This window comes from Prescottella defluvii (assembly GCF_000738775.1).
GTDB classification, from domain to species: Bacteria; Actinomycetota; Actinomycetes; order Mycobacteriales; family Mycobacteriaceae; genus Prescottella; species Prescottella defluvii.
In genome coordinates, this window is sequence record NZ_JPOC01000029.1 from 1 (window position 1) to 57671 (window position 57671).

Here is a 57671-nt window from a genome sequence, read left to right on the forward strand (position 1 = left end):
CACTCGGAGGTTCTCTTCACATCAAGCCGACACGCCCGCTACCAACGTCCTGACCGGGTACACCTAGGGCGCGGCGTACGGCAACCGGCCCCGCACCCGATAGCCGCCGCCCGGCACCGGTCCGGCGACGAGCCTGCCGCCGTGCAGCTTGGCGCGCTCGGTCATGCCGATGACGCCCTGCCCGCCGGGGGCAGCGTCGATCAGGGCGGCCGCGCCGCCGCGACCGTCGTCGTCGACGACGAGTTCGACGTCGTCGCCGCCCCAGTTCACCTCGACCCGCGCCAGCGCTCCCGGCCCGGCATGCTTGAGCACGTTGGTGAGCGACTCCTGGACGATGCGGTACGCCGTGAGCCCGGTACCGGTGGACAACTCGCGGGGCTCCCCGGTCACGGTCAGGTCGACGTCGAGACCGCCCCGCTGCAGCTCGGTCACCAATCCGGGAATGTCACCGGCGCCGGGCATGACCGCGAACTCGCGGGGCCGGTCCTCGCGCAGCACCGACAGCAACGCCCGCATGTCGGTCAGAGCCTGCCGACCGGTCGACGAGATGGTCTCGAGCGCATCGATCGCGGCCTGCGGATCCCGCGCGGCGCTGTAGCGTCCGCCGTCGGCCTGCGCGATCACGACGGTGAGCGAGTGCGCGACGATGTCGTGCATCTCGCGGGCGATGCGGGTGCGCTCGTTGACGGCCGCCAGTTCCGCCTCCTGGGCGCGCTCGAGTTCCAGCAACCGCGCCCGCTCGGCGAGTCCCTCGAGTTCCTGGATGCGCACCCGGCGCAGGTCGCCGAACGCCCACACCGCGATGACGAACACGATCAGGAACGCCGAGTTGGCCGCTGCGCCCTGCCAGGTGCGCCCGTCGTACCCGAAGTACTCGACGCCGGCGGCGGTGGCCCCCAGGATCGCGAGCGCCAGTGCCGTGTAGCTGCTCCACCGGGGCGTGTACGCCGCGAACGCGTACAGCGCGATCGGTACCGCGACCGCACTGGGCATCAAGGTGCCGGGGATCACCAGCAGGTGCACGACCGCGAACGCCGCGATCACGAACCCCGACGCGACGGGGCGCGAGCGCCGCCACGCGAGCGGCACCGTCATACCCAGCGAGACGATGATCCGCACGTCGCTGCCGTCGACGGCAGCGGCCAGGCAGACCAACGTCAGGAGCGCCGCCTCGACACGGTCGATTCCGACCGCGTGGGCGGCGCTCCAGCGATACCAACGCTCGCTCAGGGGGAACCGGGCCATCCCGTCAGCCTAGAACCCGGATCCGGCTGCTCAGCCGAGCAGCTTGGCGCGCAGCGCCGCGTCCTTCTCCAGGACCATCTGCTCGAGACCCGCTTGGAAGTCGGCCATCCGCTGCTGCAGGGCCGGATCCGACGCGCCGAGGATGCGCGCGGCCAGCAGGCCCGCGTTGCGCGCGCCGCCGATCGACACCGTCGCGACCGGGACCCCGGCCGGCATCTGCACGATCGACAGCAGCGAGTCCATGCCGTCGAGGTACTTGAGCGGTACCGGCACGCCGATCACCGGCAGCGGCGTCGCCGACGCCACCATGCCGGGCAGGTGCGCGGCGCCACCGGCACCGGCGATGATGACCTTGATGCCGCGGCCCGCGGCGTCGCGCGCGTAGTCGAGCATGCGCTGCGGGGTGCGGTGCGCGGACACGACGCCCACCTCGAACCGGATACCGAACTCGGCGAGCGCCTCGGCGGCGGCCTCCATCGTCGGCCAGTCCGAATCGCTGCCCATGATCAGCCCGACTGCGGGCCCGTTCGAATCACTCACCGTGAGAATCCCATCCATCAGTCCATTCGGCGTGCGACAGCCAGTGTGCCGCCCGTTCCGCGCGCTCACGCACGGCCGCCACGTAGTCCGGGTCGGTGACGGACCCGCCGGCTGCGCCGACGATGTTCACGTGCCCGATCTTGCGGTCCTTGCGTTCGCCCTTGCCGTACAGGTGCACCTTCGCGTCGGGCATCCGCGCGAACAGGTGGTGCAGGCGCTCGTCCATGCTCATGGCCGGAGCCTCCGGGGCCCCCAGCACGTTCGCCATCACCGTGACCGGCGCGAGGGGCGACGTGTCGCCGAGCGGGTAGTCGAGAACCGCACGCAGGTGCTGTTCGAACTGCGACGTCCGCGCGCCGTCCTGGGTCCAGTGGCCCGAGTTGTGGGGGCGCATCGCCAGTTCGTTCACGATCAGCGTGCCGCCGGTGGTCTCGAACAGCTCCACGGCCATCGATCCGACGACACCGAGTTCGGCCGCGATCTGCAGCGCGAGCTGCTCGGCCTCGGACGCCAGCTCAGCCGACAGCTGCGGCGCCGGCGCGAGCACCACCGCGCACTGACCGCTGCGCTGCACGGTCTCGACGACCGGCCACGACGCCCCCTGACCGAACGGCGACCGCGCCACCATCGCGGACAGCTCACGGGTGAAGTCGACGGCCTGCTCGACCATCAGTTCGACGCCCTTGTCGAGCTGCTCGGTGACGATGGCCTCGGCCTCGTCGGAGTCGTCGGTGATCCACACGCCACGGCCGTCGTAGCCGCCGCGCACCGCCTTGAGGACGATCGGCCAACCGTGCTCGGCACCGAAACGGATCACGTCCTCGGCCCACGTGACCTCGGCGAAGGCCGGGACCGGGGCGCCCATCTCACTGAGCTTGCGGCGCATCGCCAGCTTGTCCTGCGCGTACACGAGCGCCTGCGGCGGCGGCTGCACGTTGACACCCTCGGCCACCAGCACCTCGAGGTGCTCGGTGGGGACGTGCTCGTGGTCGAACGTCAGCGCATTCGAGCCGAGCGCGGCCTTGCGCAGCGCCGCGAGATCTTCGTGGCTGCCCAGGACGACGTCGGGGCTGACCTGGGCGGCGGGTTCGTCGATGCTGCCGGACAGCACCCGCAGCGTCTGGCCCAGCTCGACTGCGGCCTGGTGGGTCATGCGCGCGAGCTGGCCACCACCGATCATCGTCACCACGGGCATACCGCTGGGCAGATCGCGCGGAGGGGCGGGGCGAGGTTCGGAATCAGATTTGCCGGTCACGACACACCATGGTGTCACGTTCACCTCGGAACGGTTCTTCCGAGGTCATCGACGGTCCCAAGCTGTGGAGAACCTGATAATGGACAGTCCGCTGCATCGATCGAGATCCCGGGTTCGTAGAATACGATGTTGTGTCTTTCGTCGACGCGGCGATGAGCCGAGTTCCTCAGCCGTTCAGAGCCATCGTTCTTCGCCACCACGAATTGATCAAGTTCGCAATCGTCGGCGGCACGACGATGGTGGTCGACCTCGCGATCTTCTACTCCCTGAGCCTCACGATCCTCGAGCAGAAGCCCGTGGTCGCGAAGATCCTCTCGGGTGTGGTGGCGACCGTCCTGAGCTACATCCTCAACCGCGAATGGTCGTTCAAGCATCGCGGCGGCCGCGAACGCCACCACGAGGCACTGCTCTTCTTCACGATCTCCGGCATCGGTGTCCTCATCGCCGCGGCACCGCTGTGGATCGCGAACAACCTCTTCGACATCCGCACGTCCCTGGGCTTCGGGACGCTGGTGGTGGTCGACTTCGTTCTGAACTACATCATCGGCAACCTGTTCCAGATGGTGTTCCGGTTCTGGTCGTTCCGGCGGTGGGTGTTCCCCGAGGACAACTCTGACAACTCTGACAACTCCGCCGACATCGCGAACACCGCGAAGACCGCCGACGCCGCCGCTCCTGCGACCGCTGCGCCCGTGGCCGCCGTCCACGAGGTGATCGAGCAGCCGGAGCAGGTCGAACTCGCCGGCGAGGACCCCGCCCGCTCCTAGCGCGGTTCGTGGATGCCGACCACCCGGGTCGGCGCCTCGTTCTTGACCGGGGCGAGGAACACCGCGAACAACGCCGGACGTCGCCGCTGCAGTTCCAGCCGGCCTCCGTCCGCCTCCACGAGCGCCCGCGCGAGCGCCAGTCCGACGCCGGTCGATCCGGCCCCGGAGAAGCCCCGATCGAAGATGTGCGGCGCGAGCTCGTCGCTCACCCCCTCGCCCTCGTCCGACACCTCGACGCACACCCGCGAGCCCTTGCCGGAGTCGTGGCCCACCGGTCCGGACACCAGGCGCACGGACACCGTGCAGGTGCCGGCGCCGTGTTGGAGGGCGTTGTCGATCAGCACGGACACGGCCTCCCGGAGCCGTGATCCGGTCGCCGACGATGTCAACCGTGGTTCTCCGCGCAATCGCAGCACGCGGCCCGCGTCCTTGAACGGTCCCTGCCAGTCGGCGACGACGCTCGCGAGTTCGCCCACCACCGATACCGGTTCCCGGTCGGCGGCACCGTTGGCCCGCGAGGAGCGCACCAGGTCGTCCACGGCGACGGTGAGCCGGTCGACCTGGGCCATCGCTTCCTCGGCTTCGTGGACCACGGCCGGGTCCGGATGGCCCGACAGTTCGTCGAGCCGCAACCGCACAGCGGTGAGGCGGCTGCGCAGCTGGTGTGAGACGTCGCCGACGAGGGCGTGTTCGCGTTGCAGACGTCCGGCGATCTCCACCGTCGCCGAGTCGAGCACGTCGGACACGCGGTCGAGTTCGGGAATGTCGTGTCGTCGGGAGTCCGGCCGGAAGTCGCCCTCGGCGAGCCGGGCCGCGCGCTCGGCGACGTCCTTGAGCGGGTCGGCGAGACGTTTTGCGGTGACTACGGCGACACCGGCGCCGGCGCCCATCGACGCGAACACCAGCAGGGTCACGGCGCCGACGGCCTGCTGTTGCAGGGTCCGCATCCGATTCGACGGCACCTCGAGGCGCAGCGACCCCGACGTCCCCATCGACAGGGATTCGACGAGCGGGGACTCCACCGTGTCGGCGCCGATGTCCAGACGTGCCGCGCCCTCCTCGGGGGTCGGGTAGACGACCACGAGTTTGCCGCCCTCCGGGACGACCAGCCGCAGCCCTGTCGTGTCGAGTCCGCCTTCGACGACGCCGGAGGTGCCCTCCTGGACGATGATCTCGGCGGCCATCCGGTCGAGTCGGCCCTGCAGGTCGCTGCGGGTGAAGTCCTCCACCCACTGCCACGCGGTGTAGATCAGCGGCACGCCGAGCAACAGGCCGGTGAAGATGACGACGGCGAGGATCGATTGCAGGATTCTGCGGCGCACGGCGCGGGAGACCTAGTCGGTGTTGATGCGGAAGCCGACTCCACGCACGGTCGAGATCCGGCGGTCGGCGCCCGCTCCCTCGTCACCGATCTTGCGGCGCAGCCAGGACATGTGCATGTCGAGCGTCTTCGATCCGCGCAGTTCGACGTCGCCCCACACCTCGCGCAGGATCGTGTCGCGGGAGACGACCTGGCCGGCATGCTCGAGCAGCACGCGCAGCAGTTCGTACTCCTTGTTGGCCAGCGCCACCTCGGATCCGTTGACGAGCACTCGACGGGCCGCGGGCTCGAGGCGGATTCCGGCCACCTCGACGACCACGTCCTCCCCGCCGCCGCTGCGACGGAGCAGGGCCCGCACGCGTGCCATCAGTTCGGCGAGGCGGAACGGTTTGCCGACGTAGTCGTCGGCGCCGGCATCGAGACCGACCACGAAGTCGACCTCGTCGGTGCGTGCGGTCAGCATCAGCACGGCGAGGTCCAGGCTGTGGGCCCGCAGTTGGCGGCACACCTCGAGGCCGTCCATCCCGGGCAGACCGAGGTCGAGGATGAGGAGTTCGAACTCGCCGGTCAGTGCGCGGTCGAGCGCCGAGGGCCCGGTCTGTTCGATCGTGACGGTGTAGCCCTCGCGTCCGAGTGCACGCGACAGTGGCGCAGCGATGGCCTCGTCATCTTCGGCAAGTAGTACAGCGGTCACGACGACAGCCTACGGTCGGTGTCGTCGGCGCGGCCCCATTACCAGCCTTTCCGGAGATTCCGGCCGTCGTCCCCGGGGTCGTCCGGTGTCTGTCCCGGCCCCGGGTACTCCCCGCGATGGTCGTTGCGGGGCATGGAGGTGGAATCGAACACCTGGTGGTACAGCCGCGAATGCACCTTCTGCACGTCGGGAATGTCGTCGAACTCGAGGGGGTCGTCGGACGACGAGACGATGACGAGCGTTCCGGTGCGCAGCATCCGGTCCACCAGTCCGTGCCGGAACTGCACGTTGCTGATTCTGTTCATCGGGATGTCGATGCCGGTGTGGGTCATCACCCCGTGCCGGATCATCACCCGGCGGTCGGTGACGATGAAGTGCGTCGAGTTCCACCGGAGCACCGGCACGAGCACCCGCCATCCGACGACGGCGACCCACAGGGCGGCGATCACGAGGAGCACGACGGTCACGGCGCCGCCACTCAACTGCGACTGCGCGATTCCCGCCGCGAAACCCGCGACCGCGGTGGCCAGGATGAAGATCAGCGCCGGGACGACGAGCATCTTCCAGTGCGGGTGCCGGTGCAGCACCAGCTCCTCGTCGACCGCCAGCGCGTCCTGCGGATAGCCCATGCGAAGAGTGTGACAGGTCGCCGGTCCGGCGAGGTGCCCGACGGTTCACGGACCTCCCACGCGGGATCGCCCAGTCCGGTCGGTTCGTCGGGACCGGCGACTGCCGAATGTTCTTGCGCGCCATCGGACCTCCACTCGCCGTGGGACCCGATTCAGGTCCGGCGGATCAGCTCGCGCGTCGAGTGAGGAAGGCCGCCGCGACCACGATGACGCCGTACAGGACCATCCAGACGCCCACGACGATCACGAAGACCTCGAGCGACAGCTGCGGCTGGAGCAGCACGATCGCACCCGCCACGACACTGATCAGTCCCAGCACGATCCCGACAGCACGGTTGCCCGGGACCTCCGACGCTCCGGCGACGATGTCGAGGACACCACGGAACACCCACCACGCTCCGATGACGAGCGCGATGACCACGAGCGTCTGCAGTGGACTGCGGAGCACGAGGAACCCCAGCAGGATCGCCAGAGCACCCGACAGGCCGGTGAGGGTGCGCGCCGAGCTCGGTGCGCCGACCTCGGCGAACGACCGCACGATCTGGATGATGCCGAACGCGAACACCTGGATCGCGATGAGGACGGCCGCCACCACCAGGGTCGCGCTGGGCCAGACGAGCATCGCGATGCCGAGGCCGACCGTCAGCAGTCCGAAGACGACGGTCAGTCCGGTCAGGAAGCGGCGGGCGGTTTCCCACTGCCCGGAATCGCCGGCCCAGACATCGTCCAATCCTGTCGTCTCGCTCTGTCGACCATTCATCGTCTTCCCCTCCGCAATCGTGGATGAGCGTCAAAGTAGCAGCAATTCACGCTATTTCCAGTGCGGGAGCGTTTTGTCCTTCTCTCGTGCGACTTCATGCGGTTTCACCCGCAGCGGGTGAGGTTCCCGAGCAGAATTCGAGGCGACACTCCTCCTGAAGGAGTGGCTTCTCCCACGATGTCTACTCGACCGATCGAAAGGGGAACTGCGATGACGGATCGCACACCGACTACCCACAGTTCGGGCGGCGCCAAACAGGGCTTCGCTGCGGGAACGTCGATCGCCGCCGCGATCATTCTCATGACTGTCGGAATCCTGCAGATCTTCCAGGGAATCTCCGCACTCGCGGACGACAACTTCTTCGTCGTCGGCCCCGAGTACGTCTACCAGTTCGACCTCACCACCTGGGGTTGGATCCACCTGGTCCTCGGCATCGTCGTGGTCCTCGTCGGGCTGGGGCTGTTGACCGGTGCGACGTGGGCGCGGGTGACCGCGATCGTCATCGCGGCGCTGTCGATCATCGCGAACTTCCTGTGGATCCCGTGGTACCCGATGTGGTCGATCCTGATCATCGCGCTCGACATCGTGGTGATCTGGGCCGTGTCCACGTGGGACACCGAGCGCGCCTGACGCTCACAGACGACGCAGATGGGTGATGTCGCCGGCCGATACCGCGACCGGCGACTCGCCCTCTGCCGTGATCACGATCCGCCCCTCGACATCGACATCGGTCGCGATCCCGATCAGTTCCCGATCGCCGGGGAGCTCCGCGCGAACCAACTGTCCGAGGGTGCCGCACCGCTCCCGGTAGGCGGCCGTGAGGTCCTCCACTCGCCACCCCACCGATTGCCAGTCCCGCCAGCGCCGCGCCAGCTCCCGGAGCACGGCCCGCAGCAGAATGTCACGGTCGGCGACGTCCGCTTCCTCCAACACCAGTGACGTCGCGGTGGGCACCGGCAACTCGTCCTCGGTCAGGCTCACGTTCAGTCCGATCCCGACGACGACCGTCGGCACGGGCGCAGTAGCCGCCACCTCCGCGAGAATGCCGGCGACCTTCTTCCCCCCGATGAGGACGTCGTTGGGCCACTTGAGTTCTGCGTCGACCTTCGCGACGTTGCGCAGGGCGTCCACCACCGCGATCCCGGACAGCAGCGGAAGCCACCCGATGTCGGACAGTTCCAAGCCGGGCATGTCGAGCACCGCGGACACCGTCACGAGCGCCCGGGGTGCGCTCACCCACGGTCGCGCGTGCCGCCCGCGACCACCCGACTGGTATTCCGCGACGAGCACGCTGCGGGCGTAGTCGCCGTCCCGGGGCCGCGCCAGTAGATCAGCGTTGGTGGAACCGGTCTCGGCCACCACGTCGACACGGGACCAGAACGCGTCCGGGTCACCCCCGGCGTCGCGGACGAGCGCACGTCGGAGCGCGTCGGCATTCAGCGGGGGTCGGTTGAGATCGGTCCACATGTCTCCAGCCATTCGCCCAGCCTAGAATGCACCCGGGGGCACTACTGGAATGTGACTCGTCAGTAGCTTAGGTTGAATAATTCAGCGCAACCCGACCTCACTCGACGGAGGCCTCGGAGACCTGGTTAAGCTCACTGCCCATGACCAGTGTGCAGGAGCCAGCCGCGGCGGAGGCGGCGAATACCCCCGATATCCACACGACGGCGGGAAAGCTCGCTGACCTGCGGAACCGTCAGGCGCAGGCAATGCAGCCGATGGGTGAGGCCGCAGTCGAGAAGGTCCATGCGAAGGGCAAGCTGACGGCGCGCGAGCGCATCACCGCGCTCCTGGACGAGGGCTCGTTCGTCGAGCTCGACGCCCTGGCCCGGCACCGCAGCACCAACTTCGGCCTCGCCGACAACCGCCCCGTCGGTGACGGCGTCGTCACGGGCTACGGCACCATCGACGGCCGCGACGTCTGCGTCTTCAGCCAGGACGCCACCGTGTTCGGCGGCTCGCTCGGCGAGATCTACGGCGAGAAGATCGTCAAGGTCATGGACCTGGCGATCAAGACCGGCCGCCCGCTGATCGGCATCAACGAAGGTGCCGGCGCGCGTATCCAGGAGGGCGTCGTCTCGCTCGGCCTGTACGGCGAGATCTTCCACCGCAACGTCCAGGCCTCGGGTGTCATCCCGCAGATCTCCCTGATCATGGGCCCGGCCGCCGGTGGACACGTCTACTCCCCCGCGCTGACCGACTTCGTGGTCATGGTCGACGAGGCCAGCCAGATGTTCGTCACCGGCCCGGACGTCATCAAGACCGTCACCGGCGAGGACGTCACCATGGAGGACCTGGGCGGCGCCCGGACCCACATGGCCAAGTCGGGTGTCGCGCACTACGTCGCCTCCGGCGAGCAGGACGCGCTCGACTACGTCAAGGACCTGCTGTCCTACCTGCCGAGCAACAACCAGGCCGCGACCCCGCGCCTGGCCCCGACCGATCCGATCGTCGGCTCGATCGAGGACTCGCTCACCGACGAGGACCGCGAGCTCGACACGCTGATCCCGGACTCGGCCAACCAGCCGTACGACATGCACGAGGTCATCCGTCGCATCCTCGACGACGACGAGTTCCTCGAGGTGCAGGCCGGCCGTGCCATGAACGTCATCGTCGGCTACGGCCGCGTCGACGGCCGCAGCGTCGGCATCGTCGCGAACCAGCCCACCCAGTTCGCGGGCTGCCTCGACATCGATGCGTCCGAGAAGGCCGCGCGCTTCGTCCGCACCTGCGACGCGTTCAACGTCCCGATCATCACCCTGGTCGACGTCCCGGGCTTCCTCCCGGGCACCGAGCAGGAGTACAACGGCATCATCCGCCGCGGCGCGAAGCTGCTGTACGCGTACGGCGAGGCGACGGTCGGCAAGATCACCGTCATCACCCGCAAGGCGTACGGCGGCGCGTACGACGTCATGGGCTCCAAGCACATGGGCGCCGACGTCAACCTGGCGTGGCCGACCGCACAGATCGCGGTCATGGGCGCGTCCGGCGCTGTCGGCTTCGTCTACCGCAAGCAGCTGCTCGAGGCCGCCAAGAACGGTGAAGACGTCGATGCACTGCGCCTGAAGCTGCAGCAGGAGTACGAGGACACCCTGGTGAACCCGTACGTTGCGGCCGAGCGCGGCTACATCGACGCGGTCATCCCGCCGTCGCACACCCGCGGACAGATCGTCTCCGCTCTGCGTCTGCTCGAGCGCAAGATGGTTTCGCTTCCGCCCAAGAAGCATGGGAACATCCCCCTATGACAGCGACCACCCCGGAAGAAGTGCTCACCGACGCCGCGCTGCTGGACGCGTCCTCGCTCGAAGGAGCTGCGTTGGCCGACGCTGTCGCCGGACTCGAGCCCGCCATCACGTCGGGCCCGCAATCGCCGATGATCACGATCGTCAAGGGCAACCCGACCGACGAGGATGTCGCCGTGCTTGTTGCGGTGCTGTCCGCGGCGGCCGCCTCGGGTGCGCCGGCCGGTGACGGCCTGCCGCCCGAGACCTGGGGCGCGCCCACCCGCATGCATCGCGGGCACGCGCCGTTCTCGCCGTACTCGTTCGGCAACCCGGTCGCCGCGCGCCCGTTCTGATCGATCGGTCCGCACAAGTGACACACCTGGTTCTCGCCTCGGCGTCCCCGGCACGGCTTTCCGTGCTGCGGGGCGCCGGGGTCGAACCCACCGTCCGCGTCTCCGGCGTGGACGAGGATGCAATCATCGACCGCCTGGGGCCGTCCGCCGCCCCCGAACTGGTCGTCACCACGCTCGCCGAGGCCAAGGCCCGCGACGTGATTCCCGCCCTGAATGCCGAGGGCATCACCGACGCCGTCGTGATCGGCTGCGATTCGATGCTGCTCATCGACGGCGAACTGCAGGGCAAGCCGCACACCGTCGACGTCGCCCGCCGCCGCTGGAAGTCCATGGCCGGCCGCAGCGCGACGCTCCTGACGGGGCACAGTGTGCTCCGCACCGCCGACGGTGCGGTCGTCGCCGAGTCGTCGGATCACAGTGGCACCGTCGTGCACTTCGCATCGCCGTCCGATGCGGACCTCGAGGCGTATCTCGCGACCGGGGAGCCGTTGAAGGTCGCCGGCGCCTTCACCCTCGACAGCCTCGGCGGCTGGTTCGTGGAGCGGATCGAGGGCGATCCGTCGAGCGTCGTCGGGATCGGCCTGCCGCTGGTGCGGCATCTGCTCACCGATGTCGGCGTCGGGATCGCCGACCTGTGGGCCGCGAACACTCCGGTTCGCTAGTCCCGGTTCAGTTCCACCCTCGCTGCAGGGCCGCAGCCATCGCCCGCGCCTTCGTCTTGGCCCGATCGGCGTTCGGTCCCGCGAACTCTTCGTCCACCACCGCGCACCACAACGCCAGCCAGCGTTCCAATCGTTCGCCCGCGAGGCCGTGCTGTCGGTGCAGCGCGTCGTGCACGGGTCCGAAATGCCCCTGATATCTGACCGTCCGGAACAGGATCTGTTCCCAGAAGTCGCCGACGACGGGTAGGTGCTCGTCGAGTCCCACCACCGCGAGCGTCTCGAACGCCGGCGCCAGGAGCGGGTCGACCAGCGCCCGCTCGTAGAACGCGCGCAGCAGTCGGTCGATGTCGGCGCGACCGGTGAGGTCGGGATCCATCTACCGCGAGTTCCCCACGGCGACACGCGCTTCGACCGGTTCCGACGACTCGACCGCGTCGTCCTCCTCGACCCTGTTCCAGCGCGGCAGGGTGAGCGACCCGAGCGCGAGGAGGACACCGATGCCACCGACGACCCACAGCACTCGCCGCTCGGCCTGCAGGAACGCCTCACCGGCCGCGGCCCGTGCCGAGTCCAGTGACACCGCCAGCGCCTTGTCGACGATCTGCTGCTGCGCGCCCGTCAGCGAGCCGCCCCCGCCGAGATCGGCGCAGCCGTCCGGCACCCGCGCCGGATGCGACGACGACAGCTGCTCGGTGGCGCAGTCCACGAACTTCTTCTCCACCTGCGGGATCAGCGGGGCGGGTACTCCGGCGGACGTCAGACCGGCCACCAGGTCGCCGCGCTGTTGCTGCACCGCGTCGGGGGCCGCGACCGCGACGAGGCCGAAGAACACCACACCGATCACCGACAGACCGATTGCACTGCCCACCTGCTGGATGGTGGGCAGCAGGCCGGACACGATCCCGGCCTGCTCCTGACGGACCGAGGCCAGCACCGCCGTCTGCAGCGACGCGACGAACAGGCCGAGTCCGACACCGCCGACGACGAGTGGCCCGGCCAGCGCCGACAGGCCGGGATCGGTGCCCTCCCGGTGCAGGACCTCGGCCAGCGCCACCAGCGATCCGGCGAACAGCACCATGCCGAGCGGCAGGACCAGGTTGCCGATTCGCCGGTACACCAGTGCGGCCAGCGGGGCGGCCAGGCCGGTCCCCACGGCCCACGGCAGCGTGGTGACACCGGCCTTCAGCGCCGAGAACCCGAAGCCGAACTGGAGGGTCAGCGAGATCGTGAAGATCATCGACGTCAGGGTGCCGAAGAACAGGAACACCATGATCGCGCCGCGGGTGAAGGACCGGTCGGCGCACAGGTCGATGCGCAGTACCGGGTCGCCGCCGCGGCGCGCGAGTCGGCGCTCGTACACCACGAACACCACCAGGACCGGCACGGACATCGCGAGCATCGTGATCAGCACCGGTGGCCAGCCCCGCTCCCGGCCCTCGACGAGCGGCCAGATGAGCAGCAGCAGACCGAGCGCCGACAGTGCCGCTCCGACCGGGTCCAGTCGCCGGGGCGTCGGTGGGCGGGCGTCGAGCAGATACCGCCAGGCGACGCCGAGGGCGAGCAGGCCCAGCGGCAGATTGACCAGGAAGATCGTTCGCCAGCCCCATCCGAACAGGTCCCAGGCGATCAGCAGACCACCGACGAGCGGGCCGGAGACGGTGGCCAGGCCGATCGTCGCACCGTAGATGCCGAAGACGCGGGCGTGGCGCGACTTCGGGAACAGTCCGGCGATGAGGGCGAAGGTCTGCGCCGACATCGATCCGGCGGCCAGGCCCTGGACCGCGCGCGCCAGCACCAGCCACAGCGGGTCCTGCGCGAGACCGCACAGCAGGGACGCCAGCACGAAGACGGACATCGCGGCGAGGAACACCCGTCGCCGGCCCAGCATGTCGCCGAGTCGGGCGGCTGTGATGAGGGTGCACGCGAACGCCAGGACGTACACGCTGACCATGAGCAACTGCGCGGACGAGTCGGCGCCGAGGTCGGACGCGATGCTGGGCAGTGCGACGTTCATGATCGTCGTGTCGAGCAACTGCATGAACACCGCGAGCAGGCTGGCGGTCAGGCCCAGCCACGCCCGACGTGGGGGCGGGTACGTCACGGTGTCCGATGGCGTCGGATGCGGCTGCAAAGTTGACACAGGACGCCCTTCACTTTACCGATCTTGAAACGTGTTCTTTCCCAAGAATGCATGAAAGTAGACACTTTCGAGACCTTCCCGCCTAATCTCGTGAGCGCGCTCGGGGGTGACTCTGAGCACACCCCACCACCACGACCGCGCGCAGCGCCTCCTGGCGACGAGTCGCGGGAGGTGTGCCCGCTACACCTTCGGAGTGCCTTGCATGGAGCTCAACCTGATCACCCATTGGACGCCGCCATCGGGGCGGCTCGTCGAGTGGACGGTCAGTGATCACGCGGCTCGTGTCGCGGCGGAAGCCGCGATCGATCCGGCACTGCCGTCCACAATCCAGGAGCGTCACCTGCGCCGGGCCGCGGTGACGGCACGGACCTCAGCCGCCCAGTCACCGTGGATCGGCATGGCCTTCGAGATCGAGGGCCCACTGGACGCCCCGGCCATGACGCGGGCCATCGAGACCTACCTGCGCCGGCACGAAACCTTCGCGAGCTGGTTTTCGTTCGAGGACCCCGACGCCGATCCCACCGATGCGGGCAACCCGATCCGCCGGCACGTCGTCCCGGCGGAGGGGATCGAGCTCGAGCCCCGGATCATCGACGAACACGCGAGCTCCGAGCAGATCCGCAAGCACGTCGAGCACCGGTTCGCGACCGGCACGTCGGCGCTGTCCTGGCCGGCGTTCGTGTTCGGCGCCGTCGAGCACGACACCGGCAGCGGCGAGACCGGGGCCGACGCGGCCCGGTTCACGGTGTTCCACGCCGTCGACCACGCGCACACCGATGCACAGTCGATGCTGCTCACGTTCGCCGAGCTGCGGACCCTGTACCTCGCCGAGGTGTCCGGCACGCCGGCCGAGCTGCCCGACGCGGGCAGTTTCGTCGAGTTCAGCCAGCAGGAGCAGGAGCGGGCCAAGGCGCTGACCCTGGCGTCGCCGCAGGTCACCGGCTGGCTGTCGCATCTCGCCGAGCACGGCGGCACCCTCCCCAGCTTCCCCCTCGACCTGGGTGTCGAGGACGGTCCCCGGCCCGCGGTGGGCTCGCGCTTCGACCTGGCGGACCCCGTGCAGAGCGCGCGGTTCACCGAGGTCGCGGCGGCGCACGGCGGGAACGCCATCGGCGCGTGGTTCGCGGCGCTGGCGATCGTCGAGCACGAGCTCGCCGGTCGGGACCGGTACCTGGGGCTCACTCCGGTGGGCACCCGCGGGGCCGACTTCGCCTGGTCGCAGGGCTGGTTCATCAACGTCATCCCGGTGAGCTTCGGCCTCGACGGCGCCACCAGTTTCTCCGAACTCGCCTCCCGCGCGCGGGAGGCCTACCGGGGCGGTCGCGCGCTCGCGGACGTCTCGGTTCACCGGGTGATCGACATGGTGCTGGCCGCCGCCGGCGACGGCGCCTCGGTCGCCCCGTCGACGCTGTCGGTACCGCCGATCGTGTCGTACCTCGATGTGCACCGACTGCCGCTCGACGCGGCCACGGTCGCGGCGTCCCACATCACCGGCCTCGTCGGCGGCAAGGACACCTCCATCGTGTCGATGTGGATCAACCAGTTGCACGACAGCACCTGGATCGCACTGTCCCACCCCGACACCCCGGCTGCGCACGACTCCGTGAGCCGCTACGCGGAGCGGTTGGGCGTCATCATTCGCACCGTCGCCGACACCGGCGACTACACAATCGGAAAGGGGTGATCGACATGCACGTCACCGCTATCGACCGCTACCACGTCACACCCGGCGAGCTGACGGAATGGCTGGTCACCCCGGACCCGGGGACGGTCACCGACTCCGATCTGCTGCCGTCGTACAACCAGCACTTCCACCTCGAGACCGCGCGGATCCACGGCGCCGGGCGCAGCGTGTGGATGGCCGCGGCCTTCGACCTGCCGATCCGCCTCGACCGGGAGGCGCTGGCGCGGGCGTTCCGGTTGTTCATCGAGCGGCACGACAGCCTGCACACCGGGTTCGAGGTGACTCCGGATTCGATCGGCCGGGTCGATTTCGATCCTCGGCAGGTACGCGTGACCCCGTCGCCGTCGCAGGTGTTCACCGCGTCGGACGATCTGCGCGACCACCTGCGCGGCCGCTTCACCGAGGTGTGCGACCCGCTGACCGCACCCGCCTACATGTTCGCGACCATCGAGCGGGACACCTCGTCGACGATCATCGCCGCGTTCGACCACACCCTGGTCGACGGCTACTCGCTGGTGTTCGCGCTGGCGGACCTCCGTCGGCTGTACGAGGAGTGCGCCGGTCTGACACCGGCCGTCGATCCGCATCCGGCGGGCAGCTTCGTCGCGTTCTGCCGGGACGAGGCCCGGTCCCCCGCGATCGCCGACAGCGATCCGCGGATCGCCGCGTGGGCGCACTTCTACTCGCTCTGCGGCGGGACGTCGCCCAGTTTCCCGCTGGATCTGGGTGTGGAGGCGGGGTCGCCGGTGCGGCAGGCCGCCGACGTCCGTCCCCTGCTCGATGCCGAGGCCACCGCACAGTTCGAGCAGCTGTGTGTCGCCGCGGAGGGCAGCGTGTTCACCGGTGTGCTCACCGCGATGGGCACCGCGATCCGCCGCGCCGGCGGTCCGGCGCTGCTGCCGCTGCAGTTCCCGCTGCACGCCCGCAACGATTCGCGGTGGGCGGAGGCGATCGGCTGGCTGACCACCAACGGCCCGATCACGGTGTATGCCGACGACGTGGACTTCACGACCGATCTGGCGCGCACGCACGCCTCGTTCCGGGCGGCGCTGGACGTGCAGGGTGTGTCGATGGCGCAGGTCCGCAACAGCATGGGCGACCGGTACCGGCGGGTCCGCACGGACGTCTTCATGGCGTCGTACATCGACTACCGACGGCTGCCGGGCACCGCCGACCACGCGACGCTCAACGCCCACCACATCAGCAATGTCACGGTGGCCGACGACGCCCAGTTCTGGATCTCGCGCACCGAGTCGGGTCTGGCGTTGCGGTCCCGATTCCCCGACACCGCGGTGGCGCACGCGACGATCGAGGGGTTCCTCACCGAGCTTCGTGCGGTGCTGACGGCCGCGTGCCGTCCGGCGGTGGTCCCGGCGACCTGAGGCTCGCGGTGACCTGAGGCAGGTTGTGCGGGTGCGACTAGAATCGACACGCACAGCCTGCCACCACTGCTTCAGGAGCCCACCCGTGCCCGTCGCGCCCGACCCCCATCCCGCGTTCGCTGCGTATACCCATCCGGAGCGACTCGTCTCGACCGAGTGGCTGTCCGTCAACCTGGGCACCCCCGGTGTGAAGGTGGTCGAGTCGGACGAGGACGTCCTGTTGTACGACATCGGCCACATCCCCGGCGCGGTGAAGATCGACTGGCATCTGGATCTCAACGATCCGGTCACCCGCGACTACATCGACGGTGCGGCGTTCGCGGACCTGATGAGCCGCAAGGGCATCTCCCGCGACGACACGGTGATCATCTACGGCGACAAGAGCAACTGGTGGGCGGCGTACGCGCTGTGGGTGTTCACGCTGTTCGGGCATCAGGATGTGCGCCTGCTCGACGGCGGCCGCGACGCGTGGCTGTCGGAGAACCGGGACACCACGCTCGACGTCCCGGCGCCGCCGCCGACGCAGTACCCGGTGATCGAGCGGGACGACACCACGATCCGGGCGTTCAAGGACGACGTGCTGGCGCATCTCGGTGCCGGTCCGCTGGTCGATGTGCGCTCCCCGCAGGAGTACACCGGCGAGCGCACCCACATGCCGGACTACCCGGAGGAGGGGGCGCTGCGCGGCGGTCACATCCCCACGGCGATCTCGATTCCGTGGGCGCGGGCCGCGGCGCCGGACGGGCGGTTCCGCAGCCGTCCCGAGCTCGAGGAGATCTACGCCGACTTCTCGCGTGACGACGACATCGTCGCGTACTGCCGTATCGGGGAGCGGTCGAGCCACACGTGGTTCGTCCTCACCCATCTGCTCGGGTTCCCGAGCGTCCGCAACTACGACGGCTCGTGGACGGAGTGGGGCAACGTGGTGCGGGTGCCGATCGTCAAGGGCGACGCGCCGGGTCTGGTTCCGGGCGCCACCGAGGAGGCGGCGTCGTGAGCGTGCCGGACAGCCTCGCCGAGATCGTCGACGACTTCGCCGCGGTCGGCGCGCAGGACAAGCTGCAGTTGCTGCTGGAGTTCAGTCGCGAGTTGGCACCGCTGCCCGCCGAGCTCGAGCAGGACGCGATGGAGCCGGTCCCGGAGTGCCAGTCGCCGCTGTTCCTGTTCGTCGACAGTTCGGACCGGGAGAAGGTGCGGTTGCATTTCAGTGCTCCCGCCGAGGCTCCGACGACGCGGGGCTTCGCGTCGATCCTCCATCAGGGGCTCGACGGGCACAGCGCCGCAACGATTCTCGCGGTTCCCGACGACTTCTACGCGGACCTCGGCCTGGCCGACGCCGTCAGCCCCCTGCGGTTGCGCGGTATGAGCGCGATGCTCGCACGGATCAAGCGGCACCTCCGCAACTGATCGTGCGTCTCGCGTAACACCTGACCCAATTCACCCGAAACAGCAATGACCCGGGGAGCGACCCTCCCCGGCAACTTCGACTGTGACGATCTTCACTGCCGCCACCGCGGCGGAACAAGAGACTGGATTCTCCACGATGGAATTCACCGAGCTCGCGGATTACGCGATCTCCCCCGGCATGCTCACCGAGTGGTTACCCGAAGCGGGGCCCGGGTGGGTGGAGGACGGCCGTCCCGCCTCCTACATCCACGAGGCGCACCTGCGGCGGACCGCGGACAGCACCCACGACGACGGCCGCGAGTCGTGGCTCGGGACCGCTTTCCGCCTGCCCGGGTCGCTCGATCACGACGCGTTCCGCACCGCGGTCCGTGCGTGGATCACCCGGCACGAGCCGCTGCGCAGCCAGGCGGAACTGCTCGCCGACGGGCGGGTCCGCCGGTACACGATCGACGCCGACCACATCGATCTCAATGAGGTTCGTCACGAGTACGAGTTCGACGCCGATACCGTCTTCGAGCGGGTGCACGATCTGTTCGACGAGCTGACCTCACCGCATCGCTGGCCGGCCTATCTGTTCGTCACGCTCGAACACTCGGACCCCGAGCCGGGCTGCACGGTGTTCTTCGCCGCGGATCATTCGCTGATCGACGGACTGTCGGTGGTGCTGGTCGCGCACGAGATCACCCGTCTGTACACCGAGGCGCTGACGGGCAGCCCGTCGGATCTGGTTCCGGCCGGCAGCTACATCGATTTCGGTGCGGAGGAACGCGCCGCCGCGGCGACGGTCGATCACCGGCACCCGGCCGTCGACTGTTGGCGGACGGCCTTCGTGCGCAGCAAGGGCCGGCTGTCGGATTTCCCCCTCGATCTGGGGCCGCGGCCGGAGAATCGGGTCGCGCAGCAGGCGGTCTCGGAGTGGGTGTTCGACGCCCGCCAGGCCGCGGCCTTCAACACGGTGTGCCACCGCGCCGGGCAGAACTTCTTCGCCGGCGTTCTCGCGTGCCTGGCCCAGTCGAATGCCGAACTCACCGGCAACACGGTGTTCCGGACGGTGACGCCGGTGCACACCCGCCACGATCCGCACTGGGCGACGTCACTCGGCTGGTTCGTGGGCCTGACCCCCGTCGAGTTCGACATCGCCGGGGCCGCCGACTTCGCCGAGTCCGCGGCGCGCGCGGCTGCCGCGGTGTCGTCGACGAAGTCGGCGGCGAAGGTGCCGTTCGCCCGGGTGGAGGAGATCCTCGCGACTCCGATCCGACCCCGGTTCGTCGTGTCGTTCATGGATGTCCGTTTCGTTCCGATGGCTCAGCAGTGGCCCGAGGTCCAGGCGCGCGCCCTCCGCAGTCGTCACTACACCCACGACGTGTACATCTGGGTGAACCGAACGCCCCACGGGCTCAACGTCTCCGCACGGTTTCCGGGAACACCCACCGCGATCGAGGCGGTCCGGCTCTTCCTGAACCGGGCCAGGCGGGCCCTGCTGGAGGTGGTTCCGGCCGAGGAACCGGCCCGCACCGTCGCACCGGCCGTCGCCGCGGGAATCCATACCACTACTGATCAGTAGGGTTGCGGCGCCGAACGCAGCCCTTAATGTGTAAGCCCGATCCGGTTACATCGTCTATCGGATTGGTGCCTACACTCCGATGAGATGCCATCAGATACCTGCCGGTGATGCTCACGGGTGAACCGCGGGGACAGACCATGCGAAACACAGGAGGCTCAGTGCCCAGTCATGCCAGCGCGCACATCACGAAGGTGCTTGTCGCCAACCGCGGCGAGATCGCTGTGCGGGTCATCCGAGCCGCTAAGGACGCCGGATACGGCAGCGTCGCTGTCTACGCGGAGCCCGATGCGGACGCACAGTTCGTGAAGCTCGCCGACGAGGCATTCGCCCTCGGTGGTCAGACGTCCGCCGAGTCCTACCTGGTGTTCGACAAGATCCTCGACGCCGCGAAGAAGTCCGGCGCCGACGCGGTCCACCCCGGCTACGGCTTCCTGTCGGAGAACGCCGACTTCGCGCAGGCCGTCATCGACGCGGGCCTGATCTGGATCGGCCCGTCGCCGCAGTCCATCCGCGACCTCGGCGACAAGGTCACCGCCCGCCACATCGCCGAGCGCGCGAACGCTCCGATGGCGGCCGGCACCAAGGATCCGGTCAAGAACGCCGACGAGGTCGTCGAGTTCGCCAAGCAGTACGGCGTCCCGGTCGCGATCAAGGCTGCCTTCGGTGGCGGCGGTCGCGGCATGAAGGTCGCGCAGACCATCGAGGAGATCCCCGAGCTGTTCGAGTCGGCCACCCGTGAGGCCATCGCCGCCTTCGGTCGCGGCGAGTGCTTCGTCGAGCAGTACCTGGACAAGGCCCGCCACGTCGAGGCCCAGGTCATCGCCGACCAGCACGGCAACGTCGTCGTCGCCGGCACCCGCGACTGCTCGCTGCAGCGCCGCTTCCAGAAGCTCGTCGAGGAGGCCCCCGCGCCGTTCCTGACCGACGACCAGCGCGCCCGCATCCACGCGTCCGCGAAGGCCATCTGCAAGGAGGCCGGCTACTACGGCGCCGGCACGGTCGAGTACCTGGTGCAGGGCGACACCGTCTCCTTCCTCGAGGTCAACACCCGCCTGCAGGTCGAGCACCCCGTCACGGAAGAGACCGCGGGCATCGACCTGGTGCGTCAGCAGTTCCTGATCGCCAACGGTGAAGAGCTCTCCATCAAGGAAGATCCCACCCCGCGCGGTCACTCCTTCGAGTTCCGCATCAACGGCGAGGACGCCGGCCGCGGCTTCATGCCGGCTCCCGGCCCCGTCGCCGTCTACCGCGAGCCCTCGGGCCCCGGCGTGCGCGTCGATTCCGGTGTCGTCGCCGGCGACGTCATCGGCGGACAGTTCGACTCGATGCTCGCCAAGCTCATCGTCACCGGAGCCACCCGCGAAGAAGCCCTCCAGCGAGCATCGCGCGCTCTGGCCGAGTTCGAGATCGACGGCCTCGCGACCGTCCTCCCGTTCCACCGCCACATCGTCGAGAACCCGGCATTCGTCGGCAACGGCGAGTCGTTCGACATCTACACCAAGTGGATCGAGACCGACTGGGTCAACACCATCGAGCCGTACGCCGGCGCCGGTGTCGTTGCCGATGACGAGGAGAACCTGCCCCGTCAGCAGGTCGTCGTCGAGGTCGGTGGCCGTCGTGTCGAGGTCTCGCTGCCCGGTTCGTTCTCGGTCGGCAATTCTGGCGGTGCCAGCGGCGCTGTTCGTAAGAAGCCGAAGGCGCGCAAGCGCGGTGGCGCCGGTGCCGGTGCCGCGTCCGGTGACGCCGTGACCGCCCCGATGCAGGGCACCGTCGTCAAGGTCGCCGTCGAGGAGGGCCAGGAGGTCGCCGAGGGCGATCTGATCGCGGTCCTCGAGGCCATGAAGATGGAGAACCCGGTCACCGCCCACAAGGCCGGTGTCGTGACGGGTCTGTCGGTCGAGGCCGGCGCCGCCATCACCCAGGGAACGGTCCTCGCCGAACTGAAGTGATGCTCCGGTAGGAACACCCAGCATTCTGTGCGCGCCTCGCGATTCGCGAGGCGCGCACAGTGCTGTTCGGGGCTGTTCGGGCAGTAGTCTCTACGGCATGTCCGATCTTCCGGAAATTCGCGTCGGCACCGTCGAACGCGAACACGCACTCGACGCGCTGACGCAGCACCTCTCCGACGGCCGGCTCACCGTCACCGAGTTCGACGAGCGCAGCGGGCGGATCGCCGCGGCCACGACGCGTGGGCAACTGGACCGGGTGTTCGACGATCTGCCGGCGCTCACACCGTCGGCGGCGGCGGCGAAGGTCTCACCCGAGGCCGAGAGTGCCGCCCCGGAGAAGCCGTGGCGCAACATCGTCATGGCGGTGATCCCGTTCGTGGCGCTGGCACTGTTCTTCCTGGTGCCGATCGACAACAGTTGGCTGTTCTTCCTCCTGATTCCCGCGACAGGGGCGATCCTGTTCGGCGGCGGGGACGGCAGGAGAGGACGCGGCGGCCACTGATGGAACCGATCGAGATCAACGCCGGTTCGTGGTACCTGCGCGCGCTGCGGGCGGACGAGCGGGTCGACGACCGTCCGGCGCTTCGTGACGGCGGCATCACCGACCCCGGCTACGTCGCCGAGCGGGCCCGTCAGTGGGCCGCCGACGAACACTATTCCTGGGCCGTGTGTGAGCCGACGACGGGTGAACTGCTCGCCGAGGTCGGTGTGACGCCCTCCGCCGACGTCGGCGCCGTGAGCGGCTGGGCGCGCCCCGGGCACGAGGACGCCCTCGCCACCGCCACGGACGCGGTCCGACGATTCACCGAGGGCGCCCTCGGGCTGGCCCTCACCGAGCGCTGAGGGGCCCCGTGTTCGACAGGATCGATCGGCGTTTCGTGCCGCTCGCGATCGCGACGGTCGTCGTTCTCGTGATGCTGTTCTCCCCCGGTTCGACGGTCCCGAGTGGACCGGAGAACAGCGACAAGGTCACGCACGCACTGATGTTCGCGGCGTTGGCGCTGACGTCCCGCTACGCCCGCATCGGCGTGGCGTGGACGGCGGCGTGGCTGCTGGCGTTCGCGGCGGTGTCAGAGGTGCTGCAGGGCGCGCTGCCCATCCAGCGCAGCGGATCGGTGTGGGACGCGGCCGCCGACGCCGTCGGTATCGCACTCGGACTGGTCCTGGCCCGGGTGCTCGCGCGGCCGTTGCGGATACCTGTCTGACCGTCAGCCCTCGATGAGGTGCTCGCGGATGGTCTGCTGGCCGTCCCGGTCGATGCCGAGACCGTCGGTGAAGTAGCCCTCGATCGTGCCGAACGTCTCCCGCATCTGTGCGAGCGCCGCGTGCAGGTATTCGGCTCGGACACCGAGAATGTCCTTGAGGGTCTCCGGGTCGCCGCCGGCTGCACCGAACTTGTCGAACGCGCTCGCGAACGTCGGCAGCAGCAGCGTATTGGTGAGCAGGTAGTCGGTGAAGACGTCGTCCTCGTCGACCCCGAGGAGCATCAGCAGCGACGCCGTGGCCCACCCGGTGCGGTCCTTGCCGGTGGTGCAGTGCACGAGCGCGGGCAGTGTCTCGCGGGCCGCGAGATCGGTGAACATCGAACGGTACGACGCGATCGCGCTCGGCATCGTCACGAAGTCCCGGTAGCTGCCCAGCATGTAGCCGCGGGCCTTGTGCTCCCCGAGCATCGACACCGCGATGGACGGGTCCTCGAGGAACGCCTTCATCTGCGCCGGGACTGCCTGCGTCGCCCGGTCCGCGAGGACGTCGAGCGCCACCTCGCGCGCCGACGGGGGCAGCCGGTCGGGTGCGGCTTCGCGCTCGGAGTGCGTGCGCAGGTCGAACACGGTGACCAGGCCCAGGTCCGCGAGTCGCGGCGCGTCGTCGACGGTGATCTTGCTGAGGTCGGTCGACCGGTAGAAGCGTCCGAACCGGACCGTGCCACCGTCGCCCGTCCGGTAGCCGCCGACGTCGCGCAGGTTCGGGACGGACTGGATGGGGATGCTCGCGCCGGGCGTCGCACCGGAAATTGACGTCATATGCCCACGGTAAACGAGACCGCCGGCCGGGGCTGTCGAAAGCTCCGGCCGGCGGTGTCGTGTCGTACGAGGTGGGGCGGTCAGCCCAGCTTCTTGGACCGCAGTTCGTGCCCCTTCGAGGTCTTGCAGCGCCCGGTCTCGAGGTCCCACTGCCAGCCGTGCAGGTTGCACGTCAGGTTGGAGCCCTCGACGACACCGAACTTGCTGAGGTCTGCCTTGAGGTGCGGGCAGCGGCGCTGGATCTCGTAGCCGCCGACCTCGATCGACGCGCTGTCGTCGTGCGCCTCGGAGAACCAGCCGTCCGCGTAGGCGATGCGCTCGTCGGTCAGGCACTTGAAGAACGTGTAGAGGAACTCGTTGTAGCCGCCGACGCGCCACGCCTCGAAGCGGGTGGACAGGAAGATCGTGTTGACCCAGTCCGGCTCGTCGTCGCGCAGCACGGTGCGCACCAGTTCGGGTGCGATGCGGAAGCCGTACCGGTACTTGCCGTCGCCCTCCTGCGGCTCCCGGACCGTTCGGTTCGGGAAGTCGAGGACCACGGTCTCGTCCCCCATCACCAGGCCCACGGGGTAGCCGATGCCGTCGCAGATCAGGTCGGACTGCGCCATGATCGGCTCGAACTTGGCCTTGAGCGGGCCGAGCAGCGGCTCGCCCTCCGCCGGCGCCCACGTCGCCTTCTCGGCTGCGATGACCGGCGCCAGACGCTGCGCCATGTCCTCGATGTAGGCGGCCTTGTCGGTGAAGATCTTGTCGACGTCGGCGTCCGGGATCGGGTGCGCCAGCGTGGCCTTCTCGCCGTGGATGTCGACGGTCGAGCCGGGGATCATCAGCAGGCCGCCGTCGTTGCCGTGGAGGCGCATCTGCTCGAGGAACACGATCTGGTCGGGGAAGATGTTGCCCTCGTCGCCGTGATCGTCGTTCAGGTCGCGGAGCGCGTCGTCGAGGAACACCGGCGGGCCGGCGGACGGCACGACCCAGGTGGCGCCGACCTGCTCGATGTAGCTGCGGCAGCGGTCCATGCCGCGCTGACGCTTCTGCTTGCCGAAGTTGCGCTTGGTGCCGGCCGGGATGTCGTACACCATCGGGTACCAGATGGCGCCCGAGTACTGCAGCAGGTGGATGTCGATCTTGCCGAACGCCTCGAGCATCGGGTCCATGTCGACGGGCCGGGCGTCGTTCATGTTGAAGCACACGGTCTCACCGTCGGAGACGACCAGGCCGGAGTCGCCGATCGGGCCGTCCGCGGGGGCGCGCAGCGCGACGATCATGACGTCCAGGTCGCCCTTGGGACCGCTCACCGTGTGCTTGACGGAGTCCTGGGTCTCGAAGAACTTGGTGAAGCCCAGCTTGCGCAGTTCCCGCTCGAGGTCCGGCACCGGGTAGTCCGGCAGCAGGACGGTCGCGTCCTTGTTGACGTGCTTGGTGAGCGTCTCCGGATCGAAGTGATCCTTGTGCAGGTGCGAGACGTACAGGTAGTCGACGTCGCCGAGGGCGTCCCAGTCGAGTCCGGTGTTGTCCGGGAACGGGAACCACGACGCGAAGTACGCGGGGTTTACCCACGGGTCGCAGAGAATCGACCCCGCCTCGGTCTGGATGTGGAATCCGGCGTGTCCGACGCTGGTGATCTGCACTCGTCTGCCTCCTCGATAGACCCCGCCAATCGTAACGAGGCGAGGCCGCTGCTTTGTCCGGCGCACCACGGTTGTGGGCCGAAACACCTGGTATCGGGGACTTCGGTCCCTACGAGCCGACCAGTACGAGCACCCGGTCGAGGGCGTCGACGGCGGCGTCGAGTTCGGCGATGGTCACCGTCAGCGGCGGCCGGAAGCGGATCCCCCGTTCGCCGGTCGCCAGGAACAGCACGTGTTCGTGCTCCCGCAGTTGCGCCACCAGCCGGTCCCGATACTCGGCCGTGGGCAGCGTGATCGCGCACATCAGGCCGCGGCCGCGGGGTTCGGTGACGGCGTCGTGCCGGGTTGCCAGGTCTTCGAGTCGGCGCAGCAGATGCGTCCCGCACAGCCGGGCGCGGTCGATCAGCCGGTCCTCCTCGATCACCTCGAGGATGCGCCGGGCCCGGACCATGTCGGCGAGGTTGCCGCCCCACGTCGAGTTGATCCGCGAGCTGACCGCGAAGACGTTGTCGTGGACCTCGTCGACCCGCCCGCCGGCCATGATCCCGCACACCTGGGTCTTCTTGCCGAACGCGACGACGTCGGGGGTGACACCCAGCTGCTGGTAGGCCCAGGCAGTGCCGGTGAGCCCGCAGCCGGTCTGCACCTCGTCGAAGATCAGCAGTGCGTCGTGTTCGCGGCACAACTGCTGCATGCGGGCGAAGAACTCGGGGCGGAAGTGGTGGTCGCCGCCCTCCCCCTGGATCGGCTCGGCGACGAAGCATGCGATGTCGTGTGGGTGCGCGTCGAACGCCCGGCGGGCCTGATCCAGCGCCCGGTCCTCGGCGGCCACGACGTCCCGGCCCTCGGACAGATAGGGCGCATCGATCCGCGGCCAGTCGAACTTGGGGAACCGGGCGATCTTGGCGGGGTCGGTGTTGGTGAGCGACAGCGTGTAGCCGCTGCGGCCGTGGAACGCCTCGGTCAGGTGCAGTACCCGCGTGCCGAGCGCCGGATCGCGGCCGGCGGCGTCGTTGCGGCGGCTCTTCCAGTCGAACGCGACCTTGAGGGCGTTCTCCACCGCGAGGGTGCCGCCGTCGACGAAGAACAGGTGCGGCAGCGCCGGGTCGCCGAGGACCCGCGCGAAGGTGTCGACGAAGCGCGCCATCGGGACGGTGTAGATGTCGGAGTTGCTGGGCTTGTTGATCGCGGCGGTGACGAGTTCGTGGCGGAACTGTTCGTCGTCGGCGAGCGCCGGGTGGTTCATGCCGAGCGCGGACGACGCGAAGAACCCGAACATGTCCAGATAAGTCGTGCCGTCACGGAGATCGACGACGCGGACGCCGCGGGACGTCTCGAGGTCGAGGACGAGGTCGAACCCGTCCGCGAGCATGTGCGCTCGCAGGACGTCGTGTACTCGCCCGGCCGGCAGGTCCGAGTCACCGGCCGCGGGGCGGACCGCGGTGCTCATACGAAAAGGCTACGTCAGCATTCCGGGTCACGGAGGGCTGTCGGGACTCGTACGATCGAGGGGCGATGGCCGAAATCCACGAACTGCGGTCGAGATTCGCTGCGGCGCTGTCTCGTATGTACGGCCGCGAGGTGCCCGCCTACACGACCCTGATGGAGGTCACCGAACAGGTCAATGCGGACTTCCTCGCCGCGCATCCGGATTCGGCGCAGCGCCTCGGCAGCATCGCCCGGGTGACGGCGGAGCGGCACGGTGCGATCCGGGTCGGCACCGCGGCCGAGATGCACGACGTCGCAGTCCTGTTCGCCGGATTCGGCATGTACCCGGTCGGCTTCTACGACCTGCGGGAGGCCACTGCACCGGTTCCGGTGGTGTCGACGGCGTTCCGCCCGATCGAACCCGACGAACTGGCCCGCAACCCGTTCCGGGTGTTCACGTCGATGCTCACCACCGCCGACCGGCGCTTCTTCGACTCCGGCCTGCAGCGGCGACTCGACGCCGCTGCAGGCCGGCGCCGACTGTTCCCGGACGTGCTGCTGTCGCTGGCCCGCCGCGCGGCCGACGACGGTGGGCTCGACGAGTCGCAGGCGCAGCGGTTCCTCACGTTGGCGACCGGAGTGTTCGAGCTGTCCGGCGAGCCGGTCGACCGGGCCTGGTACCGCGAACTCGAGCAGGTCTCCGCGGTCGCCGCCGACATCGGCGGCGTCACCAGCACCCACATCAACCACCTGACGCCGCGGGTGCTCGACATCGACGACCTGTATGCGCGGATGTCGGCGCGCGGCATCGCGATGATCGACCGGATCCAGGGACCGCCGCGGTGGGACGGACCGGCCGTGCTGCTGCGGCAGACGTCGTTCCGGGCGCTGGCCGAGTCGCGCCGGTTCCTCGAACCGGACGGCACGATCACCGATGGCGCGCTGCGGGTGCGGTTCGGTGAGGTCGAGGCCCGCGGGATCGCACTCACCCCGGAGGGCCGGTCCCTGTACGACGAGCTGATGGACACCGATCCGTCCAACGAGAAACGGTTGTGGGACACACGGTTCCCGCGGTCCGAGGACGAGCTCGAGAAGCAGGGCACGGCCTACTTCACGTACCACGACGGGGTCCGCGCACCGATCGTCTACGAGGACTTCCTGCCGAGATCGGCGGCCGGGATCTTCCGGTCGAACCTGGACTCGGACACCCCGATGCACGACGCGTCCGGCACCGAGTTCTCCCTCGATGCGCTGGCCGCGGTGATCGGCCGTGAGGTACACGACCCGTACGAGTTGTATCGACGTCAGCAGGAACGGTCAGGAGGGCCACGATCATGACACTTCCCGGTACCGGCGTGTTGGCGGGTCGCGCGATCGCGGCGCTCGGCCGTTGCGGTGCAACACTTCCCGAGATCGCCGGTGATGCCGGACCCGCCCCGCTCACCGCGCGCACCCCCATCGACGGTTCGGTCCTGGCGTTTCTGCATCCGACGACGAACGCCGCCGTCGACGCGGCGGTGGGGCGCGCGGCCGAGGCGTTCGTGGCGTGGCGGACCGTCCCCGCACCGAAGCGCGCCGCGGTGGTGCGCCGACTGGGCGAACTGCTCACCGGCCACAAGCAGGATCTGGCCGATCTGGTGACGCTCGAGGCCGGCAAGATCCGCTCCGAGGCGCTCGGCGAGGTGCAGGAGATGATCGACGTCTGCGAGTTCGCGGTGGGACTGTCCCGGCAGCTGTACGGCCGCACGATGGCGTCGGAGCGTCCCGGCCACCGCCTGTCGGAGACGTGGCACCCACTGGGGGTGGTGGCGGTGATCTCGGCGTTCAACTTCCCGGTCGCGGTGTGGTCGTGGAACACCGCGCTGGCGCTGGTGTGCGGCGACCCGGTGGTGTGGAAGCCGTCGGAGACCACCCCGCTCACCGCGATGGCGTGCGACGCCCTGCTGCACCGGGCGATCGTGGATTGCGGCGCCCCCGACGGCCTGCACCACGTGCTGCTCGGGACGGCGGTGGTGGGCGAGCAACTCGTCGACGATCCGCGGGTGGCGCTCGTCAGCGCCACCGGGTCGGTGCGGATGGGACGGGCCGTGGCACCGCGGGTGGCGGCCCGCTTCGGCCGCTGTCTGCTGGAGTTGGGCGGCAACAACGCCGCGGTGGTGACCCCGTCCGCCGACCTGGACCTGGCGGTGCGGGCGGTCGTGTTCGCGGCCGCCGGCACCGCGGGCCAGCGGTGCACGACGTTGCGCCGGTTGATCGTGCACCGCTCGATCGTCGACGACGTCACGGACCGGATCGCCGGCGCGTACCGGCAGTTGCCGGTCGGCGACCCGTTCGACGACGGCATCCTGGTGGGTCCGCTGATCTCCGGGGCCGCGCTGCACGCGATGCACGCCGCCCTGGACACCGCCCGCGCCGACGGCGGCGTGGTGGTGACCGGCGGTGAGCGGGTCGGCGGCGGTGGCTCGTTCTACGTGACGCCCGCGCTCGTCCGCATGCCGTCGCAGACCGCGATCGTGCGGGCCGAGACGTTCGCGCCGATCCTGTACGTCCTCACCTACGACACGTTCGGCGAGGCGATCGAACTGCACAACGCTGTCCCGCAGGGCTTGTCGTCGGCGATCTTCACCACCGACCAGCGTGAGGCCGAACGTTTCCTCGCCGCCGACGGCTCCGACTGCGGCATCGCGAACGTCAACATCGGGACGTCCGGCGCCGAGATCGGGGGCGCGTTCGGCGGCGAGAAGGAGACCGGCGGTGGACGTGAATCCGGGTCGGACGCCTGGAAGGCGTACATGCGCCGCGCCACCAACACCGTCAACTACTCGGACGAACTGCCCCTCGCGCAGGGGGTGCAGTTCGGTTGACGGGTGTAATGCCCGCACGCCTCCCGCCGACAATGCAGATGTAGCCGCGGTGCCGTCAGCAGACCCGCACCGTCGGCGACTCGACAGGAGGGGGCTCCATGAACATGAGGACAGCAACCGGACGCGCGCTGGTGGGGGTGGTCGCGGCGATCGCGATCGGCGGCGCAGCGGCCGCACCGGCGGGGGCGGCGGCGGATCCACTTGCACCGATCACGGCAAGTCTCGGGAGTGTTGCGGCGCCGCAGGGCATCACGACCCAGACGCTGATCGCGGCCCGGAACGCCGGGTTCCCGATCTATGAGGCGATCGGGACTACGGAGTATCCCGCGCCGAAAAGGTCGTTCACACTGACCGAGTATCGGCGCGTGTACGACCTGAACGCACTGAGCTCCCCGACGGCGAAGTTCGTCGGCACGGGTGCGGTTGCCCCGGACACGTTCTGGGTCCTGCACGGCCGCACCCTCGCGAACTCGATCATCGTGAACCTGCACGAGACGTGGCAGGACAATGTCAGCTTCCCGCTGATGGCATGGGACGACACGACCCTGAAGTTCACCGGCAGCCCACTCGTGCAACTTCCCGACGGCGGCCCCGCCGCCGGCATCGCGGTGGTCACGGCCGGGACCGGTTCGACGTCGTCGAGTTGACGGGCGGCGGCGGGCGGACGGTCACTGACGTTCGCCCCGCCGCAACCGCGCGTCGTAGTCGGCGCGGGCGGTGGGGTCGACGCGGGTCAGTGCCCGCTCGCCGCCGACGGCCCGGCGGATCAAGCGCACCAACCGTTCCGGAGCCACCGCCAGGCCCAGGTCGAGGGCCGCGAGGTAGCCGGGGACGGGTGTCTCGGCGCGCCGGGTCCGCAGGGTGCGCACGATGGCGTCGGCGATGTCCTCGGGGTCGACGGTGGGCAGGCCCTTACCGAGCGGGATGCCCGACGTGAGTGTCGTGCGAACGGCGCTCGGCAGGACGGTGGACACGCTCACCCCGTGATCGGCGAATTCGAGCCGGGCCGCGGACGAGAGGCCTACGGCCGCATACTTGCTCGCGTTGTACACCGCGAGTCCGGGGATCGCGATCTTCCCGGCCAGCGAGGCGACGTTCACGACGTGGCCGCGTCCGCGTTCGATCATGCCGGGCACCACCGCCCGCATGCCGTGGATCGGCCCCCACACATTGACGTCGATCGTCATCTCCCCGGTCGCGTCCGCCTCCTCGAGGAAACCGCCGACCGGCATGACGCCGGCGTTGTTGACCAGGATGTCGATGGGGCCCACCTCGCCGACACACGCGTCCCACGACGCGCGCGATCGGACGTCGAGCACGTGCGCGGTGCCGAGACCGTCGGCGGCGGATTCGACCGCGGTCCGGTCGACGTCGGCGAGGGCAACGGTCGCGCCGCGGGCCGCGAACGCCCGCGCGGTGGCCCTGCCGATGCCGCGTCCGGCACCGGTGACGAGGACGCGGGCACCGCTCGGGTCGATATCGGGATACCGGGTCATGACGTGACCTCCGTGGATGTCAGGTAGGCAGATTCGTCGAAGTCCCGCAGCCGCTCCCGCATCCGCCCGGTGGACCACGGCCAGTTGAAACTGTTGCGGCCGTTGACGTCGAGGAAGTAGCTCTGGCAGCCTCCGGCGTTGTAGACGGTGGTGCCCAGCGCCTGCTGCACCTCCGCGTTGAACGCGGCCTGCACCTCGGGGCGGGTCTCCATCCGGGTCCAGCCGGCCTCGCGGGCGGCGGCGATCGCGGCCGTCAGATAGTCGAGTTGCGCCTCGAGGATCATGAACGCCGACGTGTGCCCGGTGCCGAGCGCGGGCCCCAGCAGCACGAACGCGTTGGGGAATCCGGCAACGGTGGTGCCTAGGTAGGCCTGCGGGCTGCCCTTCCAGTGGTCGCCCAGGCTGCGACCGTGACCGTCGAACACCCGTGACGCGATGGGCATGTCGAGGATGTGGAACCCGGTGCCGAAGATGATGGCGTCGACTTCGCGTTCCTGACCGTCGGCACCGACCACGACGTTGCCGCGCACCGACTGCACCGCGTTCGCGTGCACCTCGACGTTGGGGCGGCCGAGCGCCGGGTAGTAGGTGTTCGACATCAGCAGCCGCTTGCAGCCGAGCGTGTAGTCGGGGGTGAGCGATCGCCGCAGTCGCGGGTCGCGCACCTGGGCGCGCAACTGGAGTCGTCCGATCTGCTGGATCACCCGCAGGATCCACGGGTTGCGGAAGCCGACGCCGAGCGCCTCCATGATCCCGTACTGGATGCGCCGCAGCGCATTCAGTGATCCGGGAATCGCGCCGATCGCCGCACGAACCGGGCCGGGCAGGGCGGTGTCGGGCTTGGGCAGCACCCACTGCGCAGTGCGCTGATACAGGTGCAACTCCCCCACCGTCGGTGCGATCTCCGGTACGAACTGCACCGCCGACGCGCCCGTCCCGACGACCGCGACGCGTTTGCCGGACAGGTCGTAGTCGTGGTTCCAGCACGACGAGTGGAATACCTCGCCGGTGAAGCCGTCGAGCCCTGGAATGTCCGGGACCAGCGGCTGGTTCCACGGGCCGGCGGCCGCGATCACCGTGTTCGCGGTGAAGGTCCCCGTACTGGTGTCCAGCACCCATCGCCGCGCCGTCTCGTCCCACTGGGCGCGCAGCAGTTCGGTACCGAACTCGATGCGCTCGTGCACGTCGTGAGCGGCAGCGGCCTTCTCGATGTATTCGCGGATCTCGTTCTGACCCGCGAACAATCGGCTCCAGCCGGGGTTGGGCGCGAACGAGTACGAGTACAGCGCCGACGGCACGTCGCACGCGCACCCGGGGTAGGTGTTGTCGCGCCAGGTTCCGCCGAGCGCGTCGGACTTCTCGAGGATCACGACGTCGCCGATCCCCATGCGCTGCAGCCGGATCACGGCGCCGATGCCCGAGATTCCGGCGCCGACGACGATCACGTCGTGGTGGCGGGTCATGCGCGGGCTCCCGTCTCGAGGGCACGCTCCACCGCGGTGCGGGTGCTGCGCAGCGAGTGTTCGAGAGTCGCGAGCCGGCGTCGGTCGTCCATGAAGTTCGCGCCCATCACGGCGAGGTCGTCGGCGGTCGCGTCGATCCGGATCACCCGGGTGCCGGACGCCTCCAATGCCGCGCACTCGGCGTCGAGGCCGGCGCTCATCCAGTTCCGGAGCACCAGCCGTTCGAGGACGGCCGAGCCGCGGCCGGGGATCCGCCCGCGGGAGGCCATCGGCGCCAGCACGATCACCTCGTCGAGTCCGCGGCCGGCCAGCAGGTCGGCCGACGCGGTGGACGCCGCTCCGCCGTCGACGAACCGCCTGCCGCCGATCCGGACGGGTGACATCCAACCCGGGATCGCCCATGACGCTCGCAGCGCCTCCGACAGCGTCACGTTCGGCGCCCCCTGCGCGCCGAACGCCACTCGCCCGCCGGTGGCAGCGTCCATCGCGACCAGCCACGTCTGCGGATGTGCGACCCAGCCGCCGGCGTCCGCGACGCCGGTGGCCAGACGGTCCAGCCACCCCGCGTTGCCGCGGCCCTCGGGCAGCAATCCGCTCAGCCTGGTCATGGTGGGCAACTCGCGACGCAGCAGTCCGGGCGCACCCGGGCGCGGTCGCGGCAGCGGCGGGAAGCGGCCCGGCGCGCCCGCGAAATGGCCGGCGAGGACCGGATGCGTCGACTCCCCCAGTTGCATCGCGAGGATCTCGTCGACGCCGATGCCGCTCCCGAGCATCGTGACGAGTTCGGCTCCCGCCGATGTGCCGACCAGGACGTCCGCGTCGCGCGGATCCCAGCCGAGCGCGTCCCGCACCGCGACCAGTGCCGCGACGGTCCACGCGGCCCCCAGCGTTCCCCCGCATCCGATGACCAAGCCGCGACTGAGATGTGTGTCACTCGACGTCATACTCAGAAACTAACAGCATTCAGATACCGGCGGTAGCCCAATCGTCGGGGAGAATGACCGCATGGCACGTTTGACCAGATCGGAGAGCCAGGCCCGCACCCGCGCGGACCTGCTCGCGACCGCGCGCGACCTGTTTCTCACCGACGGCTACGCGGCGACATCCCTCGAGAAGGTCGCCGAGGAGGCCGGGTACTCGAAGGGCGCGGTGTACTCGAATTTCCGCGGCAAGAAGGAGCTGTGCCTCGAGGTCCTCGACCTCATCCACACGACGAAGTTCGAGGAGGTCGCAGCGCTCCTGGCCGCGGACGGCGGCCTCGACGAACTCCTCGACCGCATCCAGGCCTGGGCCGAACGCACCCTCGGCGACGTGGGCTGGACGATGCTCGAGTTCGAGTTCATCGCGGCCTGCCGGCACGACCCCGAGGTGCAGGCCGCACTCGCGTCGACTCTCGGCATGGCGCACGGAATGGTTCAGGCCCTGGTGAATTCGCTGATCACGGCGACCGGGATCGAGCTGCCGTTCCCACCCGAGGACGCGGCCCGCAGCATCCTCAGTCTCGGTGTGGGACTTGGTATCCAGCGCGCCATCGACCCCGGTATCTCGGCGCGCATCGTCACCGACAACCTGCGCGCACTCCTGCGCCAGGGCTCGCCCCTCCCCGACCCTGGGGCGAGCGACCGGCCCGGTCAGTAGAGCGTGGCGATGAAATCGAAGACCGCGGGCTGCGCCGCCGGATTCGCAGCGTTGATGCCGTTCGCTGCACCGATCGCGCCACCGATCGCCGCTCCGGGAATGCACCCGACGAACAGGAACAGCACGCATCCGACGACCGCACCGACGCCGGCACCGACCTGCGCATTCATCTGACCGCCGGCGTTCCAGCCCTTCTCGATCTCACGGACCATGTTGGAGTAGGCATCCTGTCGGGCGTCGACGTCGTGCAGCGCCGCGACACCCTGCGCCGGGATCGCCGGTGCGAGGGTGAGCCTGTTGCCGTCGACGATCGCGGACAGCGGCACGGTGGTGCCGGCGACCGGGTACGTCAGCGGGATGGTGCCGACCGTGGCACCGGACGGGGCCACGACGTCGACGACGCCACCGGCGACGCGGAACGTGCCGGAGTCGAGGACGGTGTCGAGCGAGGTGCCGTTCGCGCCGATCTGGGTCTGGTAGTGGATCACCTCGGGCGGCGCGCCCGGTTCCGCGTACGCGGTGCCGGTCGCAACGCCGAGTGCCGCGATTGCCAGTACGGACACGGCAGCGGTTCTGTGGAGTTTCACGGGGAGCTCCCCTCCTTGCAGGAAGACGGCCCCGACCTGGTCAAAGACCGTCCGGAACATCCATTAGACTAGTGAGTGGAGGCCGGTCTGTACGGCCTTACCGGGATTCTCGACCGAATCTCGAGCACTTTCGACGACGCGGCCCGTCGCCCGTTCGGCAGCGCACCCCACTGTCCGATTCGACCGCATTTCCTTCCTCCCGAAAATGTTCCGGGACAACGGAACTCCACCGGGTTGCCCCGGTGGAGTTCCCGATCAGACCGCCTCGGTGAGCAGGCGATCGCGGAGCGTGTTCTTCTGGACCTTGCCCGTGGCCGTCGTCGGCAACGCCTCGATGAAACGGATCCGGGTCGGCACCTTGAACCGTGCCAACCGCTGTCGCGCGAAGGCGATGACGTCGTCCTCGGTGAGTACGGCGCCCTCGGCCGCCACGACGAAGGCCACCGGGGTCTCCCCCCACTTCTCGTGCGCGGCGGCGACCACCGCGACGTCGCGCACACCGGGCATCTCCGCGATCACCACCTCCACCTCACGGGAGTACACGTTCTCGCCGCCGCTGATGAGCATGTCCTTCTTCCGGTCGACCAGGGTGATGAAACCCTCGTCGTCCACTCGTGCCAGGTCCCCGGTGTGGAACCAGCCGCCCCGTAGCGCGTGGGACGTCTCCTCGGGGCGCATCCAGTACCCGGCGAACACGTTGTCGGCGCGGACCAACAGTTCTCCGACCGTTCCGACCGGAACATCGCGGTCCAGGTCGTCGACCAACCGCGTGTCGATCCCGAAGAGCGGTCGGCCGATCGATCCGGCCTTCTCGCGTACGAACTCGGAGTCGAGCAGGGAGATCGACGGGGCGCATTCGGTCATTCCGAATCCTTCCCGGAACGGGATACCGCTGCGGGCCAGGAAGTCGAGCACCGAGACGGGCGCGGGGGCACCGGATGTCAGGGCGCACTCGAGCGAGGACAGGTCGTAGCTCTCCAGGTCGGGCACACCCATGACGGCCTGCCACATCGTGGGCACCAGCAGCAGTTGGGTCGCCCGGTGCGCCACCACCGCGTCGAGGACCGCGACCGGATCGAACGACGGCATGATCACGTTCCTGGCGCCCACGTAGATGAAGGGCAGTGTGTAGAGCCCCAGCCCACCGATGTGGAACATCGGAAGCGCCGTCACGGTGACGTCGGACGAGCGGAGTCCGAACGCCGAGACGACGGCCGCCGCATTCGCCCGAAGGTTCTCGTGCGTGATCATGGCGCCCTTGGGCCGCCCCGTGGTGCCGGACGTGTACATGATGACCGCGACGTCGTGACGATCCGCAATCGTCGGCAACGGTGCCGGATCGGCCGTCGCCACCAGTGCGTCGTACTCCGTCCCCAGCGCGACGACGTCACGCACCCGTACGCCCGGTTCGTTCACAGCGTCCGACGCCTGCGGGAACGCGCCGTGCACGAAGAGCAGTTGCGCACCGAGATCGGCCAGCACATAGCCGATCTCGGACGTCGTCAGCCGGACGTTGACCGGCGTGAAGATCGCGCCGAGTTTGGCTGCCGCGAAAAGGATCTCGAGGCATTCCACGGACGTGGGCACGACCGCGGCGATGCGGTCCCCGCGCCTGACGCCGAACCGATCCCGTAGCTGGTTCGCCAACCGGTTGGTGCGGTCGTCGAACTCACCGTAGGTCCACGACCGACCACCGGCCACGAAAGCGACCTTGTCTCCGCTCAATTGGGCCCGCCTGGTGGCCCAGTCACCGATTCCGTGCATTGATCGACTCCTTCGACATTGTGTTCCGGGGAGCGGTCGGCTCAGTCAGCCGACCTTCGAGGTGACGCGATCGATGATTGCCGCGAAGTCGACGCCGGCGGGCAGCGTTCCGTACACGCTGCCCCGGTCACCGTTCAGCCGGGTCGCGATGAACGCATCGGCGACCGCAGGATTGCCGTACCGCACCAGGAGCGACGCCTGCAGGACCAGCGCCATCTTCTCGATCACACGGCGGGCCAGGACCTCGGCGTCCGCCAGATCGGCCAACTGGGAGCGGATCTCGCGGACCGCGCGCTGAATGCTCGGTTCGGGGCCGGCCGCCGCGACCTCACCGAAGAAGGCGTCGACCGTGCCGGGGTTCTTGCCCATTGCTCGCAGAACATCGAGCGCCGCAACGTTTCCGCTGCCTTCCCAGATCCCGTTGAGTGGGGATTCCCGGAACAGGCGCGGCATCTGAGATTCCTCGATGAAGCCGTTGCCGCCGAAGCATTCCATCGCCTCGGCCGCATGTGCGGGCCACCGCTTGCAGACCCAGTACTTGCCGACCGCGAGCGCCAACCGGAGGAACGCGGACTCCGCCGCGTCCCCGCGCGTGGCCCGATCGTGGGCACCCGCCAGTCGCATCATCAGCAGCGACGCCGCCTCCGACTCCACGGCCAGGTCGGCCAGGACGTTCTTCATCAGGGGCTGGTCGATGAGGTACCGGCCGAATGCCTTCCGGTGGGTGGCGTGATGCACGGCCTGGGTGACACCGCGACGCATCCCGGACGCTGCCCCGATCAGGCAGTCGAGCCGGGTCATGTTGACCATCTTGATGATCGTCGGCACGCCGCGGCCCTCGTCACCGATCCGCCACGCGACCGCGTTCTCGTACTCGATCTCCGCCGACGGGTTCGACCGGTTGCCCAGCTTGTCCTTGAGCCGCATCAGGCGAACGTTGTTGCGGGTGCCGTCCTCCAGCACGCGCGGCACCAGGAAGCAGGTGACCCCGGCGTCGGTCTGGGCGAGCACGAGGAACAGGTCGGCCATCGTCGCGGAGGTGAACCACTTGTGGCCGACGATCCGGTACGTCCCGTCCGACTGCCGGGTGGCACGGGTGGTGTTGGCGCGGATGTCGGAACCGCCCTGCTTCTCCGTCATCGACATCGTGGCGAGCAGACCCGGCTTCTCCAGCGGTGTCCGGAGACCGCCCTCGTAGAAGGCGTTCGACAGCAACGGCTCGTAGATCGCGGCCAGTTCGGGGGTGTCCCGCAGTGCCGGCACCGATGCATAGGTCGCCGAGATCGGACAGGTGTGACCTGCTTCGACGTTGCTCCACACGTAGAACTTGGCGGCGCGCGCGACGTGGCTGCCCGCCCTGGGGTCGCTCCACGGGGCCCCGTGCATCCCGTTGGCGACCGCCACGGACATCAGTTCGTGCCACGCCGGATGGAACTCGATGTCGTCGATGCGGTGGCCGAATCGATCGTAGGGCCGCAGAACGGGCGGATTCTCGTTCGCGAGTCGGCCCCATTCCTGGACCTGCTCGGTTCCGGCGAGCGTGCCGAGCCGGTCGACGTCGTCGACCGCCCAATCGGCACCTTCGCGGACCAGCCCCTCGAGCAGGGTCGCATCGTCGGCGACGTTGTGGCCGTAGAGCGGTACGGACTGGTTGAACACCTCGTGTGTCTGCATGACTGCCTCCTTCGACTGCCCGATCCGGACATTACGTTTCGAAAACAGTCGAAGTCAATAGGTAATACAGGTCAGTTCGTGTGGCCGACCTCCGGAATCGACACGAACTCCTCCTGGTACGCAGCCCATGCCTCGTACACCCGGTCGACCGTCCACGGATTCGGCCGAAGTTCCTGAGGCAGAACAGGGTCGGTGAGCAGGTGTCGGACGATCGCGGTTGCGACGGTGAATCGGTCGACGGTGCTCTCGGCCCGATCCATCAGGTCGAGCAGCCGCCGGGACTCTTCCTCCCAGGCCGGCAGATCCCACAACGAACCGAGCAGTTCGACGGCGTCGCGCACCGGGCTTCCAGCCAACACCTCCACCGGTTCGTCGGCCAGGTCCAGAGAGCGCGCCAGATTGGCCGGACGAAGCCAGACGCCCTCGCGCAGTTCCGCCAGCCGGAGCCGGGACAGTCGGGAGCGCAACGCGGCCCGATCACCGGGATCGCGCCCGGTCCCGGTGACGATGACCATCTCCCAGCCCCCGTTCCACGGGCGGGTCTCCTGCTCGACCTCGTGCATCACCCGTTGACGACGCTCGAGGAGCGGCCCACTCAGCAGGAAGCCGTCGGGGGTGCGGATCAGGTCACCGCCGGAAACCATCCGACTCAACGCGACTCGCGCCGCGGATTCCTTGATCCCGAACACGCCCGCCGCGCGAACGACCTGCGCCGGCGTCGGCCGCGCCGGATGGTTGCTCACGAGGAGACTGAGAATCACTCCGCGCGCCGTCAGTCGCGGCAGATGAGCCCCCAGGTCGAGCGGCGGAGAGCCGATCGCATCGTCCACGTTGTTTCGCTCCTTGTCACGCAGGCAGGGCAACGAGACATGCCCCTGCGGCATCGTCCAACCGTAAGGATTTCACCGCTGCTCCAGACCGAGGGGGCCGATCCGGTGCCCCCGGACCCCGGCAGAGCGGCGAGACCGACATGCCGCCGCGCCCGGGGAGACGTCTGCCGCATGTCGGACCCTGCGGGCAAGATGGAGCGCATGGACGCCGTCCTCGACCGCTTCTCCGCCCCCACCCGGGAGTGGTTCGACGGTGCCTTCGATGCGCCCACGGCCGCGCAGCTCGGTGCGTGGGACTCGATCGCGAGCGGGTCGCACACCCTGGTCGTGGCGCCCACCGGGTCCGGCAAGACGCTGTCGGCGTTCCTGTGGGCGCTGGACCGGCTGGCGACGTCGACGGAGACGGACCGGGCCACCCGCGTCCTGTACATCTCGCCGCTCAAGGCCCTCGGTGTCGACGTCGAGCGCAACCTGCGCGCCCCACTGGTCGGGATCACCCAGACCGCGAAGCGCCTCGGCGCCGAGCCGCCGGAGATCCGCGTCGGCGTCCGTTCCGGTGACACCCCCACCGGCGAGCGTCGCAAGCTGATCAAGACCCCGCCCGACATCCTCATCACGACGCCCGAGTCGCTGTTCCTGATGCTGACGTCGGCGGCGCGGGAGACCCTGGCCGGGGTGGAGACGGTGATCGTCGACGAGGTCCATGCCGTCGCGGGCACCAAGCGCGGCGCGCACCTCGCCCTCTCGCTCGAACGCCTCGATCAACTCCTCACGAGGCCCGCGCAGCGGATCGGGCTGTCGGCGACCGTCCGTCCGCACGAGGAGGTGGGCCGGTTCCTGGCAGGTTCCGCGCCCATCCGGATCGTGGCACCCCCGGCCGCCAAGACGTTCGATCTCACGGTGCGGGTCCCGGTCGAGGACATGACCGAACTCGGTGTCGCGGAACCGAATCCGGACTCACTGTCGCCGGCGCCGCAGGCCGGGTCCATCTGGCCGCACGTCGAGGAGCAGATCGTGGACCTGATCCTCGAACATCGCTCGTCGATCGTGTTCGCGAATTCGCGGCGGCTCGCCGAGAAGCTCACCGCGCGGCTCAACGAGATCTACGCCGAACGCCTCGGCGGCACCGTCGAGAAGCAGGGCAAACCGCCCGCACAGATCGGGGCTCCCACCGAGGTGAACTACGGCGCCGATCCGCTGCTGGCCCGCGCCCACCACGGCTCGGTGAGCAAGGACCAGCGCGCGATCATCGAGGACGACCTCAAGTCGGGCCGGCTGCGCTGCGTCGTCGCCACCAGCAGCCTCGAACTCGGCATCGACATGGGTGCGGTCGACCTCGTCGTCCAGGTCGAGGCGCCGCCGTCGGTCGCGAGCGGTCTCCAACGCGTCGGCCGCGCCGGACACCAGGTGGGCGAGATCTCCCGCGGCGTGCTGTTCCCCAAGCACCGCACCGACCTCATCCACTGCGCCGTCACCGTCGAACGCATGACCACCGGGCAGATCGAGGCCCTCGACATCCCCGCCAATCCGCTCGATATCCTCGCGCAGCAGACGGTCGCCGCCACCGCGCTCGAACCCCTCGACGTGGAGCAGTGGTTCGACACCGTCCGGCGCAGCGGATCGTTCGCGACGCTGCCCCGGTCGGCCTACGAGTCGACGCTGGATCTGCTCGCCGGCCGCTACCCGTCCGACGAGTTCGCCGAACTGCGACCACGGCTGGTGTGGGACCGCGATGCCGGAACCCTCACCGGACGGCCCGGATCCCAGCGCCTCGCGGTCACCTCCGGCGGCGCCATCCCCGACCGCGGCCTGTTCGCCGTCTACATGGTGGGCGAGCGGCAGTCGCGGGTGGGCGAACTCGACGAGGAGATGGTCTACGAGTCCCGCGTCGGCGACGTCTTCGCGCTCGGGGCCACCAGTTGGCGGATCGAGGAGATCACCTTCGACCGCGTGCTCGTCAGTCCCGCGTACGGCCTGCCCGGACGGCTGCCGTTCTGGCACGGCGACGGACTGGGCCGCCCCGCCGAACTCGGTGAGGCGCTCGGCGGGTTCCTGCGCGAGGTGTCCACCAGCACGCCCGACGCGGTAGCCACCCGGCTCGCCGCGAGCGGCCTCGACACCAACGCCACCACCAACCTCACCGCACTGATCGCCGACCAGCAGCAGGCCACCGGACGCGTACCCACCGACAAGACACTGGTGGTCGAGCGGTTCCGCGACGAACTCGGTGACTGGCGACTGGTCCTGCACTCCCCCTACGGCCTGCGGGTGCACGCGCCGTGGGCGCTCGCGGTCGGCGCCCGGTTGCGGGAACGGTTCGGCGTGGACGCCGCGCCCACCGCCTCCGACGACGGCATCATCGTCCGCCTCCCGGACACCGAGGACACCCCGCCCGGCGCGGACCTGTTCGCGTTCGAGCGCGACGAGATCGAGGACATCGTCACCGACGAGGTGGGCGGCTCGGCCCTGTTCGCGTCCCGGTTCCGCGAATGTGCCGCGCGCGCACTGCTGTTGCCGCGCCGCACCCCCGGCAAGCGCGCACCGCTGTGGCAGCAGCGGCAACGCTCGGCGCAGTTGCTCGACGTCGCCCGCAAATACCCGACGTTCCCGATCCTGCTCGAGACGGTGCGCGAGTGCCTGCAGGACGTCTACGACCTCCCCGCGCTGCGGGAGATGTTCGGCCGCATCGGACGTCGGCAGATCCGTATCGTCGAGGTGGAGACCGCCACGCCGTCGCCGTTCGCGAGTGCGCTGCTGTTCGACTACGTCGGCGCATTCATGTACGAGGGAGACAGCCCCCTCGCCGAACGCCGCGCCGCCGCCCTGTCGCTCGACTCGACACTGCTCGCGGAACTGCTCGGACGGGTGGAACTGCGCGAACTGCTCGACGCCGACGTCATCGCGAAGGCCGAGAGCGAACTGCAACGACTGGTTCCCGAACGCCATGCGCGGGACACGGAAGGCATGGCCGACCTGTTGCGTCTGCTGGGTCCGGTCACCACCGAGGAGGCCGCCGCCCGCGCCACCGCCGACCCACTACCGTGGCTCGAGGAACTGGTGGAACACCGCCGGGCGCTGCACGTCTCGTTCGCGGGCCGGCAGTGGTGGACCGCGATCGAGGACGCCGCCCGGCTACGCGACGGCCTCGGGGTACCGCTGCCGATCGGCACGCCCGCGGCGTTCATCGAACCGGTCGACGACCCACTGGGCGATCTGGTGAGCCGCTTCGCGCGCACCCACGGCCCGTTCACACTCGCCGAGGCCGCCGCCCGGTTCGGCATCGGCTCGGCAGTCGCGCGGGACGTCCTGGTCCGGCTCGCGAACGACAAGCGCGTCGTCGAGGGCGAGTTCCGTCCCGGCGCCACCGGCAGCGAGTGGTGCGACACCGAGGTACTGCGGCGCCTGCGCCGGCGTTCGCTGGCCGCGGCCCGCGAGGACGTCGAACCGGTGAGCACCGCCACCCTCGGCCGGTTCCTGCCGGGCTGGCAGCATGTCGGGGGGTCGCTGCGCGGCATCGACGGCGTCGCGACCGTCGTGGAACAGCTTGCGGGCGTTCCGGTTCCGGCGTCCGCTCTCGAGACCCTGATCCTGGGCTCCCGGGTCCGCGACTACTCCCCCGCGATGCTCGACGAACTCACCTCCACCGGCGAGGTGCTGTGGTCGGGCGCCGGGCAGATCTCCGGCAAGGACGGCTGGGTGAGCCTGCACCTCGCCGAGTCGTCACCGCTCACGCTCGCCGCGCCCGCCGACATCGAGCTCACGGACATGCACCGCGCCGTTCTCGACACCCTCGCTGGCGGTGGCGCGTACTTCTTCCGGCAACTGTCCGACACCCTCGGCGCGACCGACGACACCGCACTCACCGCCGCCCTGTGGGACCTGGTGTGGGCCGGATACATCGGCAACGACACGCTGGCGCCGCTGCGGGCACTGCTGTCGGACACCTCGCGGTCCACGCCCAGCCATCGCACACCGCGGCGTGCTCCCCGCGCGCACGCCTATCGGCGACTGGGCCGGCCCACGATGCCCACCCGGCCCGGACCACCCACCGCGGGCGGACGCTGGTCCCTGCTCCCCGAACCCGAGCCGGATCCGACGCTGCGCGCGCACGCCACCGCGGACCTGCTGCTCGAACGGTACGGTGTCGTCACCCGCGGATCGGTGGTGAGCGAGAACGTTCCCGGCGGATTCGCGTTGATGTACAAGGTCTTCAGCGGCTTCGAGGACGGCGGACGCTGCCGCCGCGGCTACTTCGTCGACACCCTCGGCGGCGCCCAGTTCTCCACCTCCGACGTCGTCGACCGACTCCGCAGCCACAGCGACTCGATCGAGGGCCGGCACACGTCCGCCCCCGCCGTCACGCTCGCGGCATGCGATCCCGCGAACCCGTACGGCGCAGCACTGCCGTGGCCGCCGACGATGTCGGGCGAGAATGCCCCGAAACATCGGCCCGGCCGCAAGGCCGGGGGCCTGGTGGTGCTCGTCGAGGGCGAACTGGTGCTGTTCGTCGAGCGCGGTGGTCGCACCGTCCTCACCTTCACCGACGACATCGGGGCGCTGCGCACCGCCGCGGAATCGCTCGCCGGCACCGTCAAACGCGGCGGCATCGACAAGGTCGTGGTCGAGAAGGTCGACGGAGTGAGCATCCACGAACGGGACGCCGCCGACTTCGGCCAGTTGCTCGCGGAGGTCGGTTTCTCGGCGACGCCGCGCGGATTCCGCCTGCGGGCGTGAGGCGATATGCCCGAGGGAGACACCGTGTGGCAGGCGGCGCACCGCCTCGACACCGCGCTCACCGGCCGCGTCCTCACCGAATGCGACGTCCGGGTGCCGCGCTACGCCACCGTCGACCTGTCCGGGCGGACGGTCGATTCGGTCGTGGCCCGAGGCAAGCACCTGCTGACCCGCATCGGCGAGCACACGATCCACACCCACCTGAAGATGGAGGGTGCGTGGCACGTGTACCCGCGCGGCGCGCGGTGGAAGCGCCCCGCCCATCAGGCTCGCATCATTCTGGGAACCGAAGAAGCTGTCGCCGTGGGTTTCTCACTCGGCATCACCGAGGTGATCGGCCGGGCACAGGAGAACGACGTGGTGGGACATCTGGGACCCGACCTGCTCGGCACCGACTGGGACGCCGTCGTCGCGACCGCGAATCTGGCGGCAGCAGGACACCGTCCGATCGGTGAAGCACTGCTGGACCAGCGCGTCATGGCGGGCATCGGCAACGTGTACCGCAACGAGATCTGCTTTCTGCGCGGCATCGATCCACGCACCCCCACCGACCAGGTTCCGGACCTCGGCAAGGTGGTCGACCTCGCGCACCGACTGCTGAACGCCAACCGCGACCGCCCCGTCCGCGTCACCACCGGTGATCGGCGACCCGGACGACGGGACTGGGTGTACGGGCGCGGCGGCAAACCGTGCCTGCGCTGTGGCTCACTGATCGTCGCCGACGAGTTCGGCGAGGAACCCGGCCGGGAGCGTTCGATCTTCTACTGTCCCCGCTGTCAGCCGCGGCGCTGACCGGCCCCGGACACCAGTTCGACGCAGTGCGCCACGAACCGCTCCCGCGAAGCGGTGACCGTGCCGTCGAGGTAGCCGATGAACAGGCTCGTGAGAGCACCGACGAGTGCAACCGCGGTCATCTGCCGTTCCTCGGGATCGGTGAGCTGCGCCAGTTGCTCGTGCACCAGGAGCACGAAGGCCGGCGCGAGCTGCAACCCCTGCCCGCCCAGCGCCGGCTCGGTCAGCGGCGCGAGCAGCAGCACCCGGCCGCGCGCCGGGTCGTCGACCATCATCTCGACGAAGGCCGCCACCGCCGCAGCAGCTCGATCCTGCGGCGACACGGAGGAGCCGACGGCCTCGACAAGGGCGTCGTGCGCCTGCCGACCGACATGGTCGTACACCGCCCGCACGAATTGGTCGCGGTCGGCGAAACTCTCGTAGAAGTACCGTTCGGTGAGCCCGGCGGCGCGGCACACCGCCCGGACCCCGACGATTGCACCGCCCTGCGCGCCCAGCAGTTCGATGCCCGCGGCGAGCAGGGCGTCCCGCCGGGCGGCACGGCGTTCCTCGATGCCGGTGCCCGCCCACGTCCGCTGCGTACCCACCGCACCTCCGACCCTTGACCGCGTACCGCACCCGATCCTAATCTGACAACGGGTGTAGTCAATTGCTTCCGGGAGGCGGCTCGCATGACCCGTTCGGACACGTCGGCGCCGATACCGCTCGGCCCCGACTCGCTCACGTGGCGCTACTTCGGCGACTGGCGCGGCATGCTGCAAGGCCTGTGGGCGGGGTCGATGCAGAACATGCACCCCGGACTGGGTGCCGGCGTGGAGCAGCACTCCCGGTTCTTCGAGGAGCGGTGGGAACGCCTGTTCCGCTCGCTCTATCCGATCGGCGGCGTGGTGTTCGACGGCGACCGCGCGCAGCAGACGGCCGAGGAGGTCCGCGACTACCACCGCGACATCAAGGGCGTCGACGCGCAGGGCCGCCGCTATCACGCACTCGATCCGGAGACGTTCTACTGGGCGCACGCCACGTTCTTCATGGGCACGATCCTCACCGCCGACAACTTCGCCGGCGGCATCACCGAGGCCCAGAAGCGGCAACTGTTCACCGAACACATCCAGTGGTATCGGCTGTACGGGATGAGCATGCGCCCGGTGCCGCAGACGTGGGAGGACTTCCAGAAGTACTGGGATCACATGTGCCGCAACGTCCTCGAGGACAACAAGGCCACCCGCGATGTACTCGACCTGTCGGACATCGGCCGTCCCCCCTTCCTGATGTGGATGCCGGAACCGATCTGGAGGATTGCCCGCATCCCGGTGTCGAAGGGGTTCGTGTGGCTCACGGTCGGGATGTACGACCAGCCGGTGCGGGATCTGCTCGGCTACCGCTGGGGACCGGTGGACGCGTGGGCGCACCGCCGCGTCGGCCGCCTCGTGAACGCCGTCTTCCGTCTCGTCCCGGAGCGCAAACGCAAGCACCCGCGGGCCCGCGGAGGCATGGACCGGGTCAGTGGACGGTCACCGGCGGATGCGCCGCTGGTACACACCCCCGCGCGTAATCTGCCGCCGCTCGCGCAGCGCAACGATCCGAGCCACTACTCCCCACCGGTGGTCTGACCTGTGCGAAGCTCTGATGCATGCCATCGGATCTCGAATCCTTCATGCACGGCCCACTACTGAGCCGCTCGAAGCCACTCGACAAGGACAACGCGGCGAGCCGCATCAGCGCGTACGTGTACGGCAACATCTTGATCCTCGCGGCGCTGATTCCCGAGACCGTGGCCCGCAACGACACTCGCACCATCGCGATCGTCGCGGGAACCGCATTGTCGACCTTCATCGCCCACGCCTTCGCCGAGGGCGTGGGCAAATCGGTCCGCTCCGGCCGGCAACTGACGGCCGGCGAACGGCTCGCGGAGTTGCGCGACTCCGTACCGGTCCTCAGTTCCGCGGTCGTCCCGATCGCCGTCCTGGCGACCGCGGTCTTCGGGTGGCTGGAGCCGTTCACCGCACAGGTGATCGCCGAGGTCGCGATCCTGATCCGCATCGCGTCGATGGTCTTTGTCATCACCCGACTGCGCGGCGAACGCCCCTCCGGCAGCACGCTGTTCGCCGCCGGCGCGCTGGCAGTGGTCGCGACGGCGATCGTGATCCTCAAGGTCGTGCTGACCCACTAGCGGCGATCCGCCCCCTAGTTGCCGCCCTTCACCGGTTCCAGGATCTCCGCCCGCGCCTCGGGTGCCGCGGCCCGCAGGGCGTCGGCGGAGGCGTCGTCGGGTTGTGCCTGCGACAGGATCTCGGCCTCGACCCGCGCCCGGTAGGTCTCCACCTCGCGGTCGATCGTGGCCGCGTCCCAACCGAGGATCGGCGCGACGAGCTTGGCGACCTGCTCGGCGCAGTCCACGCCGCGGTGCGGGTATTCGATCGAGATGCGGGTGCGCCGCGCCAGGATGTCCTCGAGGTGCAGGGCGCCCTCGGCCGCGGCCGCGTACACGGCCTCCACTTGCAGGTAGTCGGGCGCGTCGGTGATCGGCTGGAGCAGTTCGGGCGCGTCCTTGCCCAGTTCCAGGACCTCGTCGATGAGCGAGCCGTACCGGTCGAGCAGATGCTTGACGCGGTACGGGTGCAGCCCGTGGAGCTGACCGAGGTGGACGGCCTGGTTGACGAGCGCGAAGTAGCCGTCGGCACCGACCAGCGGCACCTTCTCGGTGATCGACGGCGCGACGCGGGCCGGAATGTCCTCCGACGCCAGGTCGACGGCGTCCTCCCCCATCACCCGGTACGTCGTGTACTTGCCGCCCGCGATCGCGACGAGCCCCGGCGCGACCCGTGCGACGGCGTGCTCGCGGGACAGCTTCGACGTCTCGTCGCTCTCCCCTGCCAGCAGCGGACGCAGGCCCGCGTACACGCCGTCGATGTCGTCGTGGGTGAGCGGGGTGACCAGCACCTCGTTGACGTGGCCGAGGATGTAGTCGATGTCCGCCTTGGTCGCGGCGGGATGCGCGAGGTCGAGATTCCAGTCGGTGTCGGTGGTGCCGATGATCCAGTGGCCACCCCACGGAATCACGAACAGCACCGACTTCTCGGTGCGCAGGATGATCGCGGCATCGCTGACGATCCGGTCGCGCGGAACCACGATGTGCACGCCCTTGGACGCCCGCACCCGGAACCGTCCACGCTGCCGGGACAGCGACTGGATCTCGTCGGTCCACACCCCCGTGGAATTGATGACGACGTGACCACAGACCTCGGTGGTCTCGCCGGTCTCGGAATCCCGGACCCGCACACCGGACACCCGGTCGGCCTCCCGCAGGAAGCCCACCACCTGGGTGGAGGTCCGGACGACCGCACCGTAGTGCGCCGCGGTACGCGCCACCGTCATGGTGTGGCGGGCGTCGTCGACGACGGTGTCGTAGTAGCGGATTCCACCGACGAGCGAATGCCGCTTGAGTCCGGGGGCCATCCGCAGCGCGCCCGCCCGCGTCAGATGCTTCTGCGCCGGCACCGATTTCGCGCCGCCCATCCGGTCGTAGAGGAGGAATCCGGCCGCCATGTACGGCCGCTCCCACACCCGATGCGTCAGCGGGAAGAGGAACTTCAACGGCTTGACCAGGTGCGGCGCGAGCGTCGACATCGACAGTTCCCGCTCGTGCAGCGCCTCGGCCACCAGACCGAACTCGAGCTGCTCCAGGTAGCGCAGGCCGCCGTGGAACATCTTCGACGAACGCGACGACGTCCCGGACGCGAAATCGCGCGCCTCCACGAGCGCCACCTTGAGTCCGCGCGTCGCGGCGTCGAGAGCCGCTCCGGCACCGACGACGCCGCCACCGATCACCACGACGTCGAACTGCTCGGACCCCAACTTCTCCCAGGCCTGCTCACGCTGCTGCGGACCGAGGAATTGCACACCAGGCTGCTTGTCCAACTCGGGCTCCCGTGGTTGTCGGCGAATCTGCCCCCAGGCTAGTAGCTTCGTGCGCAGACTGCCCGAGAGACGAGGATGCCCGTGAGCCAGTACATCGCCGCGATCGACCAGGGAACCACGTCGAGCAGATGCATGATCTTCGACCACGACGGCCTGGTCGTGGGCGTCGCGCAGAAGGAACACACCCAGATCTTCCCGAAACCGGGCTGGGTGGAGCACGATGCGGGCGAACTGTGGAACAACACCCGCGAGATGGTCGGCTCGGTGCTCGCGAAGACGAACCTCACGGCGCAGGACATCGCCGCGGTCGGCATCACGAATCAGCGCGAGACCACCGTGGTGTGGGACCGCGCAACCGGCGAACCCGTCTACAACGCGATCGTCTGGCAGGACACCCGCACCGATCGACTCTGTGACGAGCTGGCCGGCGACGACGGCCGCGACCGCTTCCGCGACGCCACCGGGCTTCCGCTGTCGACGTACTTCTCGGGCCCCAAGGTGCGCTGGATCCTCGACAACGTCGACGGCGCCCGCGAGCGCGCCGAGGCCGGCGAACTGTGTTTCGGCACCATCGACTCGTGGATCGTCTGGAATCTCACCGGCGGACTGCACATCACGGACGTGACCAACGCGTCACGCACCATGCTGATGAATCTGCGGACCCTCGACTGGGATCGGGACATCTGCGACGCGATGGGCATCCCGATGTCGATGCTGCCGGAGATCCGCAGTTCCTCCGAGGTGTACGGCGATCTCGCACTGCCCGGCATCTCCGGGGGTATCCCCATCGCGGGCATCCTCGGTGACCAGCAGGCCGCGACGTTCGGTCAGGCATGCCTGTCCGAGGGCGAAGCCAAGAACACCTACGGCACCGGCAACTTCCTGCTGCTCAACACCGGCACCACGCCGGTGCACAGTGAACACGGCCTGCTCACCACCGTCTGTTACAAGCTGGGCGACAAGCCGGCCGTCTACGCACTGGAGGGTTCGGTCGCCGTCACCGGATCACTCGTCCAGTGGCTGCGCGACAACCTGGGAATCATCCAGTCCGCCAAGGACATCGAGCCGCTCGCCCAGACCGTCGACGACAACGGCGGCGCCTACTTCGTGCCCGCGTTCTCGGGCCTGTTCGCACCCCGCTGGCGACCGGATGCCCGCGGCGTCATCGCCGGCCTGACCCGTTTCGTCAACAAGGGGCACCTCGCCCGCGCCGCACTCGAGGCCACTGCCTACCAGACCCGCGAGGTCATCGAGGCGATGCGCGCGGACTCCGGCGTCGCACTGAGCTCGCTCAAGGTGGACGGCGGCATGGTCGTCAACGAGACGCTCATGCAGTTCCAGTCCGACATCCTCGACGTCCCGGTCACCCGGCCCGTCGTGAACGAGACCACCGCGCTCGGCGCCGCGTACGCCGCCGGACTCGCGGTGGGCTTCTGGAAGAGCGAGGACGACATCCGCGACAACTGGGCACAGGACAAGACCTGGGAGCCGCAGATGGACGAGTCCGAGCGCGAACGCCTCTACCGCGGCTGGAACCGGGCCGTCGAACGCACCTACGGCTGGACCGACGAGGACGAGCCGGCGTCCTGATCCGGCCGTCCCGCGCGCAGATTCACCTCCCGCACACGCAATCGCGGACGCGGGAGGTCAATTCGCGCGCGGCGTGGGGTCGAGCGTGAACGCATCGTGGGCGGTGCGCAGCCTCTCGACGCCGTCGGCGAGCACCGCGCCGTCGTACGTCGCGAAGCACAGGCGGGCCGCGGACGGATGCGGGTCGGCGACGCCGAACGCCCCGCCCGGCACATAGGCGACGCCGTGCCGTACCGCGGCGTCCAGAAGCGTCGCGGTGTCGGTGCCGTCGGAGAACTCGACCCAGCAGAACATGCCGCCGTGAATCGGGGCGTGCGAGATCCGATCGCCGAAAGCCGACCCCAGAGCACGCACGAGCGCACCCGCCCGGGCCGCGTAGGCCGCGCGGACCGAGTCGAGGTGGCCGTCGAGCCACTCGGTGTCATCGAGCAGTTCGGCGGCGATCCGCTGGGTCAGCGACGAACCACACAGGTCGGCACCCTGTTTGAGGAGTTCGACGGCCTCGCACACTCGCCGGTCGCCGTGCAGCCACCCGATCCGCAACGCCGGCGCGAGGGTCTTGGAACCGCTCGACAGTCGCAGCACCCGATCCGAGTGCGTCGCGACGGGGTCGGGCGCCGGTTCGTCGAACCACAGTTCGCCGTACGGATCGTCCTCGATGATCCAGAACCCGTACCGGTCGGCGAGATTCGCGAGGTGCGCGCGCCGCTCCGCGGACAGCACCACCCCACGTGGGTTGTGGAAGTTGCTGACCGTGTGGACGACCTTGGGGCGCAGGCCTTCCCGTAGCGACCGCTCGAGCGCGACGGTGTCCATGCCGTCCGCGTCCAGTCCGACGGGAACCAACGTGGCCTGCGCGGTGCGGAACACCTGCAGGGCTCCCGTGTAGCCGGGCTCCTCGACCACGACGACATCACCCGGATCGAGCAGCACCTGCGCGAGCAGGCTCAGCGCCTGCTGCGAGCCGTGCGTGACGACCACCTCGGCCGACTCGATCCGACGCCCCACCCGCTCACTCTCGCGGGCGGCGAGGGTCTCGCGCAGCGGCGCCCAGCCGGACGTCTCGCCGTACTGGACGGAGCGCGGATCGGCGAGCGCGCGCTGGGCTGCCTCGGCAATTCGTTCGCGGGGAACGAGTTCCGTGGCCGGCAATCCGCCGGCGAGGCTGATCACATCCGGGCGGGCGGTGAGGGTGAGCAGATCGCGGATGGCGGAACTGCGCAGCCCGGCCATCCGCGAGGACAGGTGCAGGGGCGAATCGAGCGAGGACGAATCGAGTGACATGGAGCGACTCCGCGGCGGGGACGGCCGTCGTACACACGACGGCGAAGGACGAAGGCAGGAACACCCAGGTCGTCCCGGATCCACGGGGCGGAGAGCGATGCGAGGGGCCGACGGTTCTCGACCCCTCGCATCATCCCACATCACATCCACTATCTGGAAATCGTCTCCCAGATGTCGGGATCGATCGGGGTCAGTCCAGGTCGTCGTGTCGCATCAGCTGACGCGAGGCCTCGGTGATGGAACCCGACAGCGACGGGTAGACCGAGAACGTCTGCGCCAGATCGTTGACCGTCAGGTTGTTCTGCACCGCGATCGCGATGGGCAGGATCAGCTCCGACGCCGTTGCCGCAACCACGACACCGCCGATGACCACGCCGGTGGCCGGGCGGCAGAAGATCTTCACGAAGCCACGACGCAGACCCGACATCTTGGCGCGCGGGTTCGTGTTGAGCGGCAGCATCACGGTGCGGGCCGGGACCTCGCCGCTGTCGATCGCGGCCTGGCTGACGCCGACGTTCGCGATCTCGGGACGGGTGAACACCGCGGAGGCGACCGTCTTGAGCTTGATCGGGCTCACGCCCTCGCCGAGCGCGTGGTACATCGCGATACGGCCCTGCATCGCGGCCACCGACGCCAGCGGCAGCAGACCCGTGCAGTCACCGGCCGCGTAGATCCCCGAGACCGACGTGCGCGAGACCCGGTCGACGCGGAGGTAGCCGCCCTGGTCGAGTTCGATGCCGACCTTCTCGAGCCCCAGGCCCTCAGTGTTCGGCGTGGAACCGACCGCCATCAGGGCGTGGCTGCCGTACACCGTCCGGCCGTCCGCGAGCTTGACGACGACGCCGTCCTCGGTGCGCTCGACCGCGTCGGCACGCGCGTGCTTGACGAGCGTCACACCGCGCTCGGCGAGCACGTCCTCGAGCACGAGCGCCGCGTCGGCGTCCTCGTGCGGCATGACGCGATCCCGGCTGGACACCAGCGTCACCTTGACGCCCATCTCGGTGTACGCGGACACGAACTCGGCACCCGTGACACCGGAACCGACGACCACCAGGTGCGACGGCAGCTCCTCGAGGTCGTACAGGTGGCGCCACGTGAGGATCCGCTCCCCGTCCGGCACCGCGCCGGGCAGCACGCGCGGGCTGGCACCGGTCGCGACGAGCACGACGTCGGCATCGAGGACCTTCTCCTCACCGGTGGTCAACGTGGCGCGGACCTGATGCTCGGCCATACCGATCTGCGAGTCGATGATCTCGGCGGTGCCCGACAGCAGCTGGACACCCACGCTCTGTAAGCGGGCCCGGATGTCGGAGGACTGGACCTGGGCGAGGTTCTTGACGCGGGAGTTGATCTGCGGCAGCGAGATGGTCGCGCTCGCGGGATCGAGAGAAATCCCCAGGTCGGTGGCGCGACGCATGTCGGTGCGGATGCCGGTGGACGCGATGAACGTCTTGGAGGGAACGCAGTCGAACAGCACACACGCACCGCCGATGCCGTCGGAGTCGACCAGAGACACCGAAGCGCCGTACTGTGCGGCCACCAGCGCTGCCTCGTATCCAGCAGGTCCGCCACCGATGATTACGATCCGGGTCATTCGTCCTCCAAGCTCACCGCGCCGGCCGGGATCTCCAGCCAGGCCCGCGTACAACGCTATTCCAGTGACCGGGAACACGCAGGCCGTGGCCCCCTTTTCGACCACCGCCGATGTGCAATCGGAACCGTCGAGAGCATCGGATCGCGACCGCCGACGGTTCGCCCGCTACCCCCACGCCGAGAACACCGATTAGGCTTGCCGCCGTGCCGATCTATGCCGCCTACGGGTCCAACATGCATCCGGAACAGATGCTCGAACGCTGCCCGCATTCGCCGATGGCGGGCACCGGATGGCTCCGAGGCTGGCGGTTGACCTTCAGCGGGGGCGACATCGGCTGGGAGGGTGCGCTCGCGACGGTCGTCGAGGATCCCGACAACCCGGACGCCAAGGTGTTCGTCGTGCTGTACGACGTCCCCGCCGAGGACGAGGAGCGCCTCGACCGCTGGGAGGGCTCCGAACTCGGCATCCACCGCAAGATCCGCCTGCGCGTCGACACCGCCGACGGCCCCACCCTGGCCTGGCTGTACGTGCTCGATGCCTACGAGGGCGGGCTCCCGTCCGCCCGCTACCTGGGCGTGATGGCCGACGCCGCGGAGATCGCCGGCGCCCCCGCCGACTACGTGCGGAGCCTGCGCACCCGCAACAGCCGCAACGTGGGACCGGGCACCCCGTAACCGGCCCTCAGGACTGCAGCACCAGGTTCGTCAACACCCGGACGCCGGTCGTCAGCGCCCGCTCGTCCAGGTCGAACGTCGGTTGGTGGATGTCGAGTTGTTCCCCGTGGCCCGACCACACCCCCAGTCGCGCCATCGCACCCGGCGCCTCCTCGAGATACCAGGAGAAGTCCTCACCGCCGCCGGACTGCGGCGTGTCGGCCAGAGCGTCGGGCCCGATCGCCCGGACCGCGTCCTCGAACATGCGCGCCGACACCTCGTCGTTGACGACGGGCGGCACCCCGCGACGGTAGTTCAACTCGTACCGCACGCCGGTCGGCGCCAGCAGTCCGTGCACGATCTCCCGCACCGTCGGTTCGAGCAGCGCCCACGTGTCGTGGTCGCCGGTCCGGACGGTTCCGGTGAGGATGCCGCTGCGCGGGATCGCGTTGGGCGCCTGGCCCGCACTCACCGCGCCCCACACCATCACGGTGCCGCTGCGCGGATCGATGCGGCGGCTGAGCATGCCCGGCAGTCCCGTGATCACGGTGCCGATCGCGTACACCAGATCGGTTGTCAGGTGCGGCCGGGACGTGTGCCCGCCCGGTGAGTCCAGCACGAGTTCGACGGTGTCGGCCGCCGAGGTGATCGCGCCGACGCGGACCCCCACCCGGCCCGCCTCGAGCCGCGGATCGCAGTGCAGCGCGAAGATCCGCGACACCCCCTGCATGCCACCGGCGGCGACGACGTCGAGCGCGCCACCGGGCATCACCTCCTCCGCCGGCTGGAAGATGAAACGCACCCCGATCGGCAACTGCGGCAACGAATTCAATGCCAGTGCGGTGCCCAGTAGGATCGCGGTGTGCGCATCGTGGCCGCACGCGTGGGCCACCCCCGGCACCGTCGACGAGTACGGCGCGCCGGTGGCCTCCTGCAGCGGCAGTGCATCCATGTCGCCGCGCAGACCGATCCGCATCCCGCCGGGACCGATGTCGCAGATCACGCCCGTCCCACCGGGCAGCAGCAACGGCGACATCCCGGCCGCCGACAGGTGACGCGCGACGAAGGCGGTGGTCGCGAACTCGCGCCGGGCCAGTTCCGGATTCGCGTGGAAGTGCCGCCGCCAGCGCGACAGGTCGATCGTGTGCTCGGCGAGCCACCTCTCGATGCCCTCGTTCACCGTCGCGCCACCCCCTCGAGCAGGCGCGCGCGCTGACCCTCGTCGAGTGCGGCGCGGATCGCCGTGCGCGCCAACGCCGTAGCGCCGTCCAGTACGGCCCGGTCGGCCGACTCGCTGACCGCGGCCGCCGCAAACTCGGGCTGGTGGGTCACCGCGCCACCGGAGTCGATCCCCACCACCGGATGGATGCCGGGGAGAACGTGCGTCACGTTGCCCATGTCCGTACTGCCCAGCGGGCGAGACGATTCCAGTTCCACCGGGAGCGGTGTGCGGCCGAGGTCGACGATCTCCTCGCGGTAGGCGTCCGCCAGCCACGGATCGGGCCGCAACTCGGTGTAGGCGGGCGAGACCGTCCGCACGTCGTGGGTGCACCCGGTCGCCAGGGCACCCGCCGCGAAACATGCCCCGGCGCGGGCGGCCAGTTCGTCGAGCGACTCCGCGGTCCGTGCCCGCAGGTAGTACAGCATCTCGGCGTGCGCCGGGACGATGTTGGGCGCCACGCCACCGTCGCTGACGATGCCGTGCAACTGCTGCCCGGGCGACAGATGCTGCCGCAGCAGCGCCAGCGCAACCTGCGCCACGGTGGTCGCGTCGGCGGCGTTACGCCCGAACTCCGGCGCGGCCGACGCGTGCGCCTCCCGGCCCGTGTAGGTGACCGCGATGTCGGCCAGCGCGAGCGAGGCCGCGCCGACGATGTCGAACGGACCCGGATGCACCATCAACGCCGCGGCCACGTCGTCGAACACGCCGCGCTCGAGCATCAGGACCTTGCCGCCGCCCGATTCCTCCGCCGGAGTCCCGATCACACGGACGGTGATCCCCAGGGCGTCGGCGATCGGTGCAAGCGCGAGGCCGGCGCCGACCGCGGAGGCGGCAATGACGTTGTGCCCGCACGCATGCCCGATCTCGGGCAACGCGTCGTACTCGGCGAGGACGGCGAGCACCAGATCTCCGCTACCGAAGGACGCGTCGAACGCAGTCGACAGGTCCGCCACCCCGGTGCGCACCTCGAACCCGCGCTCCCGCAACATCTGGGCGACCTTGGCCGCACTGCGATGCTCCTCGAACGCGAGCTCGGGCTCGGCGTGGACCGAGTGCGACAACGCGACCAGATCGGATCGCGCCGCCGACACCGTGTCCGACACCGAGGCGGACAGAGCGGCCGACGGGGATCCTGGCTTCACAGATCCCAGTCTCTCACCCCCGCGCGGCCGGGCCCGTCTATCCGAACTTGAAGTTGCTCTCGTCGGTCGCGGTGCGCAGCGCCTCGAGCGTCTCGCGGTGGAGACCGCGCTTGATGCCGGACAGGTTCGCGCCGTGGGTCGACACCAGTGCCGACGCGCGCGCGACGGCCGCACCGAGCACCAGGTCCCCCTCGACGGCGTCGTCGACGATCCCCGCGGCGAGCGCGTCGGCGCCGCCGTACCGGCGACCGGTCGTCATCGCCTCCACCGCGGTCTGACGGGGCAGCCGCGTCGACAGCAGCGTCGACATCCCCACCGTGAACGGCATGCTGAGGTTGACCTCGGGCAGGCAGTAGTAGCCGCGGTCGCTGCGCATCACCCGGAAGTCGTGCGAGCTGGCGAGCATGGCACCGGCGCCGAACGCGTGCCCCTGCACTGCCGCGACCGTCGCCATCGGGAACTCGAGGATGCGCGAGAACACCGTGTGGACGCGATCGAGATAGCCGGGCAGCTTGTCGAGGTTGCCGAAGATCCAGTCCGTGTCGAGGCCGTTGGTGAAGAACTTGCCGGTGGCCGTGGTGACCAGCGCCGCGGGGCCCTCGTGCGCTTCGACCTCGTCCAACGACGCGTGCATCGCGTCGATCCAGTCCGGATGGAACCGATTCTCGTTGTCCGTCTCGCCCTCGTTGCCGAGGTGGAGGACGAAGACGTCGCCTTGGCGATTCAGGTATGGCATGAACCGGATACTACCCGTGAGTAACATTTCGTGGCGCGGCTACCGCTCGCACTACTGTGTCCCTTCATGGGCACACTCGAGCAGCAGGCCGCCGACGTCCTCGCCGACCGCACCGGCATCGCGAAGCACACAGCAGCCGTCGTCCTCGGGTCCGGCTGGCAGGCCGCGGCCGACGCACTCGGGCACGCATCCACCGCCGTCCCGATGGCGGACCTCCCCGGCTTCGCGACACCGTCCGCATCCGGCCACGCCGGGACCGTGCTGTCGGTCCGGGTCGGCGACACTCCGGTACTGGTGCTGCTCGGCCGCACCCACGCCTACGAGGGCCACGACCTGCCGCGCGTCGTGCACCCGGTGCGGACCGCGATCACAGCCGGCGCCGGAACCGTCATCCTCACCAATGCCGCCGGCGGCATCCGGGAGGGAATGCACGTCGGGCAGCCGGTCCTCGTCAGCGACCACCTCAACCTCACCGCCCGCTCCCCCCTGGTGGGCGCGCAGTTCGTCGACCTGGTCGACGCCTACAGCCCACGACTGCGCGGACTCGCCCGCGAGATCGACCCGACGCTGAGCGAAGGGGTCTACGCGGGCCTGCCCGGACCGCACTACGAGACGCCCGCCGAGATCCGGATGCTGCGCACCCTCGGCGCCGACCTCGTCGGGATGTCCACCGTGCACGAGACCATCGCCGCCCGCGCACTCGGCGCCGAGGTGCTCGGCATCTCGCTGGTCACCAACCTCGCGGCCGGGATCACCGGTCAACCGCTCGACCACGCCGAGGTCCTCGCCGCCGGACAGGCGTCCGCCGCCCGCATGGGCGCACTGCTGCGCGAACTGCTGGCCCGGCTGTGACCGGCCACCCCCTCCGCTTCGGCACCGCGGGCCTGCGCGGGCCCGTCGGCGACGGACCCGGCTGCATCAACGTCGGCGTGGTCGAACGGACCACCGCCGGACTCGCACGGTGGCTGCGCGACCGCTGCCTCGGCGGCGGGACCGTGGTCGTCGGCCGGGACGCCCGACACGGGTCG

General features: G+C 69.4%; 53 protein-coding genes (1 of these 53 running past the window's edge). 26 read left to right on the forward strand and 27 right to left on the reverse strand.

Going from position 1 to position 57671, the window contains the following annotated elements; translation table 11 throughout:
• Nucleotides 1–63: 63 nt before the first annotated feature.
• The 3 genes from IJ15_RS0111875 to IJ15_RS0111885 are packed head-to-tail and all read right to left on the reverse strand — an operon-like array spanning nt 64 to nt 3040.
• The gene (locus tag IJ15_RS0111875) at nt 64–1245 is read right to left on the reverse strand and encodes a sensor histidine kinase (RefSeq protein WP_031938553.1); all 1182 of its coding nucleotides are present in this window, start codon (nt 1243–1245) and stop codon (nt 64–66) included.
• A gap of 30 nt (nt 1246–1275) precedes the next feature.
• On the reverse strand, nt 1276–1803 hold the full coding sequence (purE, locus tag IJ15_RS0111880; RefSeq protein ID WP_081880707.1) for a 5-(carboxyamino)imidazole ribonucleotide mutase: 528 nt from the start codon (nt 1801–1803) through the stop codon (nt 1276–1278).
• Nucleotides 1778–3040 (reverse strand): 5-(carboxyamino)imidazole ribonucleotide synthase, encoded by a 1263-nt coding sequence (locus IJ15_RS0111885; protein WP_031938555.1) that lies wholly within the window; start codon nt 3038–3040, stop codon nt 1778–1780. The genes purE and IJ15_RS0111885 overlap by 26 nt, the downstream gene beginning before the upstream one ends.
• Before the next feature lie 131 nt (nt 3041–3171).
• Here IJ15_RS0111885 and IJ15_RS0111890 point away from each other — a divergent pair, with 131 nt between their 5' ends.
• Nucleotides 3172–3807, forward strand: coding sequence for a GtrA family protein (locus IJ15_RS0111890; protein ID WP_031938556.1), 636 nt, complete (start codon nt 3172–3174; stop codon nt 3805–3807).
• Here the strand turns inward: IJ15_RS0111890 and IJ15_RS0111895 are convergent.
• From IJ15_RS0111895 to IJ15_RS0111910, 4 genes are all read right to left on the reverse strand, one after another.
• Nucleotides 3804–5129, reverse strand: coding sequence for a sensor histidine kinase (locus IJ15_RS0111895; protein ID WP_031938557.1), 1326 nt, complete (start codon nt 5127–5129; stop codon nt 3804–3806). The two genes, IJ15_RS0111890 and IJ15_RS0111895, sit on opposite strands and share 4 nt — an antisense overlap.
• Before the next feature lie 12 nt (nt 5130–5141).
• Complete coding sequence (locus IJ15_RS0111900) at nt 5142–5822, reverse strand: response regulator transcription factor (protein WP_031938558.1); 681 nt, start codon at nt 5820–5822, stop codon at nt 5142–5144.
• A gap of 38 nt (nt 5823–5860) precedes the next feature.
• Nucleotides 5861–6451: a PH domain-containing protein gene (locus tag IJ15_RS0111905; RefSeq protein ID WP_031938559.1), complete on the reverse strand. Its 591-nt coding sequence runs from the start codon at nt 6449–6451 to the stop codon at nt 5861–5863.
• Nucleotides 6452–6617: 166 nt separating this feature from the next.
• On the reverse strand, nt 6618–7211 hold the full coding sequence (locus IJ15_RS0111910; protein WP_031938560.1) for an HdeD family acid-resistance protein: 594 nt from the start codon (nt 7209–7211) through the stop codon (nt 6618–6620).
• A 210-nt stretch (nt 7212–7421) separates the two neighbouring features.
• Between IJ15_RS0111910 and IJ15_RS0111915 the strand changes: the two genes are divergently transcribed.
• Entirely contained in the window at nt 7422–7841 is a 420-nt protein-coding gene (locus IJ15_RS0111915) for a DUF7144 family membrane protein (protein ID WP_031938561.1), read from the forward strand.
• Between the two features lie 3 nt (nt 7842–7844).
• Here IJ15_RS0111915 and IJ15_RS0111920 read toward each other — a convergent pair whose 3' ends face one another.
• Complete coding sequence (locus IJ15_RS0111920) at nt 7845–8678, reverse strand: biotin--[acetyl-CoA-carboxylase] ligase (RefSeq protein WP_031938562.1); 834 nt, start codon at nt 8676–8678, stop codon at nt 7845–7847.
• A gap of 140 nt (nt 8679–8818) precedes the next feature.
• Between IJ15_RS0111920 and IJ15_RS0111925 the strand changes: the two genes are divergently transcribed.
• Genes IJ15_RS0111925 through IJ15_RS0111935 form a run of 3 tightly spaced genes read left to right on the forward strand, consistent with a single transcriptional unit; the run spans nt 8819 to nt 11453 of the window.
• Nucleotides 8819–10459 (forward strand): acyl-CoA carboxylase subunit beta, encoded by a 1641-nt coding sequence (locus IJ15_RS0111925; protein WP_031938563.1) that lies wholly within the window; start codon nt 8819–8821, stop codon nt 10457–10459.
• Nucleotides 10456–10791: an acyl-CoA carboxylase epsilon subunit gene (locus IJ15_RS0111930; protein ID WP_031938564.1), complete on the forward strand. Its 336-nt coding sequence runs from the start codon at nt 10456–10458 to the stop codon at nt 10789–10791. The genes IJ15_RS0111925 and IJ15_RS0111930 overlap by 4 nt, the downstream gene beginning before the upstream one ends.
• Nucleotides 10792–10808: 17 nt before the next feature.
• Nucleotides 10809–11453, forward strand: a complete 645-nt coding sequence (locus tag IJ15_RS0111935) for a Maf family protein (RefSeq protein WP_031938565.1) — start codon at nt 10809–10811, stop codon at nt 11451–11453.
• A gap of 7 nt (nt 11454–11460) precedes the next feature.
• On the opposite strand, the gene IJ15_RS0111940 is transcribed toward IJ15_RS0111935, so the two are convergent.
• A complete protein-coding gene (locus IJ15_RS0111940) occupies nt 11461–11829 on the reverse strand; it encodes a group III truncated hemoglobin (RefSeq protein WP_031938566.1) in 369 nt (122 codons plus the stop codon).
• Nucleotides 11830–13491 carry an MFS transporter gene (locus tag IJ15_RS0111945; RefSeq protein WP_081880715.1) on the reverse strand — a complete coding sequence of 554 codons (1662 nt, stop codon included), beginning with the start codon at nt 13489–13491 and terminating at the stop codon, nt 11830–11832.
• A gap of 304 nt (nt 13492–13795) precedes the next feature.
• On the opposite strand from IJ15_RS0111945, the gene IJ15_RS0111950 reads away from it, so the two are divergent.
• From IJ15_RS0111950 to IJ15_RS0111990, 9 genes are all read left to right on the forward strand, one after another.
• The gene (locus IJ15_RS0111950) at nt 13796–15277 is read left to right on the forward strand and encodes a condensation domain-containing protein (RefSeq protein ID WP_031938568.1); all 1482 of its coding nucleotides are present in this window, start codon (nt 13796–13798) and stop codon (nt 15275–15277) included.
• 5 nt (nt 15278–15282) lie between these two features.
• Entirely contained in the window at nt 15283–16659 is a 1377-nt protein-coding gene (locus IJ15_RS0111955; protein WP_031938569.1) for a condensation domain-containing protein, read from the forward strand.
• Nucleotides 16660–16744: 85 nt separating this feature from the next.
• Entirely contained in the window at nt 16745–17656 is a 912-nt protein-coding gene (locus tag IJ15_RS0111960; RefSeq protein WP_031938570.1) for a sulfurtransferase, read from the forward strand.
• Nucleotides 17653–18066: a SufE family protein gene (locus IJ15_RS0111965; protein WP_031938571.1), complete on the forward strand. Its 414-nt coding sequence runs from the start codon at nt 17653–17655 to the stop codon at nt 18064–18066. Before IJ15_RS0111960 ends, IJ15_RS0111965 begins: the two co-directional genes overlap by 4 nt.
• Nucleotides 18067–18148: 82 nt before the next feature.
• On the forward strand, nt 18149–19630 hold the full coding sequence (locus IJ15_RS0111970; protein WP_231569512.1) for a condensation domain-containing protein: 1482 nt from the start codon (nt 18149–18151) through the stop codon (nt 19628–19630).
• A 158-nt stretch (nt 19631–19788) separates the two neighbouring features.
• Entirely contained in the window at nt 19789–21579 is a 1791-nt protein-coding gene (locus tag IJ15_RS0111975) for an acetyl/propionyl/methylcrotonyl-CoA carboxylase subunit alpha (RefSeq protein ID WP_031938573.1), read from the forward strand.
• Nucleotides 21580–21676: 97 nt separating this feature from the next.
• Nucleotides 21677–22081: a DUF1707 SHOCT-like domain-containing protein gene (locus IJ15_RS0111980; protein ID WP_031938574.1), complete on the forward strand. Its 405-nt coding sequence runs from the start codon at nt 21677–21679 to the stop codon at nt 22079–22081.
• Nucleotides 22081–22422 (forward strand): hypothetical protein, encoded by a 342-nt coding sequence (locus IJ15_RS0111985; RefSeq protein WP_031938575.1) that lies wholly within the window; start codon nt 22081–22083, stop codon nt 22420–22422. The genes IJ15_RS0111980 and IJ15_RS0111985 overlap by 1 nt, the downstream gene beginning before the upstream one ends.
• A gap of 71 nt (nt 22423–22493) precedes the next feature.
• Nucleotides 22494–22784: a VanZ family protein gene (locus IJ15_RS0111990; protein ID WP_051918814.1), complete on the forward strand. Its 291-nt coding sequence runs from the start codon at nt 22494–22496 to the stop codon at nt 22782–22784.
• A gap of 3 nt (nt 22785–22787) precedes the next feature.
• On the opposite strand, the gene IJ15_RS0111995 is transcribed toward IJ15_RS0111990, so the two are convergent.
• The 3 genes from IJ15_RS0111995 to lat form a co-directional block, all read right to left on the reverse strand.
• Nucleotides 22788–23603 carry a tyrosine-protein phosphatase gene (locus IJ15_RS0111995; RefSeq protein ID WP_031938577.1) on the reverse strand — a complete coding sequence of 272 codons (816 nt, stop codon included), beginning with the start codon at nt 23601–23603 and terminating at the stop codon, nt 22788–22790.
• Nucleotides 23604–23683: 80 nt separating this feature from the next.
• The gene (locus IJ15_RS0112000; RefSeq protein ID WP_031938578.1) at nt 23684–25234 is read right to left on the reverse strand and encodes a Rieske 2Fe-2S domain-containing protein; all 1551 of its coding nucleotides are present in this window, start codon (nt 25232–25234) and stop codon (nt 23684–23686) included.
• 109 nt (nt 25235–25343) lie between these two features.
• Nucleotides 25344–26684: an L-lysine 6-transaminase gene (lat, locus tag IJ15_RS0112005; protein WP_031938579.1), complete on the reverse strand. Its 1341-nt coding sequence runs from the start codon at nt 26682–26684 to the stop codon at nt 25344–25346.
• Nucleotides 26685–26749: 65 nt separating this feature from the next.
• Between lat and hglS the strand changes: the two genes are divergently transcribed.
• The 3 genes from hglS (at nt 26750) to IJ15_RS0112020 (ending at nt 30173) form a co-directional block, all read left to right on the forward strand.
• Entirely contained in the window at nt 26750–28000 is a 1251-nt protein-coding gene (gene hglS, locus IJ15_RS0112010; RefSeq protein ID WP_031938580.1) for a 2-oxoadipate dioxygenase/decarboxylase, read from the forward strand.
• Nucleotides 27997–29526 (forward strand): L-piperidine-6-carboxylate dehydrogenase, encoded by a 1530-nt coding sequence (gene amaB / locus IJ15_RS0112015; RefSeq protein WP_031938581.1) that lies wholly within the window; start codon nt 27997–27999, stop codon nt 29524–29526. The genes hglS and amaB overlap by 4 nt, the downstream gene beginning before the upstream one ends.
• Before the next feature lie 104 nt (nt 29527–29630).
• Nucleotides 29631–30173: a hypothetical protein gene (locus IJ15_RS0112020; protein ID WP_197059808.1), complete on the forward strand. Its 543-nt coding sequence runs from the start codon at nt 29631–29633 to the stop codon at nt 30171–30173.
• A gap of 21 nt (nt 30174–30194) precedes the next feature.
• Here IJ15_RS0112020 and IJ15_RS0112025 read toward each other — a convergent pair whose 3' ends face one another.
• Genes IJ15_RS0112025 through IJ15_RS0112035 form a run of 3 tightly spaced genes read right to left on the reverse strand, consistent with a single transcriptional unit; the run spans nt 30195 to nt 33429 of the window.
• Nucleotides 30195–31022 carry an SDR family oxidoreductase gene (locus tag IJ15_RS0112025; RefSeq protein WP_031938583.1) on the reverse strand — a complete coding sequence of 276 codons (828 nt, stop codon included), beginning with the start codon at nt 31020–31022 and terminating at the stop codon, nt 30195–30197.
• On the reverse strand, nt 31019–32485 hold the full coding sequence (locus tag IJ15_RS0112030; RefSeq protein WP_031938584.1) for a flavin-containing monooxygenase: 1467 nt from the start codon (nt 32483–32485) through the stop codon (nt 31019–31021). The genes IJ15_RS0112025 and IJ15_RS0112030 overlap by 4 nt, the downstream gene beginning before the upstream one ends.
• Nucleotides 32482–33429: a patatin-like phospholipase family protein gene (locus IJ15_RS0112035; protein WP_031938585.1), complete on the reverse strand. Its 948-nt coding sequence runs from the start codon at nt 33427–33429 to the stop codon at nt 32482–32484. The genes IJ15_RS0112030 and IJ15_RS0112035 overlap by 4 nt, the downstream gene beginning before the upstream one ends.
• Before the next feature lie 61 nt (nt 33430–33490).
• On the opposite strand from IJ15_RS0112035, the gene IJ15_RS0112040 reads away from it, so the two are divergent.
• Nucleotides 33491–34123 carry a TetR/AcrR family transcriptional regulator gene (locus IJ15_RS0112040; RefSeq protein ID WP_031938586.1) on the forward strand — a complete coding sequence of 211 codons (633 nt, stop codon included), beginning with the start codon at nt 33491–33493 and terminating at the stop codon, nt 34121–34123.
• Here IJ15_RS0112040 and IJ15_RS0112045 read toward each other — a convergent pair.
• The 4 genes from IJ15_RS0112045 to IJ15_RS0112060 all read right to left on the reverse strand — a co-directional run bounded on the left by IJ15_RS0112045 (nt 34117) and on the right by IJ15_RS0112060 (nt 39032).
• A complete protein-coding gene (locus tag IJ15_RS0112045) occupies nt 34117–34710 on the reverse strand; it encodes a hypothetical protein (protein ID WP_231569513.1) in 594 nt (197 codons plus the stop codon). The two genes, IJ15_RS0112040 and IJ15_RS0112045, sit on opposite strands and share 7 nt — an antisense overlap.
• Nucleotides 34711–34965: 255 nt before the next feature.
• Nucleotides 34966–36474 carry an acyl-CoA synthetase gene (locus IJ15_RS0112050; protein WP_031938588.1) on the reverse strand — a complete coding sequence of 503 codons (1509 nt, stop codon included), beginning with the start codon at nt 36472–36474 and terminating at the stop codon, nt 34966–34968.
• Between the two features lie 45 nt (nt 36475–36519).
• On the reverse strand, nt 36520–38148 hold the full coding sequence (locus IJ15_RS0112055; RefSeq protein ID WP_031938589.1) for an acyl-CoA dehydrogenase family protein: 1629 nt from the start codon (nt 38146–38148) through the stop codon (nt 36520–36522).
• A 71-nt stretch (nt 38149–38219) separates the two neighbouring features.
• A complete protein-coding gene (locus IJ15_RS0112060; RefSeq protein ID WP_081880708.1) occupies nt 38220–39032 on the reverse strand; it encodes a hypothetical protein in 813 nt (270 codons plus the stop codon).
• 147 nt (nt 39033–39179) lie between these two features.
• On the opposite strand from IJ15_RS0112060, the gene IJ15_RS0112065 reads away from it, so the two are divergent.
• Nucleotides 39180–43712, forward strand: coding sequence for an ATP-dependent helicase (locus IJ15_RS0112065; protein ID WP_031938591.1), 4533 nt, complete (start codon nt 39180–39182; stop codon nt 43710–43712).
• A 6-nt stretch (nt 43713–43718) separates the two neighbouring features.
• Nucleotides 43719–44504 (forward strand): DNA-formamidopyrimidine glycosylase family protein, encoded by a 786-nt coding sequence (locus IJ15_RS0112070; RefSeq protein ID WP_031938592.1) that lies wholly within the window; start codon nt 43719–43721, stop codon nt 44502–44504.
• Here the strand turns inward: IJ15_RS0112070 and IJ15_RS0112075 are convergent.
• The gene (locus IJ15_RS0112075) at nt 44489–45091 is read right to left on the reverse strand and encodes a TetR/AcrR family transcriptional regulator (protein WP_031938593.1); all 603 of its coding nucleotides are present in this window, start codon (nt 45089–45091) and stop codon (nt 44489–44491) included. The two genes, IJ15_RS0112070 and IJ15_RS0112075, sit on opposite strands and share 16 nt — an antisense overlap.
• Nucleotides 45092–45175: 84 nt before the next feature.
• Between IJ15_RS0112075 and IJ15_RS0112080 the strand changes: the two genes are divergently transcribed.
• Nucleotides 45176–46114, forward strand: coding sequence for an oxygenase MpaB family protein (locus IJ15_RS0112080; RefSeq protein ID WP_031938594.1), 939 nt, complete (start codon nt 45176–45178; stop codon nt 46112–46114).
• Nucleotides 46115–46134: 20 nt separating this feature from the next.
• Nucleotides 46135–46674, forward strand: a complete 540-nt coding sequence (locus tag IJ15_RS0112085) for a hypothetical protein (RefSeq protein WP_031938595.1) — start codon at nt 46135–46137, stop codon at nt 46672–46674.
• A gap of 14 nt (nt 46675–46688) precedes the next feature.
• Here IJ15_RS0112085 and IJ15_RS0112090 read toward each other — a convergent pair whose 3' ends face one another.
• On the reverse strand, nt 46689–48422 hold the full coding sequence (locus IJ15_RS0112090) for a glycerol-3-phosphate dehydrogenase/oxidase (protein WP_031938596.1): 1734 nt from the start codon (nt 48420–48422) through the stop codon (nt 46689–46691).
• A gap of 75 nt (nt 48423–48497) precedes the next feature.
• On the opposite strand from IJ15_RS0112090, the gene glpK reads away from it, so the two are divergent.
• Nucleotides 48498–50012 carry a glycerol kinase GlpK gene (gene glpK / locus IJ15_RS0112095; RefSeq protein WP_031938597.1) on the forward strand — a complete coding sequence of 505 codons (1515 nt, stop codon included), beginning with the start codon at nt 48498–48500 and terminating at the stop codon, nt 50010–50012.
• Nucleotides 50013–50069: 57 nt separating this feature from the next.
• Here the strand turns inward: glpK and IJ15_RS0112100 are convergent, their stop codons facing one another.
• Both IJ15_RS0112100 and IJ15_RS0112105 read right to left on the reverse strand, forming a co-directional pair.
• Complete coding sequence (locus tag IJ15_RS0112100) at nt 50070–51296, reverse strand: aminotransferase-like domain-containing protein (RefSeq protein WP_051918804.1); 1227 nt, start codon at nt 51294–51296, stop codon at nt 50070–50072.
• 190 nt (nt 51297–51486) lie between these two features.
• Nucleotides 51487–52890 (reverse strand): NAD(P)H-quinone dehydrogenase, encoded by a 1404-nt coding sequence (locus tag IJ15_RS0112105; RefSeq protein WP_031938599.1) that lies wholly within the window; start codon nt 52888–52890, stop codon nt 51487–51489.
• A 203-nt stretch (nt 52891–53093) separates the two neighbouring features.
• Between IJ15_RS0112105 and IJ15_RS0112110 the strand changes: the two genes are divergently transcribed.
• Nucleotides 53094–53564 (forward strand): gamma-glutamylcyclotransferase, encoded by a 471-nt coding sequence (locus tag IJ15_RS0112110; RefSeq protein WP_031938600.1) that lies wholly within the window; start codon nt 53094–53096, stop codon nt 53562–53564.
• A 7-nt stretch (nt 53565–53571) separates the two neighbouring features.
• Here the strand turns inward: IJ15_RS0112110 and IJ15_RS0112115 are convergent, their stop codons facing one another.
• From IJ15_RS0112115 to IJ15_RS0112125, 3 genes are all read right to left on the reverse strand, one after another.
• Nucleotides 53572–54723 carry a M20 family metallopeptidase gene (locus IJ15_RS0112115; RefSeq protein WP_031938601.1) on the reverse strand — a complete coding sequence of 384 codons (1152 nt, stop codon included), beginning with the start codon at nt 54721–54723 and terminating at the stop codon, nt 53572–53574.
• Nucleotides 54720–55856, reverse strand: a complete 1137-nt coding sequence (locus IJ15_RS0112120) for a M20 family metallopeptidase (RefSeq protein WP_197059811.1) — start codon at nt 55854–55856, stop codon at nt 54720–54722. The genes IJ15_RS0112115 and IJ15_RS0112120 overlap by 4 nt, the downstream gene beginning before the upstream one ends.
• An 88-nt stretch (nt 55857–55944) precedes the next feature.
• Entirely contained in the window at nt 55945–56643 is a 699-nt protein-coding gene (locus IJ15_RS0112125; protein ID WP_031938603.1) for an enoyl-CoA hydratase/isomerase family protein, read from the reverse strand.
• A 66-nt stretch (nt 56644–56709) separates the two neighbouring features.
• On the opposite strand from IJ15_RS0112125, the gene IJ15_RS0112130 reads away from it, so the two are divergent.
• Both IJ15_RS0112130 and IJ15_RS0112135 read left to right on the forward strand, forming a co-directional pair.
• Entirely contained in the window at nt 56710–57495 is a 786-nt protein-coding gene (locus IJ15_RS0112130) for a purine-nucleoside phosphorylase (RefSeq protein ID WP_031938604.1), read from the forward strand.
• Nucleotides 57492–57671: the 5' end (the start) of a phospho-sugar mutase gene (locus IJ15_RS0112135; RefSeq protein WP_031938605.1), read on the forward strand. It continues 1326 nt past the right edge of the window; 180 of the gene's 1506 nt are visible here — the first part of the coding sequence; it begins with the start codon at nt 57492–57494; its stop codon lies beyond the right edge, outside the window. The genes IJ15_RS0112130 and IJ15_RS0112135 overlap by 4 nt, the downstream gene beginning before the upstream one ends.

Coding starts and splice junctions, on each gene's coding strand:
- IJ15_RS0111980 (WP_031938574.1), top strand. CDS start 21,677: ATGTCCGATCTTCCGGAAATTCGCGTCGGCACCGTCGAACGCGAACAC.
- IJ15_RS0111910 (WP_031938560.1), bottom strand. CDS start 7,211: ATGAATGGTCGACAGAGCGAGACGACAGGATTGGACGATGTCTGGGCC.
- IJ15_RS0111905 (WP_031938559.1), bottom strand. CDS start 6,451: ATGGGCTATCCGCAGGACGCGCTGGCGGTCGACGAGGAGCTGGTGCTG.
- IJ15_RS0112060 (WP_081880708.1), bottom strand. CDS start 39,032: ATGCCGCAGGGGCATGTCTCGTTGCCCTGCCTGCGTGACAAGGAGCGA.
- IJ15_RS0112105 (WP_031938599.1), bottom strand. CDS start 52,890: ATGACCCGGATCGTAATCATCGGTGGCGGACCTGCTGGATACGAGGCA.
- IJ15_RS0112055 (WP_031938589.1), bottom strand. CDS start 38,148: ATGCAGACACACGAGGTGTTCAACCAGTCCGTACCGCTCTACGGCCAC.
- IJ15_RS0111985 (WP_031938575.1), top strand. CDS start 22,081: ATGGAACCGATCGAGATCAACGCCGGTTCGTGGTACCTGCGCGCGCTG.
- IJ15_RS0112020 (WP_197059808.1), top strand. CDS start 29,631: ATGAGGACAGCAACCGGACGCGCGCTGGTGGGGGTGGTCGCGGCGATC.
- IJ15_RS0111875 (WP_031938553.1), bottom strand. CDS start 1,245: ATGGCCCGGTTCCCCCTGAGCGAGCGTTGGTATCGCTGGAGCGCCGCC.
- IJ15_RS0112125 (WP_031938603.1), bottom strand. CDS start 56,643: ATGCCATACCTGAATCGCCAAGGCGACGTCTTCGTCCTCCACCTCGGC.
- IJ15_RS0111930 (WP_031938564.1), top strand. CDS start 10,456: ATGACAGCGACCACCCCGGAAGAAGTGCTCACCGACGCCGCGCTGCTG.
- IJ15_RS0111945 (WP_081880715.1), bottom strand. CDS start 13,491: ATGCAGTTGCTCGACACGACGATCATGAACGTCGCACTGCCCAGCATC.
- IJ15_RS0112030 (WP_031938584.1), bottom strand. CDS start 32,485: ATGACCCGCCACCACGACGTGATCGTCGTCGGCGCCGGAATCTCGGGC.
- purE (WP_081880707.1), bottom strand. CDS start 1,803: ATGGATGGGATTCTCACGGTGAGTGATTCGAACGGGCCCGCAGTCGGG.
- IJ15_RS0112100 (WP_051918804.1), bottom strand. CDS start 51,296: ATGTCACTCGATTCGTCCTCGCTCGATTCGCCCCTGCACCTGTCCTCG.
- IJ15_RS0111950 (WP_031938568.1), top strand. CDS start 13,796: ATGGAGCTCAACCTGATCACCCATTGGACGCCGCCATCGGGGCGGCTC.
- IJ15_RS0111915 (WP_031938561.1), top strand. CDS start 7,422: ATGACGGATCGCACACCGACTACCCACAGTTCGGGCGGCGCCAAACAG.
- IJ15_RS0112070 (WP_031938592.1), top strand. CDS start 43,719: ATGCCCGAGGGAGACACCGTGTGGCAGGCGGCGCACCGCCTCGACACC.
- IJ15_RS0111995 (WP_031938577.1), bottom strand. CDS start 23,603: ATGACGTCAATTTCCGGTGCGACGCCCGGCGCGAGCATCCCCATCCAG.
- glpK (WP_031938597.1), top strand. CDS start 48,498: ATGCCCGTGAGCCAGTACATCGCCGCGATCGACCAGGGAACCACGTCG.
- IJ15_RS0112065 (WP_031938591.1), top strand. CDS start 39,180: ATGGACGCCGTCCTCGACCGCTTCTCCGCCCCCACCCGGGAGTGGTTC.
- IJ15_RS0112050 (WP_031938588.1), bottom strand. CDS start 36,474: ATGCACGGAATCGGTGACTGGGCCACCAGGCGGGCCCAATTGAGCGGA.
- hglS (WP_031938580.1), top strand. CDS start 26,750: ATGGCCGAAATCCACGAACTGCGGTCGAGATTCGCTGCGGCGCTGTCT.
- IJ15_RS0112080 (WP_031938594.1), top strand. CDS start 45,176: ATGACCCGTTCGGACACGTCGGCGCCGATACCGCTCGGCCCCGACTCG.
- amaB (WP_031938581.1), top strand. CDS start 27,997: ATGACACTTCCCGGTACCGGCGTGTTGGCGGGTCGCGCGATCGCGGCG.
- IJ15_RS0112040 (WP_031938586.1), top strand. CDS start 33,491: ATGGCACGTTTGACCAGATCGGAGAGCCAGGCCCGCACCCGCGCGGAC.
- IJ15_RS0112085 (WP_031938595.1), top strand. CDS start 46,135: ATGCCATCGGATCTCGAATCCTTCATGCACGGCCCACTACTGAGCCGC.
- IJ15_RS0112035 (WP_031938585.1), bottom strand. CDS start 33,429: ATGACGTCGAGTGACACACATCTCAGTCGCGGCTTGGTCATCGGATGC.
- IJ15_RS0111920 (WP_031938562.1), bottom strand. CDS start 8,678: ATGTGGACCGATCTCAACCGACCCCCGCTGAATGCCGACGCGCTCCGA.
- IJ15_RS0111925 (WP_031938563.1), top strand. CDS start 8,819: ATGACCAGTGTGCAGGAGCCAGCCGCGGCGGAGGCGGCGAATACCCCC.
- IJ15_RS0111940 (WP_031938566.1), bottom strand. CDS start 11,829: ATGGATCCCGACCTCACCGGTCGCGCCGACATCGACCGACTGCTGCGC.
- IJ15_RS0112025 (WP_031938583.1), bottom strand. CDS start 31,022: ATGACCCGGTATCCCGATATCGACCCGAGCGGTGCCCGCGTCCTCGTC.
- IJ15_RS0111955 (WP_031938569.1), top strand. CDS start 15,283: ATGCACGTCACCGCTATCGACCGCTACCACGTCACACCCGGCGAGCTG.
- IJ15_RS0111990 (WP_051918814.1), top strand. CDS start 22,494: ATGCTGTTCTCCCCCGGTTCGACGGTCCCGAGTGGACCGGAGAACAGC.
- lat (WP_031938579.1), bottom strand. CDS start 26,684: ATGAGCACCGCGGTCCGCCCCGCGGCCGGTGACTCGGACCTGCCGGCC.
- IJ15_RS0112130 (WP_031938604.1), top strand. CDS start 56,710: ATGGGCACACTCGAGCAGCAGGCCGCCGACGTCCTCGCCGACCGCACC.